58 protein-coding genes, 2 tRNA genes and 1 CRISPR repeat array (2 of these 61 cut by a window edge) are annotated in these 55,582 nt (G+C 52.3%); of the genes, 18 read left to right on the top strand and 42 right to left on the bottom strand.

The window, feature by feature from the left end:
* From NITSA_RS05430 to NITSA_RS10850, 8 genes are all read right to left on the bottom strand, one after another.
* A protein-coding gene (locus NITSA_RS05430) for an EAL domain-containing protein (RefSeq protein ID WP_013554015.1) crosses the window boundary here: on the bottom strand, positions 1-1,645 show its 5' portion. 257 nt of this gene lie to the left of the window's left edge; 1,645 of the gene's 1,902 nt are visible here — the first part of the coding sequence; the start codon lies at positions 1,643-1,645; its stop codon lies off the left edge, out of view.
* 296 nt (positions 1,646-1,941) lie between these two features.
* The gene (locus NITSA_RS05425; protein WP_042203769.1) at positions 1,942-2,265 is read right to left on the bottom strand and encodes a methyltransferase domain-containing protein; all 324 of its coding nucleotides are present in this window, start codon (positions 2,263-2,265) and stop codon (positions 1,942-1,944) included.
* A 134-nt stretch (positions 2,266-2,399) separates the two neighbouring features.
* A complete protein-coding gene (acs, locus tag NITSA_RS05420) occupies positions 2,400-4,361 on the bottom strand; it encodes an acetate--CoA ligase (protein ID WP_013554014.1) in 1,962 nt (653 codons plus the stop codon).
* A gap of 49 nt (positions 4,362-4,410) precedes the next feature.
* Positions 4,411-4,989: an acetate uptake transporter gene (locus NITSA_RS05415; protein WP_013554013.1), complete on the bottom strand. Its 579-nt coding sequence runs from the start codon at positions 4,987-4,989 to the stop codon at positions 4,411-4,413.
* A 149-nt stretch (positions 4,990-5,138) separates the two neighbouring features.
* The gene (locus NITSA_RS05410) at positions 5,139-5,804 is read right to left on the bottom strand and encodes a response regulator transcription factor (RefSeq protein WP_425357267.1); all 666 of its coding nucleotides are present in this window, start codon (positions 5,802-5,804) and stop codon (positions 5,139-5,141) included.
* On the bottom strand, positions 5,779-6,189 hold the full coding sequence (locus NITSA_RS11620) for an ATP-binding protein (protein WP_052296604.1): 411 nt from the start codon (positions 6,187-6,189) through the stop codon (positions 5,779-5,781). The genes NITSA_RS05410 and NITSA_RS11620 overlap by 26 nt, the downstream gene beginning before the upstream one ends.
* 34 nt (positions 6,190-6,223) lie before the next feature.
* Positions 6,224-7,435: a cache domain-containing protein gene (locus tag NITSA_RS05405; RefSeq protein WP_052296603.1), complete on the bottom strand. Its 1,212-nt coding sequence runs from the start codon at positions 7,433-7,435 to the stop codon at positions 6,224-6,226.
* Between the two features lie 100 nt (positions 7,436-7,535).
* Positions 7,536-8,732 (bottom strand): vWA domain-containing protein, encoded by a 1,197-nt coding sequence (locus NITSA_RS10850; RefSeq protein WP_013554011.1) that lies wholly within the window; start codon positions 8,730-8,732, stop codon positions 7,536-7,538.
* A gap of 99 nt (positions 8,733-8,831) precedes the next feature.
* On the opposite strand from NITSA_RS10850, the gene NITSA_RS05395 reads away from it, so the two are divergent.
* Positions 8,832-9,305, top strand: a complete 474-nt coding sequence (locus NITSA_RS05395) for a hypothetical protein (RefSeq protein ID WP_013554010.1) — start codon at positions 8,832-8,834, stop codon at positions 9,303-9,305.
* Positions 9,306-9,351: 46 nt separating this feature from the next.
* On the opposite strand, the gene NITSA_RS05390 is transcribed toward NITSA_RS05395, so the two are convergent.
* The 15 genes from NITSA_RS05390 to NITSA_RS05320 all read right to left on the bottom strand — a co-directional run bounded on the left by NITSA_RS05390 (position 9,352) and on the right by NITSA_RS05320 (position 24,564).
* Complete coding sequence (locus NITSA_RS05390) at positions 9,352-9,648, bottom strand: hypothetical protein (protein ID WP_013554009.1); 297 nt, start codon at positions 9,646-9,648, stop codon at positions 9,352-9,354.
* 10 nt (positions 9,649-9,658) lie between these two features.
* On the bottom strand, positions 9,659-9,943 hold the full coding sequence (locus NITSA_RS05385; RefSeq protein WP_013554008.1) for a hypothetical protein: 285 nt from the start codon (positions 9,941-9,943) through the stop codon (positions 9,659-9,661).
* 185 nt (positions 9,944-10,128) lie between these two features.
* Positions 10,129-14,081: a CRISPR direct-repeat array (repeat unit 31 nt; unit sequence ATTTCAAATCCCATAGGGACTGCTTCATGAT).
* Positions 14,082-14,220: 139 nt separating this feature from the next.
* Complete coding sequence (gene cas1, locus NITSA_RS05380) at positions 14,221-15,219, bottom strand: CRISPR-associated endonuclease Cas1 (RefSeq protein ID WP_013554007.1); 999 nt, start codon at positions 15,217-15,219, stop codon at positions 14,221-14,223.
* Between the two features lie 8 nt (positions 15,220-15,227).
* Positions 15,228-15,506: a CRISPR-associated endonuclease Cas2 gene (gene cas2, locus NITSA_RS05375; RefSeq protein WP_013554006.1), complete on the bottom strand. Its 279-nt coding sequence runs from the start codon at positions 15,504-15,506 to the stop codon at positions 15,228-15,230.
* Between the two features lie 8 nt (positions 15,507-15,514).
* The gene (locus tag NITSA_RS05370; protein WP_013554005.1) at positions 15,515-16,012 is read right to left on the bottom strand and encodes a Dna2/Cas4 domain-containing protein; all 498 of its coding nucleotides are present in this window, start codon (positions 16,010-16,012) and stop codon (positions 15,515-15,517) included.
* Positions 16,005-16,268, bottom strand: a complete 264-nt coding sequence (locus tag NITSA_RS05365) for a Txe/YoeB family addiction module toxin (protein ID WP_013554004.1) — start codon at positions 16,266-16,268, stop codon at positions 16,005-16,007. Before NITSA_RS05365 ends, NITSA_RS05370 begins: the two co-directional genes overlap by 8 nt.
* A complete protein-coding gene (locus NITSA_RS05360) occupies positions 16,265-16,519 on the bottom strand; it encodes a type II toxin-antitoxin system Phd/YefM family antitoxin (RefSeq protein ID WP_013554003.1) in 255 nt (84 codons plus the stop codon). The genes NITSA_RS05365 and NITSA_RS05360 overlap by 4 nt, the downstream gene beginning before the upstream one ends.
* A gap of 54 nt (positions 16,520-16,573) precedes the next feature.
* On the bottom strand, positions 16,574-18,751 hold the full coding sequence (gene cas3, locus NITSA_RS05355) for a CRISPR-associated helicase Cas3' (protein WP_013554002.1): 2,178 nt from the start codon (positions 18,749-18,751) through the stop codon (positions 16,574-16,576).
* Complete coding sequence (cas5, locus tag NITSA_RS05350; protein ID WP_013554001.1) at positions 18,735-19,454, bottom strand: CRISPR-associated protein Cas5; 720 nt, start codon at positions 19,452-19,454, stop codon at positions 18,735-18,737. Before cas5 ends, cas3 begins: the two co-directional genes overlap by 17 nt.
* Positions 19,451-20,398 carry a type I-B CRISPR-associated protein Cas7/Csh2 gene (gene cas7b / locus NITSA_RS05345; RefSeq protein ID WP_042204239.1) on the bottom strand — a complete coding sequence of 316 codons (948 nt, stop codon included), beginning with the start codon at positions 20,396-20,398 and terminating at the stop codon, positions 19,451-19,453. The genes cas5 and cas7b overlap by 4 nt, the downstream gene beginning before the upstream one ends.
* 3 nt (positions 20,399-20,401) lie before the next feature.
* A complete protein-coding gene (locus NITSA_RS05340) occupies positions 20,402-22,150 on the bottom strand; it encodes a TM1802 family CRISPR-associated protein (protein WP_013553999.1) in 1,749 nt (582 codons plus the stop codon).
* On the bottom strand, positions 22,143-22,496 hold the full coding sequence (locus NITSA_RS05335; RefSeq protein WP_042203764.1) for a HepT-like ribonuclease domain-containing protein: 354 nt from the start codon (positions 22,494-22,496) through the stop codon (positions 22,143-22,145). The genes NITSA_RS05340 and NITSA_RS05335 overlap by 8 nt, the downstream gene beginning before the upstream one ends.
* Positions 22,489-22,782, bottom strand: coding sequence for a nucleotidyltransferase family protein (locus NITSA_RS05330; protein ID WP_245526283.1), 294 nt, complete (start codon positions 22,780-22,782; stop codon positions 22,489-22,491). The genes NITSA_RS05335 and NITSA_RS05330 overlap by 8 nt, the downstream gene beginning before the upstream one ends.
* A 70-nt stretch (positions 22,783-22,852) precedes the next feature.
* The gene (locus tag NITSA_RS05325) at positions 22,853-23,518 is read right to left on the bottom strand and encodes a CRISPR-associated endoribonuclease Cas6 (RefSeq protein ID WP_013553996.1); all 666 of its coding nucleotides are present in this window, start codon (positions 23,516-23,518) and stop codon (positions 22,853-22,855) included.
* A 14-nt stretch (positions 23,519-23,532) separates the two neighbouring features.
* Positions 23,533-24,564, bottom strand: a complete 1,032-nt coding sequence (locus tag NITSA_RS05320; protein ID WP_013553995.1) for a bifunctional 3,4-dihydroxy-2-butanone 4-phosphate synthase/GTP cyclohydrolase II — start codon at positions 24,562-24,564, stop codon at positions 23,533-23,535.
* A 122-nt stretch (positions 24,565-24,686) separates the two neighbouring features.
* On the opposite strand from NITSA_RS05320, the gene NITSA_RS05315 reads away from it, so the two are divergent.
* The 3 genes from NITSA_RS05315 to NITSA_RS05305 all read left to right on the top strand — a co-directional run bounded on the left by NITSA_RS05315 (position 24,687) and on the right by NITSA_RS05305 (position 25,349).
* Complete coding sequence (locus NITSA_RS05315) at positions 24,687-25,031, top strand: TraR/DksA family transcriptional regulator (protein WP_013553994.1); 345 nt, start codon at positions 24,687-24,689, stop codon at positions 25,029-25,031.
* A gap of 129 nt (positions 25,032-25,160) precedes the next feature.
* Positions 25,161-25,235: transfer RNA gene (locus tag NITSA_RS05310), tRNA-Gln, on the top strand.
* Between the two features lie 37 nt (positions 25,236-25,272).
* A tRNA-Met gene (locus NITSA_RS05305) sits at positions 25,273-25,349 on the top strand.
* 49 nt (positions 25,350-25,398) lie between these two features.
* Here the strand turns inward: NITSA_RS05305 and sfsA are convergent.
* Genes sfsA through NITSA_RS05280 form a run of 5 tightly spaced genes read right to left on the bottom strand, consistent with a single transcriptional unit; the run spans position 25,399 to position 29,400 of the window.
* A complete protein-coding gene (gene sfsA / locus NITSA_RS05300; protein ID WP_013553993.1) occupies positions 25,399-26,106 on the bottom strand; it encodes a DNA/RNA nuclease SfsA in 708 nt (235 codons plus the stop codon).
* A 10-nt stretch (positions 26,107-26,116) separates the two neighbouring features.
* Positions 26,117-26,821 (bottom strand): serine O-acetyltransferase, encoded by a 705-nt coding sequence (gene cysE, locus NITSA_RS05295; protein ID WP_013553992.1) that lies wholly within the window; start codon positions 26,819-26,821, stop codon positions 26,117-26,119.
* A 2-nt stretch (positions 26,822-26,823) separates the two neighbouring features.
* Positions 26,824-28,692, bottom strand: a complete 1,869-nt coding sequence (gene speA / locus NITSA_RS05290; RefSeq protein ID WP_013553991.1) for a biosynthetic arginine decarboxylase — start codon at positions 28,690-28,692, stop codon at positions 26,824-26,826.
* Positions 28,693-28,736: 44 nt separating this feature from the next.
* Positions 28,737-29,057: a thioredoxin family protein gene (locus NITSA_RS05285; RefSeq protein ID WP_013553990.1), complete on the bottom strand. Its 321-nt coding sequence runs from the start codon at positions 29,055-29,057 to the stop codon at positions 28,737-28,739.
* A 13-nt stretch (positions 29,058-29,070) separates the two neighbouring features.
* On the bottom strand, positions 29,071-29,400 hold the full coding sequence (locus tag NITSA_RS05280; RefSeq protein ID WP_013553989.1) for a hypothetical protein: 330 nt from the start codon (positions 29,398-29,400) through the stop codon (positions 29,071-29,073).
* A gap of 219 nt (positions 29,401-29,619) precedes the next feature.
* Between NITSA_RS05280 and NITSA_RS05275 the strand changes: the two genes are divergently transcribed.
* The gene (locus NITSA_RS05275; protein WP_013553988.1) at positions 29,620-30,045 is read left to right on the top strand and encodes a hypothetical protein; all 426 of its coding nucleotides are present in this window, start codon (positions 29,620-29,622) and stop codon (positions 30,043-30,045) included.
* A gap of 3 nt (positions 30,046-30,048) precedes the next feature.
* Here NITSA_RS05275 and NITSA_RS05270 read toward each other — a convergent pair whose 3' ends face one another.
* From NITSA_RS05270 to NITSA_RS05260, 3 genes are read right to left on the bottom strand one after another with little or no spacing between them, the layout of a single operon-like run.
* Positions 30,049-30,234, bottom strand: coding sequence for a hypothetical protein (locus NITSA_RS05270; protein ID WP_013553987.1), 186 nt, complete (start codon positions 30,232-30,234; stop codon positions 30,049-30,051).
* A complete protein-coding gene (locus NITSA_RS05265; protein ID WP_013553986.1) occupies positions 30,203-31,675 on the bottom strand; it encodes an OmpA family protein in 1,473 nt (490 codons plus the stop codon). Before NITSA_RS05265 ends, NITSA_RS05270 begins: the two co-directional genes overlap by 32 nt.
* Positions 31,675-32,805: a MotA/TolQ/ExbB proton channel family protein gene (locus NITSA_RS05260; protein ID WP_013553985.1), complete on the bottom strand. Its 1,131-nt coding sequence runs from the start codon at positions 32,803-32,805 to the stop codon at positions 31,675-31,677. The genes NITSA_RS05265 and NITSA_RS05260 overlap by 1 nt, the downstream gene beginning before the upstream one ends.
* 104 nt (positions 32,806-32,909) lie before the next feature.
* On the opposite strand from NITSA_RS05260, the gene NITSA_RS05255 reads away from it, so the two are divergent.
* The 3 genes from NITSA_RS05255 (at position 32,910) to NITSA_RS05245 (ending at position 35,036) form a co-directional block, all read left to right on the top strand.
* Positions 32,910-33,365 carry a DUF6524 family protein gene (locus NITSA_RS05255; RefSeq protein WP_013553984.1) on the top strand — a complete coding sequence of 152 codons (456 nt, stop codon included), beginning with the start codon at positions 32,910-32,912 and terminating at the stop codon, positions 33,363-33,365.
* A 7-nt stretch (positions 33,366-33,372) separates the two neighbouring features.
* Complete coding sequence (locus NITSA_RS05250; RefSeq protein ID WP_013553983.1) at positions 33,373-34,629, top strand: hypothetical protein; 1,257 nt, start codon at positions 33,373-33,375, stop codon at positions 34,627-34,629.
* A gap of 188 nt (positions 34,630-34,817) precedes the next feature.
* A complete protein-coding gene (locus NITSA_RS05245) occupies positions 34,818-35,036 on the top strand; it encodes a cold-shock protein (protein WP_013553982.1) in 219 nt (72 codons plus the stop codon).
* Between the two features lie 114 nt (positions 35,037-35,150).
* Here the strand turns inward: NITSA_RS05245 and NITSA_RS05240 are convergent, their stop codons facing one another.
* From NITSA_RS05240 to NITSA_RS05220, 5 genes are all read right to left on the bottom strand, one after another.
* Positions 35,151-35,516, bottom strand: coding sequence for a hypothetical protein (locus NITSA_RS05240; RefSeq protein WP_042203758.1), 366 nt, complete (start codon positions 35,514-35,516; stop codon positions 35,151-35,153).
* A 127-nt stretch (positions 35,517-35,643) separates the two neighbouring features.
* Positions 35,644-36,486, bottom strand: a complete 843-nt coding sequence (gene accD, locus NITSA_RS05235; protein WP_013553980.1) for an acetyl-CoA carboxylase, carboxyltransferase subunit beta — start codon at positions 36,484-36,486, stop codon at positions 35,644-35,646.
* An 87-nt stretch (positions 36,487-36,573) separates the two neighbouring features.
* Positions 36,574-36,999, bottom strand: a complete 426-nt coding sequence (locus NITSA_RS05230) for a Fur family transcriptional regulator (RefSeq protein WP_013553979.1) — start codon at positions 36,997-36,999, stop codon at positions 36,574-36,576.
* Positions 37,000-37,093: 94 nt separating this feature from the next.
* The gene (locus NITSA_RS05225) at positions 37,094-37,690 is read right to left on the bottom strand and encodes a peroxiredoxin (protein WP_013553978.1); all 597 of its coding nucleotides are present in this window, start codon (positions 37,688-37,690) and stop codon (positions 37,094-37,096) included.
* A 70-nt stretch (positions 37,691-37,760) separates the two neighbouring features.
* Entirely contained in the window at positions 37,761-39,611 is a 1,851-nt protein-coding gene (locus NITSA_RS05220; protein WP_013553977.1) for a menaquinone biosynthesis decarboxylase, read from the bottom strand.
* A gap of 108 nt (positions 39,612-39,719) precedes the next feature.
* Here NITSA_RS05220 and NITSA_RS05215 point away from each other — a divergent pair, with 108 nt between their 5' ends.
* Complete coding sequence (locus NITSA_RS05215; RefSeq protein WP_013553976.1) at positions 39,720-40,859, top strand: hypothetical protein; 1,140 nt, start codon at positions 39,720-39,722, stop codon at positions 40,857-40,859.
* A 45-nt stretch (positions 40,860-40,904) separates the two neighbouring features.
* Here NITSA_RS05215 and NITSA_RS05210 read toward each other — a convergent pair whose 3' ends face one another.
* Positions 40,905-42,374, bottom strand: coding sequence for a S1C family serine protease (locus tag NITSA_RS05210; protein ID WP_013553975.1), 1,470 nt, complete (start codon positions 42,372-42,374; stop codon positions 40,905-40,907).
* A gap of 55 nt (positions 42,375-42,429) precedes the next feature.
* Positions 42,430-43,293 carry a damage-control phosphatase ARMT1 family protein gene (locus tag NITSA_RS05205; RefSeq protein WP_013553974.1) on the bottom strand — a complete coding sequence of 288 codons (864 nt, stop codon included), beginning with the start codon at positions 43,291-43,293 and terminating at the stop codon, positions 42,430-42,432.
* 197 nt (positions 43,294-43,490) lie between these two features.
* Between NITSA_RS05205 and NITSA_RS05200 the strand changes: the two genes are divergently transcribed.
* The 3 genes from NITSA_RS05200 (at position 43,491) to NITSA_RS05190 (ending at position 45,599) form a co-directional block, all read left to right on the top strand.
* Complete coding sequence (locus tag NITSA_RS05200) at positions 43,491-44,657, top strand: ammonium transporter (RefSeq protein ID WP_013553973.1); 1,167 nt, start codon at positions 43,491-43,493, stop codon at positions 44,655-44,657.
* 59 nt (positions 44,658-44,716) lie between these two features.
* Positions 44,717-45,058: a P-II family nitrogen regulator gene (locus tag NITSA_RS05195; RefSeq protein WP_013553972.1), complete on the top strand. Its 342-nt coding sequence runs from the start codon at positions 44,717-44,719 to the stop codon at positions 45,056-45,058.
* 136 nt (positions 45,059-45,194) lie between these two features.
* Positions 45,195-45,599: a DUF3597 domain-containing protein gene (locus NITSA_RS05190; protein WP_013553971.1), complete on the top strand. Its 405-nt coding sequence runs from the start codon at positions 45,195-45,197 to the stop codon at positions 45,597-45,599.
* Positions 45,600-45,616: 17 nt separating this feature from the next.
* Here NITSA_RS05190 and NITSA_RS05185 read toward each other — a convergent pair whose 3' ends face one another.
* From NITSA_RS05185 to NITSA_RS11085, 4 genes are all read right to left on the bottom strand, one after another.
* A complete protein-coding gene (locus NITSA_RS05185) occupies positions 45,617-46,438 on the bottom strand; it encodes a UDP-2,3-diacylglucosamine diphosphatase (RefSeq protein ID WP_245526318.1) in 822 nt (273 codons plus the stop codon).
* 62 nt (positions 46,439-46,500) lie between these two features.
* Complete coding sequence (gene argC / locus NITSA_RS05180; RefSeq protein WP_013553969.1) at positions 46,501-47,508, bottom strand: N-acetyl-gamma-glutamyl-phosphate reductase; 1,008 nt, start codon at positions 47,506-47,508, stop codon at positions 46,501-46,503.
* 24 nt (positions 47,509-47,532) lie between these two features.
* The gene (greA, locus tag NITSA_RS05175) at positions 47,533-48,018 is read right to left on the bottom strand and encodes a transcription elongation factor GreA (RefSeq protein ID WP_013553968.1); all 486 of its coding nucleotides are present in this window, start codon (positions 48,016-48,018) and stop codon (positions 47,533-47,535) included.
* A gap of 200 nt (positions 48,019-48,218) precedes the next feature.
* The gene (locus tag NITSA_RS11085; RefSeq protein ID WP_083799710.1) at positions 48,219-49,139 is read right to left on the bottom strand and encodes an IS256 family transposase, variant Zn-binding type; all 921 of its coding nucleotides are present in this window, start codon (positions 49,137-49,139) and stop codon (positions 48,219-48,221) included.
* A gap of 366 nt (positions 49,140-49,505) precedes the next feature.
* Between NITSA_RS11085 and surE the strand changes: the two genes are divergently transcribed.
* The 6 genes from surE to hemE all read left to right on the top strand — a co-directional run.
* Positions 49,506-50,318 carry a 5'/3'-nucleotidase SurE gene (gene surE, locus NITSA_RS05165; RefSeq protein WP_013553967.1) on the top strand — a complete coding sequence of 271 codons (813 nt, stop codon included), beginning with the start codon at positions 49,506-49,508 and terminating at the stop codon, positions 50,316-50,318.
* A gap of 102 nt (positions 50,319-50,420) precedes the next feature.
* Positions 50,421-51,068: a tRNA threonylcarbamoyladenosine dehydratase gene (locus NITSA_RS05160; protein ID WP_013553966.1), complete on the top strand. Its 648-nt coding sequence runs from the start codon at positions 50,421-50,423 to the stop codon at positions 51,066-51,068.
* 124 nt (positions 51,069-51,192) lie between these two features.
* Positions 51,193-53,724, top strand: a complete 2,532-nt coding sequence (gene gyrA / locus NITSA_RS05155) for a DNA gyrase subunit A (RefSeq protein WP_013553965.1) — start codon at positions 51,193-51,195, stop codon at positions 53,722-53,724.
* Positions 53,721-54,761 carry an aspartate-semialdehyde dehydrogenase gene (locus NITSA_RS05150; RefSeq protein ID WP_013553964.1) on the top strand — a complete coding sequence of 347 codons (1,041 nt, stop codon included), beginning with the start codon at positions 53,721-53,723 and terminating at the stop codon, positions 54,759-54,761. The genes gyrA and NITSA_RS05150 overlap by 4 nt, the downstream gene beginning before the upstream one ends.
* The gene (locus NITSA_RS05145; RefSeq protein ID WP_013553963.1) at positions 54,762-55,328 is read left to right on the top strand and encodes a YqhA family protein; all 567 of its coding nucleotides are present in this window, start codon (positions 54,762-54,764) and stop codon (positions 55,326-55,328) included.
* Positions 55,328-55,582: the start of a uroporphyrinogen decarboxylase gene (gene hemE / locus NITSA_RS05140; RefSeq protein WP_013553962.1), read on the top strand. Its footprint extends 786 nt past the window's final position; only the first 255 of its 1,041 coding nucleotides appear in the window; it begins with the start codon at positions 55,328-55,330; the stop codon falls past the right edge of the window. The genes NITSA_RS05145 and hemE overlap by 1 nt, the downstream gene beginning before the upstream one ends.

Here is a 55,582-nt window from a genome sequence, read left to right as displayed (position 1 = left end):
CGATCTCCAGACGTACGCACTGGATAAAATTGGAATAACCGCTGCCGAAATCATCCAGTGCAAAGCGAATACCCCTGGGTTGAAAATTCCGGATGAAACGGTTAATCTCTTCGAAGTCGCTTAGCGCCTCGCTCTCGACGATTTCGATGGTCATCCGGGAGGCAGTGGCAGGATACTTTCGAACCAGCTTATCCAGATAATGTGATACCGCCTCATCGCGGAAATCCCTGGGAAGAAAATTGACACTGAACTCGAAATTTTCCGCATCACGGAAACGTTCAAAACTTTTGCGCAGTATCGTTTGGGTGTATTTGGAGTAGTAGGGAGAGTCGATCAGTTGGGTGAGAAACTCCCCCGGCTCCAGCGGGGGAATCCCATCACGCTCGATACGCATCAGTGCTTCGTAGGCCACGATCCGCTCTTCTGCGGTGGAATAGATGGGCTGATACCAAGGGACGACCCGGTCCTGATCAAGAGCCTCCTTGAACTCTTGAAGCAGCGCCAGTTCACTTTGGAGCGTCTCGATCATCTTCTCGATTTCCTTCGAATCGATCAGTTCTCGTCCGCGGTTTCTCTGCAGGGCGAATTCACAGATCTCGAGCGCACGATCCTCCAACTCCCGGTAGGCACCGTAGAAATAGATATCGAAGAGCTTTTCGTCTCTGAGAACAGAGACGGAGCGGTTGAGCATGCGGAAAATCTCCCGGATTTCCTGTTCGTTCCCGACGATCGCCGCAAATTCATCTCCGTAGATACGGTAGCTTTTTTGGGCGATCGAGTTTCGGAGCGTCTGCGCGATCCGGCGTAGCACATCATCACCGTAATCGTAGCCGTAGAGAAGGTTGAGTTTGGAAAAAGCGTTGACGTTGAGGATCAAAATATAGGCATCGTGAAAATCTTCGATATCCTTGAGAAGACGGAAACGGTTGGGCAAAAGTGTCACCGGATCGAGGTAGACCGACATGAGCTCTTCCTGGAGAAACATGCCATTCAGAAGCGTAGCCATTTTGAGGAAGAGCGCGATCATCTCGATATAGATGAGTGCCCCATAGTAGTATTCTCCCCGGGCAAAGAGTGCCACCGTCTCCATAGCGGTCTGGTAGAGCTCCCGGTTGGTCCGAAGAAAATCCTCCCGGATATCTCTATCGGCGAAGTATCCGCTGCCGCGATGATCTACAAAGGCCGCAAACTCCTGCATCCGCTCCGCGATACCGGGCACCTCACCCTTGCCCTGTAGATTCTGCAGCAGGGAGTCTATCCAATGAAAAAGCTCCTCGATGACTTCGAGATCTTCCGTCGAAAGCCAATGGGAATCACTGTGGACCTTTCGACGGAGCGAGTCCATCTCATGGGGCATTCGGGCATCCAGATATCCTTTGGCGAGACGGTCCGAACATTGGCGGAGCTGCTCCCTCTGCTTGGGGGGAAGCCGGTTTCCAAGCGTCTCCAACAGGCGGGGCAATCGGCTAAAACTGATGAGGCGCTTGTAGAGTTCTTTGCCATATTTTTCAATATCATCCTGGTCGGGTGTTCTGCTTATAAGCTTTTGGAGCATCGTTTCCAGGAAGTTTCTGTTTTTCAAGCTGATCCATTTCAGAATGCTCTGTATCTCATCCTCTTCGATGAGATTGCGAACCGATCCCATTATCTTGTCCTCTCTTGCTTTGTTCGGAAGGTCTCGTCATCTCTTTGCAGGCAAATTTATTCAGTATACTGTAATTAACTTGAGTTTCGTGTGTATAGTCTGTCGTAAATGACAAAATTCCAAGTGTTCCGGATGAAAAAGGTCAAAAGTCCCCAAGAACTATCACCCCCTGATTTTCTCCCAGACACTCAGCTCGGCGACAGTGTGTTGGTGTTTCCGGGCGGTTTCACGAAGGACGAATGGAACCTCTCGGTATGGAGCATGCGGAAGTCAGGGGTGAGGATCTCACCTATTCTCTACAGGGTGCTGACCGGCTCCCCGTCTCTGCGATAACCTCCCAGCCACTTCTCTTTGGGGGTATGCTCTTCGGTCCAGGTATAAGGGGAGCTGAGGACCAGTAAACCTCCCGGATCAATCCGTGAGCTGATCTCGCGTAGAAACTTCTCCGGGTCGTAAAGCCGATCGATCAGATTGAAGGCGGTGACGAGATTATAACCGCTATAGACCGGTTTGAGGTTGCAGGCGTCCCCCTGCCAGAAGCGTACCTTCTTTGCCGATTCCTGCAGTGCTACCGAGAGTCGGACCTCCCGATACTCCACGAGCTCTCCCTCCGTCCGCACGGCGCATAAGTGTAACCATCGGTTCGCTCCTTGGCATTTGGAACTATTATAACAGAGCGATCGGTACGTGTGTGTAATGAAAAATCATGGATAAATCAGTGTGCAATGCTAAAAGGAGAAGCAGGTAGCGCGGCTCAGCAGCCGGCGCAGCGGACCGCCTCTTCGATCTTTTCGACGATGGAGGGGTCTTCGAGGGTGGAGATATCCTGGGTGATGGGTTCGCCTTTGGCGATGGCGCGAAGGATCCGACGCATAGTCTTGCCTGAGCGGGTCTTGGGCAGGCCGGGGACCACCACGATGGCGTCGGCTTTGGCGATGTTGCCGATCTCCCGGGCGATGACGTCGTTGATCTCTTTGCTCAATTCCACCTCTTCGCCCAGGCTGTCGGCTACGTCGTCCTTGAGCACGATGTAGGCGAAGATACTCTCTCCTTTGATGGGATCGGGCTTGCCTACGACGGCCACTTCGGCGACGTGGGGGTGTTTTTTGATGGCCGATTCGATCTCGGCGGTTCCCAGGCGGTGGCCCGAGACGTTGATGACGTCATCGACCCGGCCGATGATGGTGATATATCCATCTTCATCCACCACGGCGCCGTCGCCGGAGAAATAGACCGCTTTGCCATCCTTGACCACATCTCCAAAGTAGGATTTTTTGAAGCGCTCGGGATCGCCCCAGATAGTTCGGATCATACTGGGCCAGGGCTTGGTGATGCACAGCAGCCCCTGTTCGCCTGTAGCGACGGGAGTGCCGTCACGCTCCAAGACCTCGGCCATAATCCCCGGCAGCGGGAAAGTGGCACAGGCGGGTTTGACCGGAGTGGCACCGGGCAGCGGGCTGATCATATGGCCGCCGGTTTCGGTCTGCCACCAGGTATCGACGATGGAGCAGCGCCCTCCTCCGACGACGTCGTAGTACCATTTCCATGCCGGCGGGTCGATGGGTTCCCCCACGGTTCCCAGGATACGCAGGCTGCTCAGATCGTATTTCTCGGGCTCGTGTTCTCCCAGCTTATGCAGGACGCGGATGGCAGTGGGAGCGGTGTAGAACTGGTTGATTTTGTACTCTTCCACCATCTTCCAAGCCCGGCCCGCGTCGGGATAGGTGGGGACCCCCTCGAACATCACCGTCGTCGCTCCCGCGGCCAGAGGACCGTAGACGATGTAGGTGTGCCCGGTGATCCATCCGATATCGGCGGTACACCAGAAAGTGTCGTTCTCCTTGACGTCGAAAACCCACTCCATCGTCATTTGGGCCCAGAGGATATAGCCCGCCTGGGAGTGCTGGACCCCCTTGGGTTTGCCGGTAGAGCCGGAGGTATAGAGCAGGAAGAGCGGATCTTCGCTGTCCATTACCTCGGGTTCGCAGACATCGGGCTGATTCTCGATCAGTTCGTTGTAGCTGTAGTCCCGGCCGCCGATCCAGACGACATCTTCGTTGTTGCGCTGGACCACCAGGACCTTCTCGACAGAGTCGCACCCCTCCTCCAGGGCGGTATCGACGGTAGGCTTGAGCATATAGGGTGCCCCTTTGCGGTAGGCACCGTCGGCGGTGATGACCACCTTGGCCTGGGCGTCGATGATCCGGTCGCGAAGGGCCTCGGCGCTGAATCCGCCGAAGACCACCGAGTGGATCGCCCCGATCCGCGCACACGCAAGCATCGCGTAGGCGGCTTCGGGGATCATCGGCATATACAGCACGACTCGGTCGCCCTTTTTCACACCGAACTCATTGCGCAGGAGGTTGGCAAAGCGGTTGACGTTGCGGTAGAGCTCCAGATAGGTAATGATCTGTTTGTCGCCCCGGTCCCCTTCGAAGATGATGGCGGCTTTGTTCTTGCGCTTGTCGATGTGGCGGTCGATGCACTGCTCGGTGATATTGAGCTTGCCGCCGACGAACCATTTATAAAAGGGGGCGTTGCTTTCGTCGAGCACCTTCCCGTAGGGCTCGATCCACTCAAGCTTCTCTTTGGCCCAGTGGTCCCAGAACCCTTCGTAGTCCTCCTTGGCCCACTCCATCAGGTCGTTGTATTCACACATATTTTTGATTCGGGCCTGACGGCTCAACTCCCGACTGGGATAATAAATCTCTTTCATCAATGATCTCCTTTTTTATGATTTTTTCGAGCTTGGTCGATTTATTATATTACAGCCAGGCTTTTCCAACCGGCAAATGAATACCGACGCCTTCAAAAATGACGTGGGCCATCAGATACCAGGCGGCAGCGGCACAGACCATCAAATCCCAGGCAGCCAAGGTTCCAAAAAGGTGATTGCCGGTCATATCTTTGATCGTCAATCCCAGAAATCCGAGAAAAAGCGTGAGGAAAACGAAGGCGAGTGTACCGTTGACCTTCATAGAACCGATAAACATAATACCGGTGTAGATCGTCCAAGCCAAAAGGAAATAGGCCACTTCAGGGGTCGTCAACTTTAGGAGGGGATAAGCTTTGACCGTTTCAGGGCTCGTCCCAAAGATCAGGAAAAGGGCCAAAGCCATCCAGAATGCCCCATAGGAGACAAAGGCGCTGAACCCGAAGTTGTTTCCCACTTTAAATTCCAAAAAACCGGCAATGAACTGCGCCAGTCCCCCATAAAAAAGTCCCAACCAAAGCACGGGACCGACCCCGATCCATCCGAGATTGTGACACTGCAGCAGAAATGTCGTCATCGCAAATCCGGCTAAACCGACCGCGGCGGGATTTCCCAATTTGACTTGTTCCATCTAGACTCCTTTTTTGAGGTTTGATTTCTCCATAGCTTGATGCTCAGGATGTATTCATAGTAGGGAATCGATATAGCAGGAACATAGCATCACACCATTCGGAATGGAAAGTTGACGAAAAAATTGGAAAGTGTGAAGAATCGTATCAGTTAATTTTTGACCATCCGATACCCCACCCCTTTGACGCTCTCGATGATCTCCTCTTTGAGGGCTTTGCGGACCCGGTGCATCTCGGCACGTATTGTGGCGTTGTCCACCTCTGAATCGTCCCAAACCCTGTGGCGCAGGGTATCGAAGCCGATGATATGCCCCAGATTGGATGCCAGGAGGTCCACGATCTGAGTCTGACGCTGGGTCAGGGGCTGATCCTCCCCATCGAAGATCAGACGTCGCCGCTCCAGATCATAACTGTACATCGAAGTGATGCGCAGCAGTGAGCAGGCCCGCAGATCCGCTATTTTGAGGAGACGTTCGATGTGGAGAGTCAGTTCTTTGAGATGAAAGGGTTTTTTGAGGTAGTCATAGCATCCCAGCTCGTAGGCTCGGCTGATCTGCTCGATCTGGGTGATGGCGCTGATGAAGATCGTCGGGACGAAGATCTTCTCCCGCTGCAGGCGCTCGAGTAGGCTGAGGCCGTCGATTCCCGGTGTATTGATGTCGAGGATATAGAGGTCGTAGCGCTTTTGGCGCATTGCCTCGTAGGCTTCGAGCCCGTCCTCGTAGACATCCACCCGGTATCCCGTCGCTTCGAGATACTCCCGGATCGCTTCCCGGAGCATCAGCTCATCCTCAAGCAGTCCGATCTTCACACCCATCCTCCTTCCGGTTATTGAAACGATAGCGAAAAAGGGTCCGTTCTTCGTTGGAACTCACCTCCACTTTCACCCCGTGGCGTTTGCAGATTTCGCTGACGATCACCAGGCCCAGGCCGAACCCCTCCGCCTCCTCGTCCTCCCGGTGGTAGGCTTCAAAGATCTTTCGGGTATCTTCGATGGGATTTCGGGACTCGGTGACGAATTCCAGGAGGAGTGACTCCCCTAACCGGGAGAGGGAGATCAGGATCTCGCTGGAACTTTTGGCGTATTTGATGGCATTGCTGAGATTGTTGTCGATGATGCGCTGAAGCTCGATCTCATTGAAACAGATCTTCAAATCCGATTCGATCCGGGAGAGGATTTCGAGTCGATTCCCGGCCGCCATCTCGTCGAAAAAGCGTATCCGCTCTTGGAGGAACTCACTGAAAGTTCAGGCGTTGTCGCTTATAGTCGAATCGATCCTTTTTGACCCGGTAGCTCAGGTCGTCGAAGATGGTCGTGATCATCTTGGCGGCGGCTTCGATCTTGGCCAGGTAGCGATTCGCCCCCTCCTTCATCTTGAAAATATCGATATGGGTCATAATCACGGCCAGGGGGGTGTTGATCTCGTGGATCGACTGACGGATGAAACTGTCCTGGGAGCGGATCAGGGCCTCTTTAGCCTCCTTCTCCTGTGCCAGTTGCTTGTTACGTTCCCGCAGGTCGGCGGTCTTTTCGTTGACCCGTTTCTCCAGAGAGAGGTTGATCTCCTGGAGCTTCCGCTTACGTCGGTGGATTTCACTGACCATAGAATTGATGGAGTGGACCATAGGTCGGAATTCCCTCAGCCGCACCCGCTCTCCGTCGATGAGGATATGCCGCTTGGCCGCCAGATCGAAGTGGCGCTGGAGCCGCCGGATCTCTCCGCGGATGATGCGATTGAGCAACATAACCCCAAGGAACCCGATCAGTGCCAGCACGGCCATCAGCACCAGCACTCTGAAGAGGGTGCGAAAGGTCTTCTCCCGCAATGCCTCCCGCTTGGCGGCGATGACCCGCTCCACCTCGTCGAGATAGACACCGGTCCCCACCATCCAACCCCAGGGCTCGAAGGATCGCGCGTAGGAGATTTTTGGGCTATCGGTCCCGGTGGTGGGTTTGACCCAGGTATAGCGGACGTAGCCCCCTTTTGGTTGTCGGGAAACGTCAATGAGCTTTTTGATGACCTGCACACCGCCGGAATCCCGAAAACGGTAGAGATTGCGCCCGACGATTTGCCGCCGCACCGGGTCGCTGAGGCAGGTACCGTTGAAATCGTAGATGAAGATATACCCCGTCCCGTCCCTGCGCCCATAGAGTTGTTCTATAGCATTGATGATCTGGGATCGGAGTTCCCTCTCATCCACTTTTCCCCGGTTCTTTTCGTAGGTTTTGGAAATGAAGCGCAGGACCCGTGATGTATCGAAGAGAATCTGCTCTTTCTGCTCTTTGATATAGCCTCGACGAAGCTGAGCGACCTCTTTGCCGAAATTGAGGTATTCGACATAGAGATCAATGGCCGTTGCCAAAAGCACGATAACGAAGAGAATGGAGAGGCCGATCAGGTAGATGGAGGTGATGGAACGCCTGGCAAAGAGGGAGGAGAGCCCCAAAGCTATTCCCCTGCTCTTCTGCAGCTATAGGGCTGTGCGTTGTTTCCGATTTCATAGTATCTGGGCGGAGCAATCATAGGGTAGATTATAGCGTAGGCTCCTATTTCCCGGCGTTGCAGTCGAGTCGGACGGTTTGTTCCTCGTTTTCCCTGACCGTGATCTCTCCTTCGAGCTTTTGACCCTTGCAGGTTCCTTTGAGATAATAGCGGCCTATGGGGAGGTGGTAGCTGCATCCCTTCCGGGGTGATGTGATGCACCAGTCGGCCTCTTTGCTTTCGTCCACCTTTCCCTTGATGATCGGGTAGAGGTGGACGGAGCTTTTGCTCCGCGCTCCATGATCGAGCGCCTCGATCGTCACTCCCCCGTCCTTGAGATAGAAAACGATCCGGTTCTTTCCGCCCTGCAGCGTGACATTGCGCTCCAGGGTCTGGGGTTCGGAGCTGTCGGGATAGAGCATTCTGACCCGTGCTTCACCGCTGTGTAGCGAGATCTCGGGCTGGTGGTTCATCGGGTCGTTGTCGGCGTAGACCGCTTTGCCGTCCTGCCAGACCCACCAGTGGACTCCGGTGATGCCGACGGTCTTGACGGTACCTCGTCGGTCGGATTCTCCCAGAGCGGTCAGCGTCACACTGGCCGGGAGTTTGGCCGCCTTTTTCGGTCGGGCCTCGATCTTTGTGACCCGGGTGATCTTTTTGGCCACCTGGGTTATAGCACGGTTCAAAGCCGCCGCATTGCGGGCGGAGAAGTAGGAGCCTCCCGTGGCCCGGGCGATGCAGGCCAACTGCCGGTCCGTCGTCCTGTCCACGTGAAAACCGATCACATGGGCGACGAAACGGATCCCTGATTTTCGGAGTTCCCTGGCCGTGGCACAGGGGTCGGCATCGCAGCTCTCTTTTCCGTCGCTTATGAGAATGATCGTCGCCGGGTCCTCACTTCCTCTGAATTGAGCGGCTACCCTCTTCAGGGCTCGGGCGATGGGGGTTTTTCCTTTGGGCCGGATCCCTTCGACAGCTCGTATCATACGCTGACGGTCAAGGGGGCCGACGGGGATAGGCGTCTCGATATCGTTGCAGTCTCCTTTACGTCGGTGACCATATACGGTCAGTCCCAGAGGGATCTGCGGATTCCAGTCCCTGAGCAGATCCCGCATCGCTCGGCGCGCGATGTCGATCTTGCGCTCACCGTCCACCTGGCCCCACATGCTGCCCGAGGCATCGAATATGATCATAGCCCGAGGTGCCCCGGCCCATAGCTGTAGGGAAAAGAGAAAAAAAGCCAAGATCCATAAACGACGCATTGGGAACTCCTTATACATAATGTCTTCAAGTATAACATCCCCTTACCTTGAAATAAATTTATAATTTTAAATATATTTTAAATGTTGCTATAATCGAATATGCGACGAAGAGCAGATACAAAAGAGATCAGAGGTCAGGTGCGCTTCTCCGATCCGGTCTGCGGCTGCTCCTTCACCCTTCCCGAAGGACGATATCGCATCGATTTGCAGCATTTCTCCATACAGCTTCCTGCGGACAAGATACGCCATACGATCCGGATCTATACGGCAGGACAGGAGGAGTTGGCCCGTATCGACCTGTATGATAATCCCGCAGCACTCTCTCCGGAAGCCTGGGCCCGCCGGCATCTTGCTTATCTTCTGAGGGACCGAGTAGAGCTCTCCCGTCAACAGATCGGCCCCGGAGGGCTTCCTGCCCTGTTCATCAGGACTCCCCGCTCTCCACAGGCCTATGCTGTCAACACGGCGGTGATCGCCTCGGGGAAGCGCATCGCCGTGATCACTGCGAGCCGCCCGGACGACCGTGATAGACGGTTTTTGCTTCGGAAGCTTTTGAACTCCTTTAGCTTTTAGAGACCTTGAACGGAAGAGGAGAAGCCGAATAGTTGACCGACCCTCTTCACTCTTCTTCCTTTTCGCTTCTCTCCAGATGGCGCCCCAGCAGATAACCACCCATTCCCGCCGCCAGGACAGGATAGAGCAATGCCGCCTCGGGTACGAGGCGGGGAACGGTCAGCATCACAGTCGTCAGCAGGATCCCGGCAGCCGCCGCCCCCAGCCCGAAAGAGAAGACCGAGGCCCGGACACCGGCACTCCCCTCACCGAGAGAAAACCCTCCTATCATTCCCGCCAGGGCATAGACGATCCCCAGGACGATCACGAAGGTAAAAAAGAGATCCTCCAGCATCATCGGCATCCCGCACCCCCTACAGAAACATCAGCAAAGAGAACGCCGAAAGCGCCGCCATCGGCACAAAGGCGATCCCATAGCCGATCATCGGCCGGAGCCCCCGTCCCAGCGAAGCCCCGCCAATCGCCCCACCGACAAAGGCCCCCACGCCCATCCCCAGCAGATTCATCACCCCGATCCGCGGATTGGAGCCCTGGACCCCAGAGAGGGAAGTCATCCCCATCGTCAGAAGCACGCCGAGAAGGATCCCGACCGCCATTCCCCCTCCAAATCCCAGTGTCGCTTTCCAGCGTAGTTTCATTGTCCTCTCCTTTTTCTTTGCTACTTTGAGTTATTGTAACGCAAACGGGGGAGTAGATAAATAGAGCTCTTATCAAAATAAAGGTGTTGTGCCTCAATCCGGAACGGGTGTGACTCAGCCCCGCCAGACACTTTGCCATCGCACATATGTTTCAATCCTCACTCGTCTTGGGGCAGGCCACGGGCGTTTCAAATCCCATAGGGACTGCTTCATAATCCCCATTATCGAACCTGAAAATTACTGGCTCGATATATTTCAAATCCCATAGGGACTGCTTCATAATCAGTCTTGTCCTCTGCCCTGATTGTGTGGGGGCAAGATTTCAAATCCCATAGGGACTGCTTCATGATGGCTACAACTGCAAATGCAAGGTCCGCGCCTATTCATTTCAAATCCCATAGGGACTGCTTCATGATATTTGTTCACATGCAAACAGATAGAACAGGTAGAAATATTTCAAATCCCATAGGGACTGCTTCATGATATCAGGCTTGATATCGCCTCTCGGATTTGGATAATTTCAAATTCCATAGGGACTGCTTCATGATTCGACTTTTTCATAATACAATGAAAGCACCGTCAAATTTCAAATCCCATAGGGACTGCTTCATGATGGGGGATCAGCGAATACGCCCAGGCTATTATAGACATATTTCAAATCCCATAGGGACTGCTTCATGATTCTTGCCGGAACCTGCCCCGCCATAGAGCACCAAAATTTCAAATCCCATAGGGACTGCTTCATGATTCGATGTTCCAAAGGAGATCGAGACACTCGATGCAATATTTCAAATCCCATAGGGACTGCTTCATGATTTGCAGCGTCCAATAATGTTCCAGCGGCAGGAACCATATTTCAAATCCCATAGGGACTGCTTCATGATGGCTTTGGAAATGCGAAACTTCCAAGAGTTTGGAAAGCATTTCAAATCCCATAGGGACTGCTTCATGATATATCTTGGTATTCAGAAGATGCCGTAGGGGAATTATTTCAAATCCCATAGGGACTGCTTCATGATCCAAAGTCGGGGATACGGTGTGGCATACCTACGACTTATTTCAAATCCCATAGGGACTGCTTCATGATCTTGGCTAGTAGGTCAACCTGGGAGAAAAGGAGTGTATTTCAAATCCCATAGGGACTGCTTCATGATTCTCATATGCTGTATATGATGAAGACGACAACGATAATTTCAAATCCCATAGGGACTGCTTCATGATGCCACCGGCCAAAGGTGAGATGAAGCTATCAACGGAATTTCAAATCCCATAGGGACTGCTTCATGATACAACATCTTCGTCTACTTTTGTAGAATGTCAAGAATTTCAAATCCCATAGGGACTGCTTTATGATTTGAGTGTGCCCCACTCCCCAAGGGCATAGACACGGATTTCAAATCCCATAGGGACTGCTTCATGATGAAATTACAATAGGACTTGTCAACAAAATAATTGAATTTCAAATCCCATAGGGACTGCTTCATGATATCTCATCGACTCGCGTAGTGCCGAAATGCGCTAATTTCAAATCCCATAGGGACTGCTTCATGATACCCGCGAGGAGGAGACGTCCACGAAAACATTCCCAATTTCAAATCCCATAGGGACTGCTTCATGATTTCAGCAGTAGAGCCTTTCTTTTGGCACAATAAAAATTTCAAATCCCATAGGGACTGCTTCATGATTTCCGGAGCAGATCGAAAAAGAACGGCAAGCGGCGTATTTCAAATCCCATAGGGACTGCTTCATGATTCGCCCTTACGATGAAATTGTAAGAGAAATTGAGGATTTCAAATCCCATAGGGACTGCTTCATGATGCTGTTCATCGTATACCTTTGACTCATCCTTTGAGATTTCAAATCCCATAGGGACTGCTTCATGATCCCCTTCGTAGAAGGCGCGCTTCTGCCATCGCTTCGGATTTCAAATCCCATAGGGACTGCTTCATGATCATACTGCTTCCTTGAATAGTGACGTAAGTAATGCATTTCAAATCCCATAGGGACTGCTTCATGATAACCAGGGTGGTAAAGGAGCTTTACCAGGGAGTGGATTTCAAATCCCATAGGGACTGCTTCATGATGCTGGCCCGCAGGTATGGGATCTATCTGTTTGTCATATTTCAAATCCCATAGGGACTGCTTCGTGATGCCTGGAGCTATACAACGCCCCTTTCATCTGGATATTTCAAATCTCATAGGGACTGCTTCATGATCAGGCAGGAGGATGGCAGAGAGATCAGAGTGTGGGCATTTCAAATCCCATAGGGACTGCTTCATGATTCCACCGCATTCCCCTCAAACAGTGCACGCAGCACAATTTCAAATCCCATAGGGACTGCTTCAAGATTTCATTGGGATTTTGAATATTCTGGAAAATGACCGGATTTCAAATCCCATAGGGACTGCTTCATGATGGTATGAATTTGCCGTGCATGGGCGTACTATCAACCATTTCAAATCCCATAGGGACTGCTTCATGATCGTGGGCAAACGTCTGGGAGAGCTGGCCTCTTTTGATTTCAAATCCCATAGGGACTGCTTCATGATAAGCAGCATGAGGAGCTCATCGAAAAGCTTTTAGCGATTTCAAATCCCATAGGGACTGCTTCATGATTTCGATCAAGCTCACAGGCACACCTTCACTTTGAATTTCAAATCCCATAGGGACTGCTTCATGATCTGACACCCATCTTTTTTGCAAGCTCGATCTGGGATTTCAAATCCCATAGGGACTGCTTCATGATTCACGATATATTCCCCTTCTTTTGGCTCTTCAAAAATTTCAAATCCCATAGGGACTGCTTCATGATCATTGTTGATATCGAGTCCAGCGACATTGGCGAGGCATTTCAAATCCCATAGGGACTGCTTCATGATTTCAGATCGTGGGCAAAGTCCTGCGCTGCATCATCATTTCAAATCCCATAGGGACTGCTTCATGATCAAAGTGTGCCGGGAACGTCGCCAAGGGTGACGGAATTTCAAATCCCATAGGGACTGCTTCATGATATTGGGGGTATCGACGAGGGGAAGAAGGCCCAAATATTTCAAATCCCATAGGGACTGCTTCATGATCGCGCCCATCGTCGCGATCTCCTGCTCGTGGGTCCGATTTCAAATCCCATAGGGACTGCTTCATGATCCCGGCTGGAAGCGATCGCCTCCTTTTCCATCAGGATTTCAAATCCCATAGGGACTGCTTCATGATTGACCAGGGCGTGCTTGATCTGTGGGTACCCGAATTTCAAATCCCATAGGGACTGCTTCATGATAATAGCAGAAGATTCTGAGCTATCAAAAAAGACTGATTTCAAATCCCATAGGGACTGCTTCATGATGGCTGGAGCTATCGGACATGAGCATTTGAAAAAACCATTTCAAATCCCATAGGGACTGCTTCATGATATCCGGATGCTTTCGTTTTGAAAACCACATATCTTGAATTTCAAATCCCATAGGGACTGCTTCATGATCAGCGATGGATTTCGAGAGCGCAATGGCCGACGTATTTCAAATCCCATAGGGACTGCTTCATGATTGACATCTGACGGGAAGATCTCCAAAACCGCTGACGGATTTCAAATCCCATAGGGACTGCTTCATGATGTTTACTCTCCAACTCATCGAGGCGGACCGCTTCAAATTTCAAATCCCATAGGGACTGCTTCATGATGAGCGGGTTGATCCTCTTCAGCTTCTCTTCTGTGATTTCAAATCCCATAGGGACTGCTTCATGATGATGATCCAGAAAAAGAAAAAGGTGGCAGCATGAGACATTTCAAATCCCATAGGGACTGCTTCATGATCGAAGGAATTTGTGGAGACCGTTTCAAAGAGAGCATTTCAAATCCCATAGGGACTGCTTCATGATTCATAGCACACGAGCAGAGCGGATTCCCTCACGAAGATTTCAAATCCCATAGGGACTGCTTCATGATTGGGATAGTTGCGACCTCTACCACCCCAAGACTGATTTCAAATCCCATAGGGACTGCTTCATGATTGCCTGGGTTATCGCCCTAGCGACGTGGGGCGGCGATTTCAAATCCCATAGGGACTGCTTCATGATTCCAGAGACTTTTGTCAATCTCAAGCGGGGCGACAATTTCAAATCCCATAGGGACTGCTTCATGATAGCAAAAAAATCCCCAATTTTAGGTGTTTTTAGCAAAATATGCTCTTTTTTTTACGCCTCTCAAACAGCTTAACACCCTCTCTTTCACTTGCACAAACGCCGATATTTCGGCTTTTTGTAAAACTTAGAAAATGCTTTATCACGATAGTACAAACGGTTCGTAGTCACTGTATTCGCAGATAGTTTTCTTGAGTTGGTTAACTTCGCGGCGGATCATCTGGCGCCAGGTGAGTTGCTGTTTGCCGATGGTGATTTGCTCTGTGAGTTTACTGATCATCTTCATCTCGATCTTTTTGATCGCGTCGTTAGTGAATCGGATGCGTCCGCTGTCTGTTTTGAAGTCTTTGGCGGTGATCTCGTTTTTGTTGAGCATCGTAAAGATCAGGTTGTCTCCTATGACGGGTTTGAAGATCTCGGCGATGTCCAGATGCAGGCTGAGGCTGCGATAGTTGGGTTCGTGCAGAAAGCCGATGCGCGGATCGAGTTCGGTTTTGTAGATTTCGCTGAGGGTGACGTTGTAGATGCGGGTGTTGATGTAGGAGATAAAGCTGTTGAGTTTGTCGGTGGGCGGGCGTTTGCTGCGTGCGGTGAACTTGAAACTGCGCTGGTTTTTGATGATGCTATTCCACGACTGATAGTAGTTTTTCTTGAATGCCCCTTCCGCTGCCATCACCTGTGCGATATCCCCTGCCCGCTCCAGCGCTGCGAGATGCTCACCAAGTGCGAAATCCACCCCGTAGCGTTTGCAGTTTGCCGCGCCGTTTAGCATCTGTCCCCTGGTGATCTGCCGGGCGATGTAGAGGCGATGTTTCGCGTCGTCAAACGCCCGAAGCTGTTGCAGCAGCACGAAGCCGCTTTTGTTGACGGAGTTGGAGGTGTTGGGGAAAAAGTTGCCGCGAAAGCTCTGGTAGGGACTGAAAAAGTGCAGCAGTATATTGTTGTCCGCGATAAACGCCATCGTATAGCTGTCGATGTCGACTTTGCCGAGGATGTAGATCTCGTCGACCGCATTGACAGGGAGTATCTTCGTTCCGGTCACCTCATCCTCTTCATCGTAACGGTCGAAGTAGAGGTTGTTGTCCTGACGCCTGAGCCTGCCGTTGTTCATCAAAAAGTGTGTTCTGTCTGTCTTTTGCATCCTCTTCCTTAGCTGAAAAGTGTCTCGTTTTTGTCTATGCCGATGACGATCCGATCCGTGTAACTCACTTTTGTCGATTCGTAGATGACGATCGAGTCGAGCTCTTTGTGGACGTGCTTGCGCAGGTACGCCTTGAGCTTTTTGAGGTCACTTTCGCGTATCTCCCCTTCAAAAACAGAGAACTGCACACGGCTGAGGTATTTCTCCACCGCTTTGCGTATGCGGCGGCTGTTGTCCCGCTCTTTGAGGCTCCGGTCGGCTATATCGTAAAAGAGTATCACATACATCGCAGCTCCTACAGACAGTAGTCCCTGTATCCGCACTTTTTGCAGAAGGGTATCTCATGAAACGGCGGCGCCTCCGGTCGCTCCAGAAATGCCGAAATCTCCGCGATCAACGCCTCCATCTTCGCGATATTTTCCGCACTCCCCTCCACAAAGAGCACCTTTTTACCGCTGATCACCTTGCCGTTGATCTCTTTGAGTTTCAAAGAGGTTTTCAACTGCCACATATAAAAAAGCAGCTGCATCTTCGCCCCTTCGGGGTTTTTCATCGTCTTTTTGTACTCGGTGACGAGATAGTGTCCGCGCTGCTTGCCGATGCGGTCAAACTTCAGATTGGAGAAGGGAAACTGCGAAAGCTGCTCCTCCTTGATCTCCGCCAGCGCCTTTCCCATCATGATATTTTCATCCCACTGATCGGCGTGAATACGACGGCTGTAGAGCCACGCCTCCCGGCGGCAGGTGACATAGTAGTGTACGAGCGTGCCGGTGATGAGGGAGGGGTCAAACATAGTGAAATCTACACTGCGCGATAATCATGTAGTCACCGTCTATCTTATAGACAAGCCGATGTTCATCAGTGATTCGTCTGGAAAAATAACCGCTCAGATTTCCTCTGAGCATCTCCGGTTTTCCGATACCCTCCGCACTATTAGGATTGCGCTTGATATCTTTGATGAGCGTATTGATGCGTTTGAGCACCTTTTTATTGGTCTGTTGCCAGTAGAGATAGTCATCCCAGGCTATATCCGAAAAGGCGACAATCATTCTTCAATCAACTCTTTTTCACTAAACCTGCCCGCTTCAATCTGCTGAATCGATTCCAGCAGCCGTTCCCTGTTTGCGGGGGTAGAGAGCAGATAGAGCGTCTCTTTCATGGCATTGTACTCATCGACAGAGATGAGCATCGCTTTGGTATTGTTTTTGGTGGTGATCAGATACTCTTCAAAGTTCTGATCGACATCATCTATAAGCGATTTGAGATTGTTTCTGGCATGTGAATAGTTGACTGCTCGCATTTGGTTCCTTAGTGACAAGATATTGTCATATTGTAGCATAGTGACAGGATATTGTCAATCAAATATATTCTCTGCACTCTCCATCCCGACTTTGCGGACACCATACTCTTTTGAATATTCCGGTGCACCAAAAGGAAGATAGATCATGTTGGGCAGTGTTCGGATACTGTTCAAACGAGTAGTGAATCTCTCAATATCTTTGAGAGAGACATTGACACCAAATCGACTCAACTCTTTGACAACTTTTTCAACCTGGTCTTTTAAAACAAATTTATCAAGATGGCTGCTTCGCAGCTCCAACAATTGCTGTTCAATCTTTTTGACATATCCTTCATACGGCTCGACAATCACCAGTCTCTTATAGTTGCCTCCATCCATCACCTCTTCGATTTTTTGGTTGATTGCGGCAAAAGCGAGCCTTTTTATCTCTTCATCAATCAATGCACTTTCCAGCTGGCTGTGAAGTTTCTGAAAGTAGAGATCGCTCACCTCCAGAATGTCGCTTTCTGGTATATCTCTCTCCTGCAGCAGTGAAAAGATCGTTTTGCTGATCAGTTGCAAATCACCGTAGATCAAATCGGTATAGCCGCTGATCTCTTCGAAAACATAAAGTGTCGCCTGCTCCTTTTTAAAGTTTCTATTAACACGCCCTGCCGTCTGGATAATCGAGCTAATCGGTGCCACTTCTCTGAAACCGATATCAAAGTCAAGATCAACCCCGGCTTCTATCGATTGTGTAGATATCAGCAGAATCTTCTCTTCGTTTTGTTCCAGTCTCTTCGCGACGGCAGCGATAACACGCTGTTTGTCCGTATCGGTCATATAGCCATTCAGAGCATAACACTCAAAATCCCCTCTGAACCAAAGATAGAGCTCCTGCGCTTTTTGAATAGTATTGACAACACAGAGTGTATGTTTTGTCTGCGCAGCATGGGCAATCATATCTTTCAGTGTCTCTTCACCGTTTGGAAGATTGAGCCATTTGAGCCGATACCGGTTCTGATCGTGAAAGTATGACAAATCGGAGATTTCAAGAAATTCATCACCCACCACCGGCATCGTTGCGGACATAAATATAAAAACGGTATTCATCGTTTCACTGATCTTTCTGGTCAAAGCAATAAAATCTTTTCGCAAACGGTAGGGTATCGACTGGGCTTCGTCGATGATGACTACACTGTTTTTAAACTGATTAAACTTGACATTGTCTTTATTGCTGTTGCCAAACATCGCAAAGATGATCTGGTAGAGTGTTGTGACATTGATCTCGCCACTGAAAGAGCTCATCAGAAATTTCACTTTCGAATAGCGGTCTTCGTCATGCTCTTCATCGATAACCGTTTTGTGGTGGATTTTGAAGATATCGATCTCTGTATCTTTGAAAATATCAGAAATCACACTATATGTCTGATCTATGATGGAGGTAAAAGGGAGTGCAAAAATGATCTTCTCTTTTTCGAACTGCAAAGCGAACTGCAGCGCTGTCAGCGTTTTACCATACCCTGTCGGCGCGGTAAGCCGAAAGAGTCTTCTCTCCTTGTCAAAACTTTCAAGAACATGTTTTCTGAACCGATCACGTTTTTCATGATACGGAAGTCTGCGGATATATTCTGCCAGAACATTTTCCGGTATCATTCTCTTCGGTTCTTTGGGAATACTAAAAATCGCTTCGAACTTGTCGCTGTATATGAGTGAAGCAAAAAGCTTTTTAAAAGCGATAAAATCACCATAGACAAAAGATGTCTGAAAAGAGGCTTTTCTGAGAAACTTACGGTATGTTTCACTTTTCTGTTCCAGATCTGCGACATCTGCGTTAAGCGGAGGATAGAGTCCGGTAACTTTTGCATGTTCGATAACCTCATCCAAAAACTGAAGCTCTGCGGAGTTGCAGCAGTATCTGCCGATATAGCGATTGTCTTCCCGTAGGTCAAACAGATCGATCACCCTGCTGTGGTGCGATACGATACTCAGAAATCCGAAAAGCATCTCTTTGGTTTCAAAGTCGTTGTTGAGCAGGAAGATATATCCGGAAAGAAGGGTATGGTTTTTATCTTTGACACTTTCCCCTGGATGGCGAATATAGTACTGAAAACTACTTTTCAGTTTGGCGATATCATGATACAGTTTAACGCTTCGCTCCAGCGGTATATCATTCGCATCGAACATATTGCGAATATGCTGAGTATACGGTTTATCCGGATGAGAGAGATAGACTTCAGACGAAATAGACATAGTAATCGTTCAGCCTGTAAATATCGCCTCTATTTTTGGCATCGATCTTTTGCCCGGCACTGATCTCTACGACAAACTCCTGAAAATCTTTAAACACCCTTCCCTCTTCAACACCGCAAGCCATTCTTGTCGTAGTGAGCCTGACCCCATAGTTCTCAGCATCGAACATAAAATCCTCTTTGGGCACAAATGTATCGATTTTGCACTCCGCATCTGTCACTTTTTCAAACGACTCGACCGGTATCCACAAAAAATCAGCAATACAAAAATTGATCCCGAGATAGGGGGTATAACAAGTCTTATGCTCTCTGAGATGTTCCACGATACGCTCGCGATACGCTTTCTCCAGTCCGGAGATCTCTAAAAAGATAGTATATGCCGGATTACAGATCAACTCTCTGTAAAACTGCTTCTTTTCACCCGCATCCTGATACCCTTTATCGATGTGCATATTGCTTGAGAGCGCAAACTTGATACCGTTAAATACAAAACGCTTTTTGACCAGCGGTCGATCGATTTTGACACTGTAGCGAATAGAAGAGAGTTTATGGTGTGCATCTTCACCGATCAACGCACCCAAAAATCCCATAATCGCTGTTTTGGGCGGCAACGGATAGGTAAGGCTGGAGTAGATCGTAGCCGGATGTGAGAAGTGGGCATAATCTCCCCACACTTTGAATGCTACAAAATGCTTCTCACTCATCGCTCGATCTTGATCCAGTCACTTTCAAACTGATCTTTATGGTTTTGCTCGAAATCGTAATCTACGAAATATTCAATTTTCTCGATACTTTCCGCATATCTTGCAAGTTTTGCCTTCAATCTTGTGAAATCTATCGTATAATCTTGAATATTCCGGATCGCTTCATCATCTTTTTTACCGATAAAATCGAGATTATTGTTCAAGTCGCCCGCAAAACGATCATCTTTGTAGGTGATCACCAGCATAAAGCGTGGTGTCTGTCCCATTTTGGAGCGGGTGATAAGGTTTTTGGTGCCGTACCAAAGCGCATCGATCACCTTTTGTGCATCCTCTTCCGAAAAATCTGTCTTTTTGGCATTGTAGTTGTCCATTACACCGTAGGTTGCAAAAAGTGCATACTGTAAAAAATCTTCTTCTCTGAATGTCGCCTGTTGTTTCTGTTTTTTTGCCTCTGTATCGGAATAGTCACTTGCAAAGGCACCGGTACCTTTGATGTGTTCTACTGAAACACGATGGAGTGATTTGGACATACGAAACTGTACCGGACCGGTAAACTGCAGACCAGCAGTTGTGATCTCCTTATCTTTTTTCATCTCATCTTTATCTGAGACAGGCAATACTCCGCCAAAAGCACGTATATCGATAAATCTTGAAAGTATCTCTTTCTCAAGGTCTGCTTTGCTCTGTTTGATATCGATACCATTTTCCCGGATAGCGGTTTTACAGTCGAGAATATTTTCATCCCGCTTATACTCTTTGATAAACACAGCATCCTCACCCTCTTTTTTGATCAACTCATCCCGGATCGTTCGTTTGATGCGTACATCCGTCGCTTCCGCAACACCTGTCTCTTCATCGATACGCGGTGCATTGTCATTAAGCATATCGCCGTTTGGATTCCAGTTCTCCCCGTCCCACAAAAAGAGTATCTCTTTTTTTTGTATCATCTATCGCTCCTCTTTGATATATTTTCCAAAGTCACTCCCACCCATCGCAAAGGCAAGTGACACATAACTGCTTTTGACCACTCCACTCTCTTTAAAGGCTTTGGGCGCATACTCTATCAGCATCTCCTGAATCCTGTTGGCAGCTCTGTTGCCATGACCGGAGACAGAAGTGAGTTTTCGCACAGTCTCTTCCTCCTTTTTCCAGAGCCGATCTAACCTCTCTTTGGTAATTGCACCGAAATTATTGAGCCATCTGTTAAAACTGTCATTCTGGCTAACGGCATACTGCCAGTTACTCAAAGCGGCGGCAAGCATACCCAACAGGTATGCTGTTTTCAACACGTCGTTGTCCAGAAATTCATTTTCCTGTAAAAGTGTCTCAATAATATTCTCTTTTGTCTCTTCTCCCATGACAGGCTCCTTTTCCATTTTTAAATCCCCTCTTATCTTATCAAGCTCTTTAAATAATCCAACATATCGAACTATTGCATCGATGGATCGACCGGCATAGTAACCGTTAAAATACTTTCCCCAGTCCAATGGGTATGCATACTTTTTGTTAATATTTCCCCAATAGAGCAATTGTGAAAACTTTTCGACAAGCAAATCACTCTCAATCTTTTGCGTTGAAAGCAGCAAATTCATAATATCAAGTCTCTCTTCGAAAATATTTTGCAGATAGATACTCTCTTCACCACCGGCATCACTTTTGAACGCTTTAATATTGTATTTCGCCATTGTCCGGCTGACTCTGCTGATATAGGAGGGAAGCAAATCATCGATTTGCAGCAACACATCTACCGCTGCATTGCTTTTTTGATAAAAGAGTATTGTATTGAGCACCGGGAGATTTTTTTCCTGATGTGCCACTTCCTCAAGCATCTCATCAATAAATATTTCGCTCTCCTCAATCTCTTTGATTTCACCTTTGACTGTTCGTTCCATAATGGACAATATATCACGATACAGTTTTTCATCATCCTGTAAGAGAATCGGCAACATCGCCATTTTCAAGCCGTAAAAGTTGTGAGACAGATTCTTATCCATCACATTGAAACCGATTTTAATCTTTTTCGCACTTTCTTCAGAGAGGGGAAGCAACCTGTATTTAACCCCTTTCATTTTAGTCGGAAGTTCATTGACAGAGCAAAAAGCCAGATGAGGATCGCCGCCGACACCTTTTTTATTGGTCAGTATGTCATACCCGTACAGCGGTGAAGTCTCCTCTTTGGTTAAAAACTTCTCATATATATCTTTAAAATAGGCAGAAAGAGGTTTTTGATGGAATGACAGAGAAAAATAAGTAGCTACCTTTCCCCTGGTACCTTTCTCTTTCGCATATTTTGGCAATACCATGATCTCTTCTTTTAGTTCATCAAAAAATGCGTCGTCTATCTTTGCTACTTTTTGAAGTATTTCATTCTTTTTAATCTGATCTTCATCGAAAAAAGAGAGAAAGTTTTTATTGGCTTTCAAAATACCTCGGACAAATTTGGGAAAATCTTTCTGGAGATTTTTGGGTTCGAAAGGCACATTTGGAAAGAGATTACCACTGTTGGCACCTACACCAAAACGTGTGATAATCAGATCATCTCTGGCTATATTGACTGAAGGCTCTATCGTTTTTGATTCAATATCCAGCAGGTAGGTTTTGATAGTTTGATATTCATATGCCTTATTTCTTACGCGTCTTTCATCTTCGAGGTAAATCGTACCGATATTGGCAAAAGCGGTTATGATATCACCCATTCCGATCCTCCAAGATGGCCTCTATTACCCCTTTTACCACCGGCAATCTCTCGCGTATTGTCATTTCAATCACGCTCAAATTGACTCCGTCATAATCGTGTGCAATAAAGTTACGCGTCGCTACAGCACCCTTGATGTCTGATGGATCAAATTTTTCTACTATTTCAGAATTTCTGAGTTTCGAAAACTGTTCCGCTATGGAGGTTAGATGCATCAATATAGCCGGTTTTGCCAGTAATTCATCCTCAAGCGCTTTGGAGACAAAACTGTATTTTTGTACGATATTCTCAATCATTTCGATCTTCTCCAAAATAGTCCCAAGTCGTTGCAGTTCCCTTTCAGACATAACAAACTTCTTCCAAAATCCTCTTTTTCAGAGGAGAATCGCTGTTTTTGTCGAAAATATCCACTTTTCTGTGAAACTTCTCTTCGATTCTGTTTCGAAGATGTTCGTCAATATAGGCAAACGCACTCCAGCCCCTGTACTTCTGTACAAATCTGTCTGTCGTTTCTATTACGATATCGATATCGCTCTTCTCATCGGCACTCTTTTTTACAAAACTGCCGAAAAGACCGAGCGAAATAATTCCCTCTTTTTCGAGTTCCGGCTTCAGCGTTTTGAGATATGCCACAATCTCGTCATACAGCAAGCTGTTTTTCCTCTTGATAGATTATGAAAAATTATAGCAAATTTCATCATTTTTATACAACTTCCACAAATCCCACCCCCTGCATCGCGTGGGCTCCGAGTCCGGTATCAAGGATCAGCTTCAGCATCTTCTCTTCCGCTTCGATCTCATACACTCCGTGCCAGACAACGATTGCACCCTTGTTATAAAAAAATCTTTTTGGCTTTCTACTTTGATACAAAAGCTTAATTTTTAGATCTCCCTCATAAGGCTTACCGAAAAGAGCTTGATACTTTTGTTCTGTATGTTTATGGATGATCTCTTGATATTTATGCGTTTTAGGCTCAAGATAAATCTTTTTATTCGAATGTCCGTCTTTGATCGCCGCAGCGACATAACCTTGTACCTTAATTTTTTTTCCTAATTCAATCTCTCTATTGTGCAAAGAGAGTTCTGTACTTGCAATATGAATTTCTCCCAATTTCAATCCATCAATAAGTACCGCCTCTGCAATTCTTCTTTCATAATTTTTATTGTGGGAAACATATTTAATTATAAGATTATAATCTTTATAAAGAATTTTAAAATTCATTGATTTAAACACTTTGCCACTTGGGTGTTTGTATCCCTGATGCTCTTTTGCTGGAAGATGTTTATAGACATAAGATTGAAACAACTTTGCCAATACACGACGTACCGGCAAATTCTTACTAGGCAAAGTGGCTCGTATTACTATCATATTTAAACTATTTTCTACCCGATATCGATCTTTTCCACCACATCCAATCCAAACCCGCTAAGCCCCACAAACTCCGTCTCCACATTGGTCGTCAGGAGTTTGATGCTGCGGACACCCAGGTCCTGGAGGATCTGGGCACCGACGCCGATCTCTTTGGCCTGTTCTTTGGAGACGGTCTTGGAATCGAGGAAGATCAGCAGGCCGCCGTTGTGTTTGAGATAGTCGATGGCATTCTCCATAGCCCGGTAGCGTTTGTCGTCCAGAATCAGGTCGATGTCGGGGCCGATGTTGTGGAAGCGGACGTTTTCGCTTTCGTGGATCTTGTAGAACTGGATCACGGTGTGGATGCGCCTCAGGTGGTCTTCGTAGCGGATCTTCGTCACTTTGACTCCGCGAAACTCTATCTCCTCTTCGTCGAGGCGTTTGACCAGCTTCTCGTTGGCCAGGCGGTATTCCACCAGATCGGAGATGTAGACGATGGGCATATCGTGGCGCTTGGAAAACTCCCGCAGATCGTCACGGCGGGCCATCGTGCCGTCGTCTTTGATGATTTCACAGATCACCGCCACGGGGGCCAGGCCGGCCAGTTTGCACAGGTCGATGGAGCCTTCGGTATGTCCCGTGCGTACCAACACGCCTCCATCCTTGGCGATGAGGGGGAAGATATGCCCCGGCCGGACGAAATCCTCCGGCTTGCTGATGGGGGAGGCCAGCAGACTGATGCATTCACTCCGCTCCGCGGCGGAGATCCCGGTGCGGGCATTGGCGGCATCAATACTGACGGTGAAGGCGGTCTCGTGCTGGGAGTCGTTGCGCTCGACCATCGGGACCAGATCGAGGCGCTGAGCGATCTCCCGGGTTACGGGAGCGCAGATGAGCCCCCTCGCCTCTTTGGCCATAAAGTTGACCTTCTCAGGGGTGCTGAAGGTGGCAGCATAGACCAGGTCCCCCTCGTTTTCCCGGTCCTCATCATCCATCATAATGACCATACGGCCCTTTTTGATCTCGTCGATGGCCCGCTCGACACGTTGAATCGCTTCAGACATTCCTCTCCTTTATCTTGCAGATCGTGTTTGTTCTTTTGTCCTGATTATACTCTATTCCCATCCCGGACTACCTCGATGATGGGCTATAATGCCGCAAAGATCCCACCCAAGGAGTGACAGCGGTGACACGGGAAGAGAAAATCGAATTCAAAAAGAGCATTGAGCGGGAGATCGAGACCCTTTCCGAGGAAATCGAACGGCTCCAGGCCTCCCTCTACCCCGAGCGGGGCGAAGGCCCTAGCGACAAGGTCGCCCATATCAGTTTCAAACAGGATCAGCAGGTCCATATCCAGCGCTACAACGAGGCGGTCAAGCGCCTCAACCGCCTCAAACAGGCTTATGCCCGGATCGATACACCCGAATACGGCATCTGCCGCGAATGCGAAGAGCCCATCCCCCTCGAGCGTTTGCGCCTCGCTCCCGAATCGCTCTACTGCGTCGCCTGTATGGAGGAGCTGGGGCTCTGAGGAGCTCCGGTATGAAATTTTGAAAAAAATTGATGAAATTATCCCGATACCCCTTGACAAATGGAGCACTTTGCCTTATAATGCCGTCCACATAAACAAATGTGTTTATGTTCCAAACTTTCAAACGTTTGGGGTATAGCCAAGTGGTAAGGCAACTGGTTTTGGTCCAGTCATTCGGGGGTTCGAGTCCCTCTACCCCATCCATTTGAATCTTCGGATTCAAACTTCTTTTCTCAACGGACGCGGGATAGAGCAGTCCGGTAGCTCGTCGGGCTCATAACCCGAAGGTCGGAGGTTCAAATCCTCCTCCCGCAACCAAATTCACCATTTTTTATTTTTCATTCATATTATTCTCCAAGTCTATTTACTATTTACACAATTTCAAGTCCCCATCATAGATTACTCTCAACTCTTCATTGATCCCCACGTGAAAACCGCGAAAGCCCACTCCCGCATCCAATGCCTCGTAAAAAGCCTTGCGAAACTCAGGATCCCTTTCGGGATGGGGGGCGAAGCAGCGGCAGGGGCGCAGACCCATAATCAGAAGGCTGGCTTTATATCCCCGCCCTACGGCGGCGATTAGCTCTCGGATGTGCCGGGTACCGCGGGTGGTGGGAGTGTTGGGGAAGAGGCAGAGACCCTCTTGGACCAGGGAACAGCCTTTGAGCTCGACAAAGGTATCGTCGGCCCGGTAATCAAGACGGCTCTCTCCGAAGGAGACCTCCTCCCTGATCGTGGATGGCAGAAAGCCCAGCACTCCCAGTTCGATGGCCCGACGGGCAATGGGACGGTGGAGGCGGGTATTGATGAGCACCCATCCCTCTTGCATCTTTGCGGCGATGAGGGTGTAGGAGGTGCGCATCCCGGGAGGGTTCCTGCGTAGCAGCAGCGGACGGCCGGGAGTGAGGATCTCTTCGAGGCGGCCGGTGTCGGCCACGTGGACCCGACGGACCCCCTCCTCCGTTTCGGCTTCGGCGACGAAGCGGTTGGGACGGTCCAGGAAGATTCCGGTCGTGAGGGGGCCAAGTGTCGAGAGATCGTAGAGGGGAGTTCCGAGACTCAGAGGGCTTGGCATTTCGCGGAGCTTAGCGCTTCATCGCTTCGATGAAGTTTTTGTAGACTTCGTCCAGCTCGTGGTCCTGCTTCTCCATCGTCTCCAGATCCCCGCTTTTGATGGTGTGTTCCAGGACGGCGATGCGTTTGAGGAGATACTCGAAAACTTCCCGGTTGACGTCGGGCATAACGTTGTGGCTGAGGGGGGCCTTGTTGTCGACGCGCTGGGCGATGCGGGCCGGGACACCTACGGCGGTGCAGCCAGGCGGCACGTCACGGATCACCACGGAGTTGGCTCCGACCTTGCTCTCCCGCCCAATGGTGATATTGCCCAGGACCTTGGCCCCGGCGCCGATGATGACACCGTCTTCGACGGTGGGGTGGCGTTTGCCCCTGGAGAGGCTGACCCCGCCCAGGGTCACCTGCTGGTAGATCAGCACATCGTTACCGACGATCGCCGTTTCTCCGATCACCACGCCGGTGGCATGGTCGATGAAGACACGCCGGCCGATCCGGGCACCGGGGTGGATGTCGACGGCGGTCAGGAACTGCCCCATCGCTGAAATGAAACGGGCCAGACGTTTGAACTCTTTGCTGTAGAGGCTGTGGGCGATTCGATAGAAAAAGAGGGCCCAGACCCCGGGATAGTTGAAGAAAAGTTCAAATTTGCTCTTAAGGGCCGGGTCGTTTCTCTTGACGGTGGCGAAATCCTCCCGGATCAGTTGCCATAGGCTCATATCTACTCTCCTCCCAGTCGGGATTGGATGGTCTTGAGATAACTGTTCTCGCTCAGGTAGAGATAGAGTTTGCCCAGCACTGCCTGCTTCTCCGTCTCGTTGAGATGTTCGGAGTCTTCGATCTGTGTTTTGAGGCTCTTGTCGATCTGGCCGAGGTCGTAGTCCAGGTCTTCGAGGATGTCCATCAGGTTCTGTGCCTCGATGATGCCCGTGACACTCCACTCCCCCTCCTCGTCGAACTCGATCACCGCTTCGGTGGGATGGGTGAAGAGGTTGTGCCGCATCCCCAGGACCTCCTGATAGGCTCCCGTGAGGAAGATCCCCAGGAAATACTCCTCCTCTTCGACGTCGATATCGTGAAGCAGCAGCGGCGCGTCGGGGTCGAAGGGGATCTCACCGTCGCTGTCGCAGGTGATGTCCCAGATGCTGGCGGGGCGGCTGGGACGCTGGTCGAGGCGATGGAGGGGCATAATGGGGAAATGCTGGCCAAGCCCCCAGAAATCGGGAAGGGATTGGAAGATCGAAAAGTTGACCAGATACTTCTCCTGAATACGGTTCTGGAGGCGCTTGAGCTCGTCGGAGTTTTCCCGCTCCAGGAGGGTCACGGTCTTTTTGACGATGAGATTGACCAGGATCTCGGTGTTGGAACGGTCCTCCAGGTCGATATAGCCCAGGTCGAAAAGGGTCAGGAGGCTCTCCATATGGTCCAGGGCGTCGTGAAGATACTCCCGGGCGTTGGTGCGCTTGAGGGAGCGGTAGAGGTCGTAGAGCTCCTGGACCAGGGGCGGGTTCTGCCCCTCGGGTTTGAGACGGAGGCTCCGCTCGTGGTACTCCTGGCTGAAAAGCTCCAGCACCGGCGCCACCAGCACGGCGTGGGGCGCGGCGATGAAACGCCCCGATTCGGTGAAGATATCCGGCTCTTCGACCCCTTTTTGCCGGGCGATCTCCTGCATGGCGAAGACCACGTCGTTGGCGAACTCTTTGATGGAGTAGTTGCGGCTGGGCTGGTGCTGGCTGTACTCCACGGCGAGGCCCCCGCCGATATTGATGGCGTGAAGGTTCTCCGCTCCCCGGCGTTTGAGTTCGGCGTAGATATTCCCCGCTTCCCGCAGCGCCTTTTTCAGCGGCCCGATCTCACTCATCTGGGAACCGATATGGAAGTGGATCATCGCCAGACTGCCGATGAGATCCTCCTGACGGAGCATTTCGTAAGCCTCCAGCAGTTCGGTGGAGGTAAGGCCGAATTTGGAGCTGTAGCCCCCGCTCTTGGCCCAGATGCCCACGCCGGTGCTATGCAGGCGGATCCGCATACCGATCTTGGGAGTGATGGGGGCGGAGGCATCGCGGTTGCACTCCCGGTGGACTTCGATGATCGTCTCCAGCTCGTTGATCCCCTCGATGGTGAGGGTAATGTTGTGCCCGCTCTTGGCGGCGATGAATGCCAAGGCGATCATCTCTTTGTCTTTGAAGCCGTTGACGGTGATGGGCGCACCCAGCGGGGTCTTGGCCATCGCGATGATGAGCTCGGCTTTGCTGCCGGCCTCGAGCCCGTAGCGCCGTCGGCCCGAAACTTCGATGAGGGATTCGACGAAGTTGGGGTATTGATTGACCTTGAGGGGGAAGACGGCGTGGAACTTTCCGCTGTATTTGAACTCCCGGCGCGCCCGTTCGAAGGCGCCGAAGAGGGTATCGATCTGCTTGCGGATCAGGTGGGGGAATCGAAGCAGCAGCGGCCCCTTGTAGCCCTGCTCGCGGATGTGGCGGGTGATCTCCAGCAACGAAGGGCTCAGGCCGTGGTTGACATTGACCGTTTCGCCGTCGATGAGGAAATTGCCGTCCCCCCAGATGGAGAGGCCGTAATCGTTTTTCATAGCTCTTTTGTCCTTATATTAAAAAATATCTATGCAGGGGTTTTTCACGCTTCCGTCATCAAGGTATAGGGGCGCCGGAGCTTCTGAGCCAGGGCATGCAGGCTGACCGCCCTCCCCTCGCGGGCGAATTCTCTGCCGCCGAGATAGACGATCAGGGTCGGTACGGAGAAGACCTGGAAATGGGCGGAGATCTCCGGATGCTCGTGGGCATTGAGGAAGACCTGCTCAACCAGGGGGAATTCCTGTTCGAAGAGTTCTTTGACCTTGGGGCGCAGGGCGTGGCAGACATTGCACGATTCGCCGGAGAAGTAGAGGAGAACGCCGGGTTTCTCCTCGATGAGCTGCTGGAGGGATTCGAGGGTCATATTGATGCTGCCTTTATGCGGGGATGAAGAGATCGACGCGCTGCATCTCTTCCGTGCCGAGGGTCAGGAGAAGCCCCCGACCGTCGAGGTAGAGATAGCGGCGGAGCCGGCGGTGGAGATGGCGGTAATCCTCCCGATGGTCGATGGCGTGGAACTGCCGCTCCAGCATCTCCAGCGTTTGGAGGTTCTGCCGGCAGCGCTGGCGCTGGAGGCGGTTGAGTGCTGAGCCCGGCTGTAGGGCGTTGCGCAGGGCACGGCTGCGGGCGAAGAAGCTTCGCAGTTGATGGATGATCTCTTCATCACTGGGGAGGCTGTCCCGGCAATAGACAATTCGTCGCAACATGACATCTCCTTTCGGGATTTATTCGCTCTATTCTACTATAGGGGGACTGAATAATAAAGCAACCGAGTAAGCAATGAAAGCGTGGCTTTCAAATGAGGAGTGAGGAACCGAATTGAAAGTTGAGAAATGGAGAATTACGAAGAATCTATCAACCCTCAACTCTCAGCACTCAATATGAGAGTACAATAACGCCACTTTTTATCAAGGAGTCCTTGCCTTATGCATAGAATCTCTTTTGCCGGAGCCCTCACTGCCGCTTTGGTCTTTCTGAGTGCCTGCAGTGATCGACACCCCTATGTGAAACTCTACGACAAAAATCTCAGCAAGAATCCGCCCTCCTGCCTGGCACTACAGGTCTTTCCCCCCGATCCCGATGCCAAGAAAACCCTACGAAAGCTCTACCGCTTCCGTTCGGAATGCCCTTACCTGCTAAAAGTGACCACCAAAGAGGGGATCGTCTGCCGTTCCAACGGCAACGCCCCCATCAAAGCCACCAGCAATTTCCCCAGCGCCTATCTGCGTATGGAGCTTCGCCGCGGGATGAAGCTCCTCTATACCTACTACATCGACCTGACCGATGAACCGGATGCATCGGATATCGAAGCGGCTTTCGACCGGTTCAAGAAAGACATTCCCGTTCATTGATCTTCACGCTCCGCCGAAAAGCATCCGCCACCATCGACGCAAAAAGCCCGGCGCCTTCGCCTCGATCTTTGGAGAGGATTCGCGACTCTCTGTCGGTGCGAAAATTTCATGTTCTAACTGACGAAGCTCTTGATTCGCCTGGCGCAGATGGCGGGGTTCAAAAGAGTTGACGCTTTCCTTTTCCCTCATCGAGGATCCTTTCGATTTCATACATCTGCTCCCGGTTACGGAGGGTGAATTTGATCTCGATCCGCCGGGAAGCCTCCTTGTCCTCTACACCGTTTTTGATGATCGGGTCCATATAGGCACGGCCGCTGGCTACCAAATATTTCTTGAGATGATATTTTTGGGCGATGGGAAGGCTCAGGAGGTAGTTCATCACCGCCAGGGCCCGTTTCTGGGAGAGCTCCAGGTTGTAGAGATAGCCGCCGTCGCTGTCGGTATGCCCCTCGATGATGATCCGGTCGAGATAGGGGCGGATCGCCCGGTTGCTCATCAGCGCGGCGATGTATTTCTCAAACGTGTCCTTGAGCTCCGCTTTGGCCTCTTCTTTGAGCTCGGCGCTCCCTTTGTCGAAGAGGATCTTGGACGAAAGGCGCAGCGCCCCGCTCTTTTTGTCGATGGCGATCCGCTTGCCCAGGGTCTCTTTGAGGGCGTCGATGACCTTCAGCCGGATCCCGGTGAGGGATTTGATCCGGGCCCGCTGTTTGCGCAGGCGGGCGATGAGATCCTCGTAACGGCTCTTTTGCTTATCGAGCGCCTCCAGGAGACGTGTGAGGTTCTCGTCTTTGAGTCTGAGCTCGTTTTCGGTGCGGGTAAGTTTATTGGAGAGGACGATGACCTTGTTGGCATACTCCTGGAGCTTTTTTTGCTTCTGCTGGAGGGTGACGTTGCTCTCCTGGCCCAGATTTTGGAGGATGATGACCTTTTTGTTGAGCTCGTCGATCTTGGCGTTTCGCGCCAGCAGGAGCTGATTGAGCTTTTCGAGCTCTTTTTGTTTGAGTTTCAGATCCTTTTTGCTCAGGGTGATGAGATCCTCTTGCTCCGCCATGTTCTTCTTGAGATTCTCGTTGAGCCGGTGGGCGGCATCGAGGGAGGCATTGAGCTCCCGGACCGTGGAAGCCAGGCGCGCTCCGGCAGCCTTTTGGCGCTTGAGTTGCATTTTCAGGTCCTCGAGGAGGAGATGGAGTTTGCGCACCTCCTCTTCCTGGAGGCGGATTTTTTCCTCAGCGGCGGCGATGTGCTCTTTTTGATGCTGTATAGTGCTTTGCTGGTTGGAGATCATCTCCCAACCGGAGACGATCTTCTTTTCCCTCTCTTCGAGATCCCGTTGCATTTGGGCCAGGCGTTTCCGGCTTTGGCGAAGTGCCCTTTCTTTCTCCTGAAGCGCCTTTTGGAGCTTTTGCAGGTGTAGACGGGTCTTTTGTAGCTGATCTTCCCGTGCCTTGAGGTCGCTTTGGGCCTGCTCGAGTCGCTGCTCCTTCTCGTGAAGGTTGGCCCGCATCAGGACCGATTTGGAGACGATGGCGCCGATGAGCAGAATGAAGACAAAGAGCAATCCCGCCATCAGATCGGCGTAGGAGATCCAGAAGTTGTTGCTCTCTTCGGGGCGGCGGTCACGCTGGAACATCACGCATCCTCAAACAGATCCGGCGCCCGGTGCTCCCGGGAGGCACGCTTGCCGAGGCGGCTGAGCTTCTCCTGTTCTCTGGCGATCAGCTCGGTCATACGCCCCAGACGCTCCACAGCCGAAGCGAGCTCGTAATCGATCTTCTCCAGGCTCCGCTCCACACTGTTGTCGAAGTGCTCCAGGCCCTCTTCGAGGCGCTGGGCGGTCCGGACGAACTGCTGGAGGTTCTTCTCCATCAGCTCCTCGGCCTGGACGCTTTCACGGCGGGACTCCAGACGCTCAAGGGTTTGGCGGAGCTCCCGGGAACTCTCCTGCATCTTCTCCGCCAGGAGGGAAAAGCTCCGGGTCGTCTCCTCGACGATGCTCTGATAGCTGCGCAGGTACTGGCTGCTCATCTCTTTGATGAAGTCGAGGTTGAAGGTCTCCTGGAGGGTTTGGATGATCTTCTGGTCTTTGAGCTCGCTCTGCATATGCTCGTGTTTGACCAGCTCGCTCTTTTTCCAGATCTTGTCGTTGTAGAGCTCTTCAAGCGCCTGGATCTGCCGTTCAATCTTCGCTAATCCCCTCCGCTCGAAAAAGATCCACCAGAGGGAGAGAAAAATCCCGTAGATCGAAGCGTAGAAGGCCGTCCCGACTCCTGCCAGCAGGATCGAGATCTGCTGATCGAGCTTTTCGCTGCTGTTGACGGTGAAATCGGGCATCGAGATCGCGATGGCCAGGAAGGTTCCCAAAATACCCAGCATAGGAAAGATCGTCGCGGCGACCCGGGCATAATTGTCGTCGCGAACCGCCTTGAAGTACTCATCGAGAAAATCCCGGACCGTCAGGGTCGATTTGGTCTTCCCCATAATGGTCAGGGCGTTGCGCCGGAGCCCCTCCTGCAGGTCCTGCTCCATCAGGGCGAAATTTTTGGAGATCCGGCAGGCGGCGTAGCTGGCGTTGTGCGGGATAAAAAAGAGGAAGATGAGAAAGATGAAGGCGACGGTGATCAGGGTATGCAACCCGATATCGAAAGGGATGTATCGGGCATACCCCGCCGCCAGTACCGCCACGAAGAGAAAAGGGACCGACATAAGCGTCAGGTAGACTCCGGGGCAGCTCCCTCCGCGGTGCTGGATCGATTCAGCCATGACCAACCTCCTGATTTGATGCTGCAAACATTATAACAGAGGAGTATGCCCCATAGCCAAAACAGGGACATTTTCTATATAATTGTCTCAAAAAAGGCTCAAAAATGCTTCCTGACATTTTGATCAAAAAATCAAAGACCAAAGACGGGCGTACCGTCCGGCATCTGCGCTGGTGGGTATCGCTGATCCTCTCTATGGCCCTGGCGATCGGCACCTGGAACCCGACGGGGCACGATTTTGTTCATTATATCCTGCGCGGGAATCCTATGGAGGGGTTCCACCCCTTCTATATCCTGGTGATGTTCGCCTTTTGGCTAATGGCTTTCAAAGCGATCTATCAGAGTCTCAAATGGTATGGCGCCTTGATTGCTGCCGCGGTGATCGGCGCTTTCGTCTACGGTCTCTCCTCGAAAGGGTGGCTCGATACTTCCAATTGGACGGTCCTGGGGTGGATCGCTACCATCGGTATGGGATTGATCATTTGGCTGGGGCTCAACGCCTCCATCATCTGGAAGACAGCCACCGGGGTCTATACCACCGATTCCACCGACGAGGATTGAGTCTGTCGTGCGCCGCCGGAATCTGATCGCCCTGCTGATCCTCATCCCCTTCCTGGCGGCACTTCTGCTCTACGATATCTTCCCCGGGAGCCTCGATTGGATCCTGGGATATATGCTGGCGGCCGCTCTGGCTTTCAAAGGGGCCATCCTCGCTTTTTACAGCGCTTCCAAACTCAAACTCTTTGCCTATTTCAAAGGATTGACTCTTTTTCAGGGAGGTCTACTCCTCCTCAAGCGCTGGTTCCTGGACAATGTCTTCTCCCGCTGGCTGCGCCGCAATATCTTTCGTCCCGCCTCCACTGCTCTTCGGGAGGCGAAAGAGTATTACCTCGGCCTCGATTTCCGGGCCAAGCTGCGCAATATCCTTCTGGCCACCCTCGCCTCTGCTTTTGGCTTCTGGCTGCTTTACAGCAGCGGCTACCTGACCCACCTCTTCCTCTTTACGGAGCTCAAGGTGGTGATCATCAGCCTTTCGAAGACCCTGCTGCTGGTCCTGGGCAAATTCACTTCCCTGCTCTTCAACTCCTGGCTGACACCAATCCTGGAAGTTTTCGCTTTCAGCTGGTTTTTTACCTGGCTGGAGCGGACGCTCGGGCCTGATCATCCCATCAACCGATTTCTCGATCGTCTCGGCTACTTTTTCGGCCGGATCTTCGCCTGGGCCATCCTCCTGGTGCGCCAGTACATCGATCCGCTGCTCAACCGGCGCGTCAGAGAAAAGAGCCGGCAACTCGCCCGACGGGCCCGCGCCTATATCGAAGACAAAAAGATCGCCTACGAGATGGAGCAATTCGACCGTCTCGACCGGCTGCTCTCAGAGGGGCATATCGATACCTACCACTCCTTTAAAGGGATGGACTCCATCCGCGACAAGCGGGAACTCTACCGCACCATCAACCGCCGCACCCGGGACGGGATCGATATCGTCGCCTTTGTCTCCCGCAATGCCCGGGGGGAACTACTGTCCGAAGGAGCCGAGGACAGCTTCCACCACGATGTCTTTCTGCTCGAAGGCCTGGCCAGTTCCCAGAAGCGCGGGGTGAAGAAGGAGTTGGCGGAGCATCCCGATTACAGTGATTTCTGGATCCTCAATACTTCCCTCTACCCCGCCACGCTGCGCTCTTACTCCGGAGTCGTCCCCCCCACACCCATCGAACCCCAGTCCCTCAAACATATCTCCTGCAAGCGCCTTCCCGACTATCACGACGGGGATCTCTATCTCGAATACAAGGGCCGGACCGAGGCCTTTATCCCGGTCGATTGAGAAAAAAGAAAGAATTTCTCCAAAAGCCTTGCTATTGCGGAATATTGCAGCTATAATGGTCCCCGAAGATAGATGAGGTTCGAGTTCATCTTCTGTGTGTTAGACGTGTTGCCGCTTTACCGTTGCTCCGCTAGACCCTGAAGACTCCCCGACATTTTGATTCAATATTACATCAAAAAGGTACTACAATGGCAGAATTGCATCACGGAACCGTTAAATGGTTCAACGACGAAAAAGGTTACGGTTTTATTCAGCAGGACAATGGTGGGAACGATGTTTTCGTTCACTTCCGTCAAGTCAACAACCCTGAAGGCGGCCGCGTCTCTCTCTACGAGGGCCAGAAAGTCTCTTTCGAGATCGGTGAAGGAATGAAAGGCCCCCAGGCCGAGAACGTCACCCCTCTCTAAACCTTTCAGGTTTCGCTTTCAGCGGAACCGATTTTCCATCCCCCTTTTTTCCACAATCCATTTTTTTGCTTTCTTTTCAAACTCATCAACAATTTCAAAACCTTGTCATATTGGTTAAGTTTCGTGTGAAATATTTCGGAAACCTACTTTGGGATAGAGGGTTTTCATCAGGTCGAGATCCCGGGTAAACCCCTTACCTATGGCACGGATGGTCGGAAGATGGTGTTTCATCAATTTTGCAGTCTCCTCCGCTTTACCTTCGATGACCAAGGCAAACCAGGCATACTCGGCAGCATAGCTCTGCCCTTCTCCCAACGCCTTACGGGCCGCACGGAGTGCCATATCTGGGCGATTGCCCAGGAGATAGTACCAGGCAGCCTTGGCATGGGCTCCGTCGATATCGACATATCGGGCATAGTCCAGGCAACTTGGCTGATAGCTGCGATTATGAAGTTTGCCGACATGATAATCACAAATCATACTTGATTTTACCGCGGAACAGGTGGGGCAAGCTCCGGATGCCGAACCGGTAGCGGAGACAGATTGCGTGGACAAAAGTAAAAGTAGAGAAAGGGAACAAAACGCCGTGCGACTCATCGAAAGAGGCTCATTTTTGCTGGAGAAAGAGTTTGAGAAAGTTGCCGATGCTCTCTTTCATATTGTTCCGGTCGACGACCATATCGATGAGGCCGTGTTCGAGGAGGAATTCCGCCCGCTGAAAGCCTTCGGGAAGGTCGGCGCCGATGGTCTGCTTGATGACCCGCTGTCCGGCAAAACCGATCAGGGCGTTGGGCTCGGCCATAATAATATCGCCCAGCATGGCAAAAGAGGCGCTCACCCCGCCCATCGTGGGATCGGTGAGGACAGAGATGAAGGGGAGCCCCTCTTCGTGAAGGCGATGAAGCGCGGCAGAAGTTTTGCTCATCTGCATCAGGCTGAAGGTGCTTTCCTGCATCCGCGCCCCGCCGCTGGCGGAGACGATAACGACTCCGGCCTGGCGCTCGATGGCCCGGTGGACGGCACGGACGATCTTTTCCCCCTCTACGGAGCCCAGGCTTCCCCCCATAAAGGCGAAGTCGAAGACGACCAGCTCCGTCGGCTGCCCTTCGATGGTGCAACTGCCGCTGATCACGGAGGAGGTGCGGCCACCCGTTTTGGCTTTATTCTCTTCGATTCGTTTTTTATAACTCTTTTTATCGACGAATTTCAAGGGATCGACGGGAACCAGACCGGCATCCTTCTCTTCGAAGCTCCCCTCGTCCGCCAGCAATTCAATGCGTTCTTTCGCCCCGATCCGGAAATGGTGGGAACATTTGGGGCAGACGTTGTGTTTGGCTTCGACCTCTTTGTAGTACATCAAAGAGAGGCATTTGGGACATTTGATCCAGTGGCTGGGGGCGTCATTGCTCTGCTGCTTGCGCATACCCCGGAAGAGATTGCCGAAATTCATAAGCACTCCTTCCCGTTTCGGGACGATGATTTTGGGTAGATTATATCCAATCGGTGCTTGAAAAGTGAGGGAGGAGCGGGAAGGCTCTTAGGCGGAGGCTTGCTTGTTTCGGCAATCGCTGCAGATGCCGTAGAGGTTGAGTTGGCGCTCTTTGAGCTCGAAGGAGGAGTCCCAGGCCACTTTGTCGGTGTCTTCGCTGAGGATCTCATCGAGGGCCTGATCCCGGACACTACCGCACTCCGTGCAGATCAGATGAAGATGTTCCTTCTTTTTGAGTTCATATTTCGATTTTTTCCCGACGATGGGGACTTCGACCAGGACCCCCTGCTCCACCATCGTGACGATGTTTTTGTAGACGGTAGCCAGCGAGAGGGTGGGATGGCTCTGGCGAACCTCCTCGTAGATTTCATCCACATTGGCATGCCCCATCCTGTCGATGGCCGCCAGGATGGTCATACGCTGAAAGGTGGCTTTGAGCCCGTGCTCTTTCAAAATTTCGGCATAGTTTTTCACTCGTCTATCCTTCTCATTATAGAGTGGCTGATTCGACATTCTAGCAAAATAGATGCGCAGAATACCGAAGCCGCCGCTCGGCAGTGCCGGAAGCCTAGAGCTCTTCGGCGTGCTTGGCGAGGTACTCGGCGACCCCTTCGGTATCGGGTTTCATCCCCTCTTCGCCCTTGTGCCAGTTGGCGGGGCAGACTTCACCGTGCTCGTTGGTAAAGAGCATTGCATCGACCATACGGAGCATCTCGTCGACATTCCGTCCCAGAGGCAGATCGTTGATGACCGCGTGGCGGACGGTGCCGTCCTTGTCGATGAGGAAGGAACCCCGCAGTGCGACGGCTTCATTGAGCAGGACGTCATAATCCCGGGCGATCTGCTTGGTCAGGTCGGCGACCAGGGGATACCCTACCCGGCCGATACCGCCCTTGTCCACCGGAGTCTCTCTCCAGGCGAAGTGGCTGTATTGGCTATCCACGGAGCAGCCGATGACGTTGATGCCGCGGTCGTGGAACTCTTTGAGCCGGTGATCGAAGGCGATCAGCTCGGAGGGGCAGACGAAGGTGAAGTCCAGAGGGTAGAAGAAGAGGACGGTCCCCTTCTCTCCCATATTCTCATAGAGGTTGAAATCCTCGACAATGGTTCCATCGCCCAGGACGGCGGGAGCGGTAAAATCAGGTGCTTTTTTGGTAACGATCATTTGATCTCCTTTTTGAAATAATATTTTTTATCAACAGCGAAATTATATATATTAAATTATTAAATGAGACTTAATCCATACCCTTGTCACCATAGAGATCGAAAGGAAGCAATCCCCACTTCCGGATCAGCGTCTCGTCGAGGTCGATGATCCTCTTTTCCCTGAGTCTCTCGAGTACTGCTTCATCGCAATGGGTATCCCCTGGCCACAGGCGCACATAGCCGTCGAGACTGTTTTTATTGGTTCCATCAATGGCGATGAAGGGTTGCAAAAAGATATCCCTCTGGGCGTCGATGTTGTTGACGACCCGCCAGAGAAGCATATAGGGGTTCTCCAGATCGTTGTTGATAGTATCCACGACGACGAGCACAGCGATATAGCGGCTCAGGGGTTCGAGGGCGTCGATAGTGGCTTTGGCGGAGCGCTTCTTCTCTATGGCGATGACCGTAATCGGGTTGGCCGTGTCGGTCATATACTGTTTGAGTGCCCGGACTTCGGGAGCGAGGGCTTGTGCCTTCTCCAGGAGGAGTTGGTCGCTTAGATGCTCTTCGATGGCCCGGGGAACCTTGGGGCCGGTGGCGTCGATGCCCAGCTTGCCCCCGACCAGCGTCTGGGGGCTGGAGTGGTCGAGCTGATCGACGATCCCCTGGGTGATGAGGATTTTCTCGGGATCGAGACGGTCGAGGATATGGCGCGTCAGAGCTTCGTATTCCGTCAGCTCGGGAGCCTCTTTGCCCACGAAGACGGCGTGTTTGACAAAGCTCATCTGCCCCACACCCCAAAAGGCGTGCATAAATTGTTGGGCGTGCCCTTTGTAGTGTACCTCCATCTTCGCCAGGATCAGATTGTGAAAGACCCCGTTTTCGGGCATATTGTAATCGATCAGATCGGGGGCCATCGGCTTGAGCATGGGCAGGAAGATCCGCTCGGTCGCCCATCCCATATACTTATCCTCCAGCGGGGGTTTGCCGACTACCGTAGCGGGGAAGACGGGATTTTTCTTCATCGTGACGGTTTGGACCTCCATCACGGGGAAAGGCTCGGGCAAGGTATAGTAGCCGGTATGGTCGCCGAAGGGACCTTCGACCTCCATCGCTGCGGGATCGACGCTCCCCTCGATGACGATATCCACATCACGGGGGATATAGATATCGTTGCTGAGGGATTTGACCAGCTGGGCATTCTTGCCCCGGATGAAGCCGTAGAGCAGCAGCTCGAACATCCCGTGGGGCATCGGGGCCTGGCCGCACCAGATGTAGAGGGGGTCGCCGCCGAGGCAGACGGTGACGGGCATTTTTTTGCCGGCATCACGGTACTGGTCGAAGAAGTGGCTGGCGTCCTTATGAATCTGCCAGTGCATCCCGAGGCGTTTTTTGTCGTATTGCTGGAGGCGGTACATCCCGAGGTTTTGCATCGTGCCGTCAAGGCTGCGGGTATAGACCTGTCCCATCGTGATGAAGCGCCCCCCGTCCTCGGGCCAGGTTTTGAGAATGGGGAGGGCATCCAGGTCGACCTCTTCTTTGGGAATCACGATCTCCTGGCACTCCCCTTTGAATTTGAGCCGCTTGGGAAAGACGTTTTTGAGTTTTAGGAGTTTGGGCAGCATCTGAAGCTTGGCTTTGAGTCCCTTGGGCGGTTTGAGTTTCATCAGCTCTTCGATGCCGACGGCCACTTCATCGGGATGGCGGCCGAGGATCTTTCGGGTCAGTTCCTGGTTGGCGTAGAGGTTCATCAGTACCGGCATATCGTATTCGATCCCTTTGGCCCGCCACACGGGACGGGTAAAGAGGAGCGGCCGGGAGGCTTCACCCTTTTTGACCTCCAAATAGGCTACGTGGGGGATCTCCAGCTCCACATCCAGGGGTTCGTCGATGACGCGCAACCCTCCCTCTTTTTTCAACCATTCGATGAGACGATCCATACTCTTCCTTATCTTTTCATTGTCGGCATTATTATACTCTGTGAAATATGTTTCCGATCTATTAACCAAATGTGTTATAATCGTTAATCTTCTGTTTAGGATCAGCCTATGTCTCAGAGAGTTTTCATCTCAATCACTGCCGCTGCCCTGATAGCGGGGACGGGAATGCTTCAGGCCAAAGGTATTTTCAAACGCTATCCGGTCCAATCGGGAATGATCTTTTACGATATCAACATCACTGGCCACTCCGCCAACGGTTTTTCGACCCAGACCCACGGAATCGCCCGGCTGGTCTTCGACCAGTGGGGTGCGAGGGAACTGAAGGAAGAGGATGCCACGGAGGTGCAGAAGGGGGATTACAACGAGACCCGCGATATCCATTCCCTGACCAAAATGGACCACGGGACCATCTATACCGTTGATTATGACGACCAGACCATCTACAAGACCCGTGACCGCTCCCTGGACCTCTCTATCGCCGAGGGCGAAGACCTCTCCCAGGAGAATATCCAACTGATCAAAGAGATGAAGGGCCATAAGATCGGCACGGGCAAAGTGGCCGGCTTCCCCTGCGAACTCTGGAAAGCCAAAGATCAGAAGATCTGCCTCTACAAGGGGATCCCCCTCTCCATCACCATCGACGCTCCGGGCTTTCACAGTGAACGCAAAGCGGTGCAGGTCGTCCTCAACCGCAAGATCCCGGAGGATCAGTTCAAGCTTCCCGACTTTCCTGTCGTCGTGGATGAGGAGTACACATCCAACCCCGCCGCCGAAACCCGGACGGAAGATTACATCGCCTCCGTCAAAGATCTCCAGGCCAAGATGCAGAGTCTGGGAATCAACCCGGAGAGCGAAGATCAGAACCTTACCCCCGAGCAGGAGCGAAAGGTTATCGATATTCTAGGAGAGCGCTACCTCAAGAAGCAGAAACGGCTATTGCCCAAACTGCTCGTCACTCTGGAAGCGGCCAAAAAATGTGTCGCCAAGGCTGAAAACGGCGACGAGGCCAAGCATTGCATCGAGCCTGTCAACAAAATCGACGAAGAGCTCGGGGATCGGACGGAACATTTCGATTACGCCCATTTCTCCGAGAAGAAGCCCCGGATCCTCAAATCCCTGGACCAGGAGATCAGCTACCTCAAAGTGACCAATGAATGTGTCCAAAAGCACGACAAGACCAGTGATGTGATCCTCTGTACCGAAGGAAATCTCGGGGAGGATGAAGAGGAAAACAGCTCCGCACGATAGCGGCCAAGTGTGGAGTGAGTTTTTATTTCTTGAATTTCGCAGGCCCTAGCGGGCGCTTTTCCCTGTCTCTTTTTCTCTTCGAAGGTCCGGTGATCGATCATACTCGATATTGTAGCGCCGCAGGATACTCGGCTGCATCTTGAGTGCCAGGGCTCTGTCGATATCGACCTCCTCTCCCATCTTATTTTTCAGAACGATGATCCGATCCTTGCTCCGGGTTAGCTTGCGATAAAAGTCGTTGAAATCGACGATCTTTTGGCCGTTGATGCTCTCGATGGGCCAATAGGAGTAGCTGTAGTTACCCCGGCTCAGGGCACTGGGGAGGACCCGCAACAGCAAAACCACCTCTTTGCGGTCTTTGTGGACGAAATCCTCCACGAAGGGGATCAGATCGATGCGGCTTCGGGCGACACGGACCGCCAGATTGCGCGTCAAGGGGGAAAAGACATACCCGCCGAGGATCGCATAACGGGGCATCCGGTCGTAGCGATAGGTCCCCACCAGAAGCAGATCGTCCGCCTTTTTGCGCAGGGGCGCTTCGACGTGGAGCTTTTTGCCTTTTCGGATCAGGTCGAGACGGACCTTTTCCCCCAACTGATGGAGTTGGACATAGTATTCATAGTTGGTAAATTCGTGGGAGCGGAAAGCGACCGTCGCATCTTCCTGGATGGGATGGCCGTCGATGGCGGTAATGACATCTCCCTTTTTCAGGATCCCTTTCAATCCTCCCGTGGGGATCAGCTTGTCCACGAGTACCCCGCCCTGACGGGGAGAGAGACCGTAATGTTTTTTCAATGTCGGGTTCTCTGTCGCCTGGGTCAGCGCGGCAAAGGCGGGCACACCGTCGAGATGGCCGTCTTTGAGATCGGTCAGAAAGTGGCGCACCATCACCGTGGGGACCAGGTAACTGATGCTCTGGGCCTTCTGGATCCCCTCCATAACCACACCGACGATCTTCCCGTCGCTGATGGCGGGGCCTCCGCTGTTGCCCGGGTTGACGGCGGCATCGATCTGGATCGCCAGAAAATTCTCCCCGCTATGGACATAGCGCTGATGCTCGATCCGTGAAACCACGCCTGCCGTGACGCTGAGGGTATCGCCTCCCATCGGGAAGCCGTAGACCGAGACTTTTTGTTCGATCTGGGGCAGATCCCCCAGCTCCAGCGGCTTGATCCCGTCAAAAAAGTGGGGATCATCCACTTTGAGCAGGGCCAGGTCCAACTGATGGGAGACCGCCTCGACATGGGCGATATAGCGGTGGCGTTCCCCGTAGCGCTGCACCTCGATGAAGGTCCGGTTGGCGACGACATGGGCATTGGTGAGGATGCGCTGCCCCTCTATGATCGATCCCGAGCCGCTGACCTGGTGAATCGAACTGCTCCAGGGAAAACTGTAGTTGGGGTTTTTGACCACGGTATAGACTTTGACGATGGCAGCGCGGAGCTGCTCCTCCGAGAGCTTCTGTGCCGAAAGAAAGCTCGAGCCGATCAGCAGAATCAGAAAGATAAAGCGCATAGGAACTCCTGGTCTTTTTAGTTTGCTATAGTTATACCGAATCGACTCTAATCGCTTATTTACGGCTCATCATCGCGACGAGATCACCGATCTCTTTGCCGATCTTTTCCGCCACGACACTGCATTTAATCTTGAGAAGGAACATTACCCGTTCATCGGCGAAGGACTCCATACACTCATAGTTGCCCATCCCTTTGGCGAGGATCAGGTCGGCGCTCTGATAAATCTCCCGAGCGGTTTCGGAGGCCCGCTCCGGAAGGAAGCCTGGTGTGTCGACACCGCTGTCCACCAAAATCGCCACATCCTGCAATCCCGCCTCCATCGCCTCTTCCATCGTGACATCGTTGATGATGGGTTTGCCCCGAACCATATAGTAGATCTTCAGATCAGGATAGTAACGCCGGATGGTTTCGAGCATCACCTTGTCGAAGAGATGCTCTCCCACATTGTCTCCGATGACCAGCAGACTCTTGGAGTCGTTGAGTTTTTCCAGGAAAAGGGCTTTGTCATCGACAGCGAAGGGGGCGTTGAAGATCCTGGCCAACTCCTCTTCCAAAGAGAACTGCACCTGGGTGGCATAGTCGATGACATTCCCCGCCACGGCAGCCCTGAGCGCAGCATCGAGGGGATCCCGGGAGCTTTCGATCATCGCGACGACACCCGGGATAAGGGCTCCGGCCTTGGCGACGGCGTCGCGTTTGAGCGTTTTGTAGGGATCGTCGGTGCCGGCGATGGCGGCGGCGATCGGATAGAGGATCGCTGCCGCTTCCGGAGGAGTCTGTTGCATAGGGAGGTGGGCGATTTTGCCCGCGGCCGCTTCCATAATGCGGGTCGCACACTCGTCGTCACAGTGCATCGCTTTGCTTGTTCGCAACATTTGATTATAGAGACAGGCGAGGCAGTCGGGTATCATCCACATCGATCGATCCTTGGCTAAAGAGATTGACGATAGTTTATCAAAACTCAATGATGAAATTTTAATCAGTGGGGAATTTTTTATCGATTATATATGCGACCATTTGCTTAAAAATTAAGCAATAACAGACTCATTCTTTCATAAACAACTCAGATACGGCAGATAGAATGATCGCATCATTATCCAACTAAGGAGCCACGATGGATCTACATTACATTCTGAATACCTTTTTCACCCTCTTCGCTATGACCCTCATCATCTTTATGGTGCCCGGTTTCGCCATGCTGGAAGCGGGCCTGGTCCGGACGAAAAACGTCACGGCGGTTCTTATGACCAATACCATGATCTATTCAGTCGCTTCAATGGTTTTTCTCCTTTGGGGCTATACCCTCGCTTTCGGCAGCTGGGAGAACGACTCCGTGAGCAAATGGGCAGCCTTTCTCTTCCAGATGGCCTTCGTCGGAAAAACGGTCAACATTATGAGCGGCGGGGTCAGTGAGCGGACAAAGATCTTCCCTTTGACCCTCTTTACCATCGCCATGGCAGGGCTGATCTACCCCCTGGCTGTCAATCTGACCTGGGGAGCCAATTTCCTCAAAGGGACATTTCTGGATATCTCGGCGATGCATGACCTCGCCGGATCGACCGTGATCCACTCCACGGGTGGCTGGGCACTTCTGGCAGCCATTTTGGTCATCGGCCCGCGCCGGGGGCGCTACAAAAACGGCAAGGTTCGTGTCATCCCCGCTTCCAATGTTCCCCTGGTGGCCCTGGGAGCCTTTTTGCTCTGGATCGGATGGTTCGGTTTCAATGGCGGAAGCGTCGGCTCCATCAGCAGCAAAGCGGCGGCCGATACCGTGGCTCTGACCATTCTCAATACCAATACCGCGGGGCTGGCCGGCGCCATCATAGCGATGATCGTCCTCTATATCCGCTACCGCAAGCTGGATTTGACGATGATCCTCAACGGGGCGCTTGGCGGGCTCGTGGCAGTCACCGCCGGGGCCGATCTCTATACGATCTATGAGCCGATCCTGATCGGAGCGATCGGGGCGCTGCTGGTCATGTGGGCTGTCCCCTTCTTTGACCGGCATCAACTTGATGATCCGGTGGGAGCCCTTTCGGTTCACCTGATCAACGGAATCTGGGGGACGCTCGCCGTGGCTCTTTTTACCGATGTCTCCTGGTGGGCCCAGATCAAAGGGATCGTCCTCGTCGGCGTGTTCGCCTTTACCCTCTCCTACCTGGTGATTCGGATCATCAATGCCATCGTTCCCTTCCGGGCTGAAGATGATGAACAGCTCGAGGGCCTGGATTATGTGGAGTGCGGTATGGAGGCTTACCCCGAGTTCAAGCAGGTCATCTGATCCGGCACCGTCCGGCGCGATTTGCGCTACAATAGTTTCACTAAAGAGAGGAGCGAACAATGAGAAAAATCGAAGCGATCATCAAACCCTTCAAGCTCGAAGATGTCAAAGAGGCCCTGATCGAAGCAGGGATCGAGGGAATGACCGTCAGTGAAGTCAAGGGTTACGGCCGCCAGCAGGGGCACAGCGAACTCTACCGCGGAGCGGAGTATGTGGTCGATTTCATTCCCAAGGTCAAGATCGAGATCGTCGTCAGCAGCGAAGAGTATATGCGCGCCGCCGTCGATGCGATCAAGGAATCGGCCCGCACCGGGAAGATCGGGGACGGAAAGATCTTCGTCTCCCCCGTCGAGCACGTCGTGCGTATCCGCACCGGTGAAGAGGATGAAGAGGCGCTCTGATCCTCCTGCCCTACTCAGGGGATTCTTCCTTTAAATATCTTCTTTGCAATCTTTCAAAATCTGTTCTTACCATTAAACTTCTTGTCCAAAGTCGGTGCTATAATTTGTTGTAATAAAAAATCTACAAGGAGTTGAAATGAGTATTTTTGGTTCTATCCTGCACAAACTGGGCCTGGGTGGTGACGAGAAGAAGGCGGAGGAGACAACGAATAACGAAGCTTCAGGCACACCCCAGGGAATTATGGACAGCTCCGCTGCAAACGCGGAAACCCCTGCAGGCGCAGAGAGTGTCGACGTCGAGGCGATCCTGAACGATTTGGCAGCCAAGAGCAACGAAAATCTGGACTGGAAACACTCTATCGTCGATCTGCTCAAACTCCTGGGGATTGACAGCTCCTATGCTCACCGCAAACAGCTTGCCGAAGAGCTTGGCATCCAGGGCTACGAGGGCACAGCCGATCAAAACATAGAACTGCACAGGATCGTAATGGTCAAGCTGGCGGAAAACGGGGGAAAAGTCCCCTCAGAACTGCTCGCCTGAGCGTGAAGCCGGGCGGTTCACCGCTCTTTCCCACCTTTCTTAACCTCTCCATCATCCATTAGCTTTGTCAAGCTGACGAACTCTATTTTTCCTTTTCGAACAATTCCCAGCTCTTTTTGGCACGCCAGCGCAGGCAAAGAAATGTAGCGACCGATCCTTTTGGCCTGATGAAAATGCCCCTCGATCACCCAATCGATATCCTCGGGATAATAAGAGAGTATCCTGGCTGCTTTGCTCTCGAAATTCTCCATTTTGTGACAAATCTTTTTTTGAGAAAGACGCCGCATCTGCGCATCGATGATTCGCTTCTCCCAGGGTTTTCCCAGATAGATCACGGGGCTGCGCAGCAGCAGGGAAAAAAGATCATACCCCCATCCCGCCCCGTAACGGTCTCCGTGGGAGAGAGCCACCCTCTTCTCCCTCGTTCTCATTATAAGCGGCTGCCTGGTACGGGGAATTACGTTGATATTTGGAAATATCTTCTTCAGGGTGAAGTCGTGATTCCCCTCCAGGTAGATGATTTCGATCTTCTCGGAAAGTTTGTTTAGCAACCCGATCGCTTCGGGATAGAGGGTGGGTGTATAGTAACCGTAACCGAAAAGCAGATCGAAGATATCCCCCATCAGGAAGAGTTGGGGCGTAGTGATCTTCTCGGCATCGAGGGATTGTAAGAGTCGGAGGAATTCATCGCCGTGATGGGGATAGTGGGCGTCGGCGACGAAAAGTGCACCCTCTTTTATGGTCGTTGGTCGTTGGTCGTTGGTCGTTGGTTTGGACCCTTGACCTTTGACATTTGATATTTGTGAATACAGAGTTGAGGAAGCAGATTTCGAATGCATCTTTGATGCCGAAAGCTTTATTTTCGGTTCCTCATTCCTCACTCCTCATTCCTCATTCAATATTACGGAACGTAAGCGATTACAGGCAATGCCGTGCCTTCGTCCAGGCCCATCATCAGGTTGGCGGCGGCGAGGGCCTGGCTGGCGGCTCCGCGCAGGAGGTTGTCGATCGCGGAGCTGATGAAGAGGGCTTTGCCGTTGCGCTGGGCGTAGATGTCGCAGAAGTGGGTCCCGGCGACGCTTTTGATATCGACGGGCTTGTGGCGCAGGCGGATGAAGCGCTCGGTGTCGTAAGCCTTTTCCAAGACTTCCTGGGGATCGATCTCCTCTTTGAGCGTGGCATAGACACTCACCAGCTCCCCGCGGGTTGCCGGGATGAGATGGGGGACGAAATTGACGGAGATTTCGGCGCCGTGGATCTTGGCGATTTTCTCGGCGATCTCGGGGGCGTGGCGGTGTTTGAGGGGGTTGTAGGCAAAGATGTTGTCGTTGATGGTGACGAAGTGGCTTGTTTCGCTCAACTTCTTGCCCGCGCCGCTGACGCCTGATTTGGCATCGATGAAAATGGGAGCGGAGGTGTCGATATAGGGGATGAAGGGCAGCAGCCCCAGCAGAGTCGCCGTGGGGTAGCAGCCGGGCCCGGCGACCAGGCGGGCAACCCGGATCTCGTCGCGATAGTATTCGATCAGCCCGTAGACCGCTTCGCCGAGATGCTCCGGGTCTTCGTGGGGGCAGTAGGCCGCTTCGTAAGTCTCCCGCTCCAGGCGATAGTCCGCGGAGAGATCGACGATCTTGACCCCCCGTACGATCAGCTCTTTGGCCAGGCCCATCGAAGCCTTGTGGGGCAGAGCCAGAAAGACCAGCTCGCACTTATCGGCGATCAGCTCGGGATCGGCCTCTTCGACAGGGAAGGTGATGAGATCCAGAAGGGAGGGGTGAAGTTCCTCGACCATAATGTCCCCGCTGGTGGTCGCCAGATAGTTGAGTCGGAAACGGGGATGGTTCAGGAGCATTTTGACCAGCTCCAACCCTGTGTATCCCCCTGCTCCCACAATGCCTACATTGATCATACTCGTCCTTTATATTTGAAAATATTAGAGGGAGATCTCTTCGTATTTGATCTCTTCGATGTCGAAATGTTTACGGCCGCTGGGGAGTTGCAGCTCCACCTCTTCGCCCTCTTCCTTGCCCAGGAGGGCCCGCGCCATAGGGGACTGGATGGAGATGAGCCCCCGGCTGGGGTCGGACTCCTGGGTTCCCACGATCACATAGCGAACCTCCTCGTCGGTATCCTGATCGACCAGGACGACGGTGGAGCCGAAGCTGACCCGCTGATGGGCCAGTTTGGAGGGGTCGATCACCTGGGCGCGGGCCAAGAGGTCCTGAAGCTCGATGATCCGGGCTTCCATCAACCCCTGCTTCTCTTTGGCGGCGTGATACTCCGCATTCTCTTTCAAATCTCCCAGGGCTCTCGCCTCGTCGATCACCTTGGCGATCTTGGCACGCTCTTCGTTTTTGAGCTGCTCGAGCTCCTGGCTCAGCTTTTGGTAAGTGCTTTCAAACATTGGTTCTTTTTGCACATTTCATCCTTTGCAAAAAATGATTGGAGATATTATAGCTTAACAGGTGAGAGAGGCCGAAAAAAGGGAGTGAGAAAGTAGTTTCTTATTTCCCATACCTAGTGACTAAAAACTGATATTTTTAGGGGTGGCGACTTTTTAGTCGCTAACATATTATTCACCGTTTTATAAATATGGACTTAAAGCGGGTTTTCGGGTTGCTATTTCATTGCTTTTTCTAGGAAATCAGTGATGAGTTTCTTCTTCATAGAGTCTCCAATACCCCGATGGATTTTCAATAAAGCTTTCATAGGAGAGAAGAGTCCACCATCCAAAGTATTGGTTGTATTGGCTATGCCAAGATGAGGATGGGTTTTATACGTGAAGAGATAAGGAAGATTGCGTTCAAGACTTCGATAGGCCGAGCGGAGTCGATCATGGGTGTAATGCCATCCACGTGGAGAATCGTCAGGGGTTTTCTCTTCATAGAAATCTTTGTGCCGTTGGAGCCAGGCTTCCAGCATATAGCGGAAACGGCAGGGGGTTGTCTGTCCAAGATAGGAAGCGATACGCTTGAGATCCCTAGAGGCTTGATAGGTAGGTCTGCGCGTCAGATAACGAGTGAGAATGGCTTGTTGATGGAAATGGCACATTTGAACCGGAAGGTCGGCAAAGAGCCCAAACAATCCCCGTCGGCCATCGACGGTGACGGCCTGGATGATAAAGCCCTGATCCAGAAGGCTTTGCCGAAGCATCGCATATTCATTGAGCGTCTCAGTCTGAATGAAACGATACGCTACCAGTTGGCCACTCAGGATATCTTTAGCTACAAGAACACCAAAGCCCTCTCCCCGTTTTCCGAAGAATGTCGCATCGATAACCAAAGTGACCGGTCTGGGATGTGGTGAAGTCTTTGGCGGTTCATAGCTATGAATCTGACGTTGAATCCACTCCCGATCCTTATGATAGGTCCGGGATAAGGCTTTGAGGGTTTGGTGCTCATAGAAGTAGGCAGTAAAGAGTCGTTTTCTGAGGCGGGAGGGACGTCTACGAGAAGAGAAGCTCTGCCGGCAACTTTGGCAAAAATAGCGCTGAATTCCTGCTCTTTTACCATTCTTTTTCGTCGCTTTTGAACCACAGATAGGGCACTTTTTTACAAGCCATCTGTAAAAAAGTCCTTTTTAGGCACCATATTACCGAAGGTTTAAAGGATTTTTAGCAACCCGAAAAACCGCTTTAGCTCTAAATATGCGACTAAAGCCGCATCCCCAAGTTTTCTTCCTCGTTCCCACAGTGTGCGTGGGAATGCATATCCCGGTCCAATCCATCAAAGCCACTCATTTTTTCAAAATCCCTTCTGCCCCTGGTAATCCCTGGAGTTTGTAAAGAGCGAATAATCTCAAATATGCGTTCCCACGCTAAGCGTGGGAACGAGAGAAGCGTACGGAGGAGGGAAAATGAGGATGAGCTTATAGGGTATAATCCCTCTCAAAAAAGGGAAAGAGAAGATGGCCAAAACTCCGCGAATTCTGGTAACTAACGACGACGGCTTCGAATCTCCGGGTCTTCACGCCCTACGCGAAGCCCTGAGCGAAGTCGGCGAAGTGATCACCGTCGCTCCTACCCTCGAGAAATCCGCCTGCGGCCACTCCCTGACTCTCACCCGTCCCCTGCGTTTCGTGGAGCTGGAGCACAATTTCTACAAACTCGACGACGGGACTCCCTCCGACTGTGTCTTCCTCTCACTGAAAAAGCTCTTTGAAGAGGCCAAGCCCGACCTGGTGGTCAGCGGCATCAACCGGGGAGCCAATATGGGCGAGGACATCACCTACTCCGGCACCGCGGCGGCGGCGATGGAAGCGGTGCTTCAGGGCATTCCCGCCATCGCGATCAGCCAGGTCTGCCGCAGCCAATGCCAGGAGATCGACGAGCTGGGCTACCGTCTGGCCAGGGAGACCGCGCGCACGCTGGCCAAAAAAGTGCTCTCCGAGGGCTTCCCCCTGCCTGAGCGCCAATTCCTCAATGTCAATATCCCTCCCGTCGAGCCCGAAGAGTGCCGGGGATGGCAAATCACCCACGCCGGCCGCCGTGCCTACGGCAACGATGCCCAGGTCCACATCAACCCCAGGGGCCAGGAGTATTACTGGATCGGCCTCCCCCGCCTCGACTGGCATCCCCACCCTCACCCCCGTAACGAGTGGAGTGACTTCGAAGCGGTACGGGAGAACTATGTCTCCATCACGCCGATACAGCTGGATATGACGAGTTATGGGGAGATTGAGAGGCTGAAAGGATGGATGAATGATGGCAATAGGCATTGAGATTCGTTGCACGAATCGGCAATGGTCATTTGTAATCGAATCCCGAATACTTTCAATGCCCAATGCCCAATGCCCAATGCCTCGAAACCCGAGGTTTCGCCTATGAGATTCGAGCGCTGCCGGATGCTCTTCGGCGAAGAGGATTTTGAAAAGCTCAAAAAAGCCAAAATCCTCATCCTGGGTGTGGGCGGGGTGGGAAGCTATGCGCTTGATTGCCTCTACCGCACAGGGATTCACAACATCACTATTGTTGACTACGACACCTACGACGAGACCAATCGCAACCGACAGATCGGTTCCGACGGGGCGGTGGGGGAGTGCAAAGTCGGCACCCTGGCCCGCCTCTACCCCGGCATCGAAGTGATCCGGCAAAAGATGGACCTGGAATGGGTGGAAAATTTCGATTTCGAGCCCTACGACCTGGTCATCGATGCGGCGGACACCACCCGCGTCAAGATCGAAGTGGCCAGGCGCTGCTACAAAAAGCTCATTATGTCCCTTGGGTCGGCCAAACGGATCGACGCTTCCAAGATCCAGGTCGCTTCCATCTGGAAGAGTCACGGCGACGCCCTGGCCCGCAAGATCCGCAACGAACTCAAAAAGGCGAAATTCAACCAAAACTTCACCGTGGTCTTCTCCCCCGAAGAGCCTCTGTGCAAAGAGAAAGGCTCCTTTGTCGGCGTCACCGGGACCTTCGGCCTGATGATCTGCTCCGAAGCGGTCAAGCGCTTATTGAGGATTGAGCACTGAGTAGTTCTCTCAATCCAAAATCCAAAATCTATAATATTCAATCATAAAATCAAGTCTCTTTTCGATATAATCTATCCATTTTAAGAGGTCGGTGGAATGCCGGCTGACACATCTAAGGAGACCCATGAACGATCTGTTTGAAAACAGCGAAGGGGTGGAACAGGTCAAAATCGAGGAGAGTATTCAGGGGAGTTACCTGGATTACTCGATGAGTGTCATCATCGGCCGGGCTCTGCCCGATGCCCGAGACGGCCTGAAGCCGGTCCACCGCCGTATCCTCTACGCTATGAACGAGTTGGGCCTGACCCATCGGGCCGCCTATAAAAAGTCAGCCCGTATCGTCGGAGACGTGATCGGTAAGTATCACCCCCACGGTGATACCGCCGTCTATGACGCTCTGGTGCGTATGGCCCAGGATTTCAGTATGCGGATCCCTCTGGTCGACGGCCAGGGGAACTTCGGCTCCATCGACGGCGACAACGCCGCGGCGATGCGATACACCGAAGCGCGGATGACCAAGCTGGCGGAAGAGTTGCTGCGGGATATCGATAAGGATACCGTCGACTTCGTCCCCAACTACGACGACTCTCTCCGGGAGCCCGACGTACTTCCCAGCCGGGTGCCCAACCTGCTGCTCAACGGTTCGGCGGGGATCGCCGTCGGTATGGCGACCAACATCCCTCCCCATCGTCTCGACGAGCTGATCGACGCCCACCTGATCCGTCTGGAGAATCCGGAAGCCGAGGTGGAAGAGCTAATGCAGGTGCTCAAAGGGCCCGATTTCCCCACCGGCGGTGTGATCTTCGGCAAAAAAGGGATCATCGACGCCTACAGCACCGGCCGGGGGCGGATCAAAGTCCGCGCCAAGACCCATATCGAGCAGCACAAAAACCGCGAAGCGATCGTCATCGACGAGCTGCCCTACCAGGTCAACAAATCCCGCCTGATCGAAACCATCGCTCAGCTGGTGCGTGACAAGCAGATCGAGGGGATCAGCGAAATCCGGGATGAGTCGGACCGGGAGGGGATCCGGGTCGTCATCGAGCTCAAGCGCGATGCTATGAGCGACATCGTCCTCAATAACCTCTTCAAATCGACCCAGATGCAGACTACCTTCGGGATCATTATGCTGGCCATCGTCAACAAAGAGCCCAAGGTCTTCACCCTGCCCGAACTGCTGGATCTCTTCATCAACCACCGCAAGACGGTCATCATCCGGCGGACCATCTTCGATCTGGAAAAGGCGCGGGCACGAGCCCACATCCTCGAAGGCCTCAAAATCGCCGTGGACAACATCGACGAGGTGATCAAGATCATCCGCGCCAGTGCCGACGACAGCGAAGCGCGGGCGAATTTGATGAGCCGTTTCGACCTGAGCGAGATCCAGGCCCGGGCGATCCTCGAGATGCGTCTGCGCCGCCTCACCGGCCTCGAGATCGAAAAGATCGAGAGCGAGCTGGCGGAGTTGCGCAAAACCATCGAATACCTCGAAAGCATCCTCAAGAGTGAAACGATGATCGAAGAGATCATCAAAAAAGAGCTCCTGGAAGTCAAAGAGGCCTTCAGCGACGAACGGCGCACCGAGATCGTCGACGACTACGACGATATCGATATCGAAGACCTGATCCCCAACGAGCCGATGGTCGTGACGATCACCCACCGGGGCTACATCAAGCGGGTACCGGTAAAACAGTATGAGAAGCAGCGCCGCGGCGGCAAAGGGAAAACAGCCGTCACCACCTATGAAGACGACTTCATCGAGCGCTTCTTCATCTCCAACACCCACGATACGCTGATGTTCGTCACCGACAAGGGCCAGCTCTACTGGCTCAAGGTCTACCGCATCCCCGAAGGCTCCCGTACCGCCAAGGGCAAGGCGGTGGTCAACCTGATCAACCTCGACAAGGACGAGAAGATCAAGGCGATCATCCCGACCCAGGATTTCAACGAGGACAAGAGCCTGGTCTTCTTCACCCGCAACGGCATCGTCAAGCGGACCAACCTGAGCGAATACTCCAACATCCGCAGCGTGGGTGTGCGGGCCATCAACCTGGACGAGAACGACGAGCTGATCGACGCCAAGATCATCAAGCCCGATACCAAGTGGCTCTTCGTCGTCACCAAGAAGGGAATGTGTATCCGCTTCCCCGTCAGCGACGTGAGGGAGATCGGACGGGTTGCCCGAGGAGTCACCGCCATCAAGTTCAAGATTGACGGCGACTATGTCTGCGGGGCAACCACCATCGAGAACGAAGAGGACGAGATCCTCATCGTCAGTGAAAAGGGGATGGGCAAACGGACACCCGCCAGCGAATACCGTGAGCAGAGCCGTGCCGGCAAAGGGGTCATCGCTATGAAGCTCACTCCCAAGACGGGTGATGTCGTCGGGGTGGTCTTCGTCGAAGAGGACAAGGACCTGATGTGCCTCACCAGCGCGGGCAAGATGATCCGGGTCGATATGCAGTCGATCCGCAGGGCCGGCCGGGCCACCTCCGGGGTTAAGATCGTCAATGTCGAGGGCAAAGACCGGGTGGTCAGCATCGCCAAATGCCCCAAAGAAGAGAAAGAGGAAGAGGAGATCGAGGCGGCCATCGAAGCGGCCGGGTCGAAATCGGAAAGCGACACCAAAAACAATGAACAAGGAAGCCTGATATGAGTCGTGCGTACAATATTGCCGTCGTCGGTGCCACCGGTGCCGTCGGTGAAGAGATCTTTCGGATTCTCGAAGAGCAGAACTTTCCCGTGGGGGAGGTCCTCCCACTCTCCAGCGCCCGCAGTGCCGGGGCGGAGATCGAATTCAAAGGCAAAAAATATAAAACGGAAGAGTTGACCGAAACCGTCTTCGACGGAAGGGATATCGACATCGCCTTCTTCAGCGCCGGCGGCAGCGTCTCGGCACGTTTTGCCCCCTATGCCGTGGAGGCGGGAGCGGTGGTCATCGACAATACGTCCCATTTCCGTATGGACCCCAGAGTCCCCCTGGTCGTTCCCGAGATCAACCCCGAAGATATCAGTATGTGGCGGGAGACGGGGATCATCGCCAACCCCAACTGCTCCACGATCCAGATGGTCCTGGCCCTCAAACCCCTCTATGATCTCTATGGCGGGATCGAGCGGGTCGATGTGGCCACCTACCAGGCCACCAGCGGTGCGGGAAAGAGCGGGATGGAGGAGCTGGTGCAGCAGATGCAGGACTTCTTCGCCTTCCGCCTCGACGAGAGCAAGCATGAAGCCTTCTTCCATCAGATCGCCCTCAACGTCATCCCCCAGATCGACTCTCCCCAGCCCAACGGCTATACGAGAGAGGAGATGAAAATGGTCAACGAGACCAACAAGATTTTGCATGCCGACCTCGCCGTCAGTGCCACCTGTGTGCGGGTGCCTGTGCTGCGCAGCCACAGCGAAGCGGTCACGGTCACCTTCCCCGAGCACGTGGAAGTGGATGTGGATAAAGTGCGCCTGGCTCTGAGCGAATTTCCCGATGTGGAAGTGCAGGATGATCTGGAGCACGGCATCTATCCTATGCCCATCACCGCCACCGATACGGACATTACCTATGTCGGGCGGATCCGCCGGGATCTCTTCGCACCCAATATCCTCCATATGTGGGTCGTCGCCGACCAGCTGCGTGTCGGTGCAGCCACCAACGCGGTGCGCATCGCCCAGAAATGGATCGAAATGGAGGAGGTGTAAATGCAGGATCATCCCGCAAAAGATGATCAGGGGCACCAAAAGCACGGGCCCCAATCCTGGATCGAAGCCGCTTTCGAGAGTGCGCTTTGGAGTACGCGTTTTTTCGTACTCCTGGCTGTCATCTTCAGTATGATCGGCGGCATAGCCCTCTTCATCGTCGCCAGTGTCGATGTCTGGCATGTCGCCGTTTCGGTCTTCGATACCTATCTCGGGGGGATCCATCACCAAAATTTCCACGAAAAGATCGTCGCCGAGCTGATCGGGGCGGTAGACCTCTATCTGATCGCCATTGTGCTTTTTATCTTCGGTTTCGGTCTCTACGAGCTTTTTATTTCCAAGATCGATGTAGCCGAGCGGAGTGCCGCCAGCCGGATTCTCGAGATCCACTCCCTCGACGAGCTCAAAGACAAACTGGCCAAGGTGATCATTATGGTGCTCATCGTCGGCTTTTTCAAACGGGCGATGCACACGACCTACGGCGGAGCACTCGATATGTTGATGCTTGCCGGAGCGATCTTTTTGTTGGCGCTGGCCTTCTATTTTATGCATAAGGGAGATTCTCACTGATGAGCGACAAAATCTTTATCGACGCCTGTTTCGGGCGCCCCACCCCCTATACCCCTGTCTGGATGATGCGCCAGGCAGGCCGCTACCTGCCCGAATACCGCAAAGTACGGGAAAAGGCCGGCACTTTCCTCGACCTCTGCCACAATCCCGAATTGGCGGCGGAGGTGACCCTGCAGCCTGTGGATATCGTGGGTGTGGATGCGGCGATCCTCTTCAGCGACATCCTCGTCGTCCCCAACGAAATGGGGATGAAA

The organism is Nitratifractor salsuginis DSM 16511, from assembly GCF_000186245.1.
Classification (GTDB): Bacteria; Campylobacterota; Campylobacteria; order Campylobacterales; family Sulfurovaceae; genus Nitratifractor; species Nitratifractor salsuginis.
The sequence above is the reverse complement of the archived record's forward strand: the minus strand, read 5'-3'. Positions and strand labels throughout refer to the sequence as shown.

What these genes read in the sequence shown, in the direction of transcription:
- acs (WP_013554014.1), bottom strand. Translation starts at nt 4,361, where the DNA reads ATGAAAGAGATTTATTATCCCAGTCGGGAGTTGAGCCGTCAGGCCCGA.
- NITSA_RS05415 (WP_013554013.1), bottom strand. Translation starts at nt 4,989, where the DNA reads ATGGAACAAGTCAAATTGGGAAATCCCGCCGCGGTCGGTTTAGCCGGA.
- NITSA_RS05410 (WP_425357267.1), bottom strand. Translation starts at nt 5,804, where the DNA reads ATGGGTGTGAAGATCGGACTGCTTGAGGATGAGCTGATGCTCCGGGAA.
- NITSA_RS11620 (WP_052296604.1), bottom strand. Translation starts at nt 6,189, where the DNA reads ATGGCGGCCGGGAATCGACTCGAAATCCTCTCCCGGATCGAATCGGAT.
- NITSA_RS10850 (WP_013554011.1), bottom strand. Translation starts at nt 8,732, where the DNA reads ATGCGTCGTTTATGGATCTTGGCTTTTTTTCTCTTTTCCCTACAGCTA.
- NITSA_RS05395 (WP_013554010.1), top strand. Translation starts at nt 8,832, where the DNA reads ATGCGACGAAGAGCAGATACAAAAGAGATCAGAGGTCAGGTGCGCTTC.
- NITSA_RS05390 (WP_013554009.1), bottom strand. Translation starts at nt 9,648, where the DNA reads ATGCCGATGATGCTGGAGGATCTCTTTTTTACCTTCGTGATCGTCCTG.
- NITSA_RS05385 (WP_013554008.1), bottom strand. Translation starts at nt 9,943, where the DNA reads ATGAAACTACGCTGGAAAGCGACACTGGGATTTGGAGGGGGAATGGCG.
- cas1 (WP_013554007.1), bottom strand. Translation starts at nt 15,219, where the DNA reads ATGCAAAAGACAGACAGAACACACTTTTTGATGAACAACGGCAGGCTC.
- cas2 (WP_013554006.1), bottom strand. Translation starts at nt 15,506, where the DNA reads ATGTATGTGATACTCTTTTACGATATAGCCGACCGGAGCCTCAAAGAG.
- NITSA_RS05370 (WP_013554005.1), bottom strand. Translation starts at nt 16,012, where the DNA reads ATGTTTGACCCCTCCCTCATCACCGGCACGCTCGTACACTACTATGTC.
- NITSA_RS05365 (WP_013554004.1), bottom strand. Translation starts at nt 16,268, where the DNA reads ATGATTGTCGCCTTTTCGGATATAGCCTGGGATGACTATCTCTACTGG.
- NITSA_RS05360 (WP_013554003.1), bottom strand. Translation starts at nt 16,519, where the DNA reads ATGCGAGCAGTCAACTATTCACATGCCAGAAACAATCTCAAATCGCTT.
- cas3 (WP_013554002.1), bottom strand. Translation starts at nt 18,751, where the DNA reads ATGTCTATTTCGTCTGAAGTCTATCTCTCTCATCCGGATAAACCGTAT.
- cas5 (WP_013554001.1), bottom strand. Translation starts at nt 19,454, where the DNA reads ATGAGTGAGAAGCATTTTGTAGCATTCAAAGTGTGGGGAGATTATGCC.
- NITSA_RS05340 (WP_013553999.1), bottom strand. Translation starts at nt 22,150, where the DNA reads ATGGGTGATATCATAACCGCTTTTGCCAATATCGGTACGATTTACCTC.
- NITSA_RS05335 (WP_042203764.1), bottom strand. Translation starts at nt 22,496, where the DNA reads ATGTCTGAAAGGGAACTGCAACGACTTGGGACTATTTTGGAGAAGATC.
- NITSA_RS05325 (WP_013553996.1), bottom strand. Translation starts at nt 23,518, where the DNA reads ATGATAGTAATACGAGCCACTTTGCCTAGTAAGAATTTGCCGGTACGT.
- NITSA_RS05320 (WP_013553995.1), bottom strand. Translation starts at nt 24,564, where the DNA reads ATGTCTGAAGCGATTCAACGTGTCGAGCGGGCCATCGACGAGATCAAA.
- sfsA (WP_013553993.1), bottom strand. Translation starts at nt 26,106, where the DNA reads ATGCCAAGCCCTCTGAGTCTCGGAACTCCCCTCTACGATCTCTCGACA.
- cysE (WP_013553992.1), bottom strand. Translation starts at nt 26,821, where the DNA reads ATGAGCCTATGGCAACTGATCCGGGAGGATTTCGCCACCGTCAAGAGA.
- speA (WP_013553991.1), bottom strand. Translation starts at nt 28,692, where the DNA reads ATGAAAAACGATTACGGCCTCTCCATCTGGGGGGACGGCAATTTCCTC.
- NITSA_RS05285 (WP_013553990.1), bottom strand. Translation starts at nt 29,057, where the DNA reads ATGACCCTCGAATCCCTCCAGCAGCTCATCGAGGAGAAACCCGGCGTT.
- NITSA_RS05280 (WP_013553989.1), bottom strand. Translation starts at nt 29,400, where the DNA reads ATGTTGCGACGAATTGTCTATTGCCGGGACAGCCTCCCCAGTGATGAA.
- NITSA_RS05275 (WP_013553988.1), top strand. Translation starts at nt 29,620, where the DNA reads ATGCATAGAATCTCTTTTGCCGGAGCCCTCACTGCCGCTTTGGTCTTT.
- NITSA_RS05270 (WP_013553987.1), bottom strand. Translation starts at nt 30,234, where the DNA reads ATGAGGGAAAAGGAAAGCGTCAACTCTTTTGAACCCCGCCATCTGCGC.
- NITSA_RS05265 (WP_013553986.1), bottom strand. Translation starts at nt 31,675, where the DNA reads ATGTTCCAGCGTGACCGCCGCCCCGAAGAGAGCAACAACTTCTGGATC.
- NITSA_RS05260 (WP_013553985.1), bottom strand. Translation starts at nt 32,805, where the DNA reads ATGGCTGAATCGATCCAGCACCGCGGAGGGAGCTGCCCCGGAGTCTAC.
- NITSA_RS05255 (WP_013553984.1), top strand. Translation starts at nt 32,910, where the DNA reads ATGCTTCCTGACATTTTGATCAAAAAATCAAAGACCAAAGACGGGCGT.
- NITSA_RS05245 (WP_013553982.1), top strand. Translation starts at nt 34,818, where the DNA reads ATGGCAGAATTGCATCACGGAACCGTTAAATGGTTCAACGACGAAAAA.
- NITSA_RS05240 (WP_042203758.1), bottom strand. Translation starts at nt 35,516, where the DNA reads ATGATTTGTGATTATCATGTCGGCAAACTTCATAATCGCAGCTATCAG.
- accD (WP_013553980.1), bottom strand. Translation starts at nt 36,486, where the DNA reads ATGAATTTCGGCAATCTCTTCCGGGGTATGCGCAAGCAGCAGAGCAAT.
- NITSA_RS05225 (WP_013553978.1), bottom strand. Translation starts at nt 37,690, where the DNA reads ATGATCGTTACCAAAAAAGCACCTGATTTTACCGCTCCCGCCGTCCTG.
- NITSA_RS05220 (WP_013553977.1), bottom strand. Translation starts at nt 39,611, where the DNA reads ATGGATCGTCTCATCGAATGGTTGAAAAAAGAGGGAGGGTTGCGCGTC.
- NITSA_RS05215 (WP_013553976.1), top strand. Translation starts at nt 39,720, where the DNA reads ATGTCTCAGAGAGTTTTCATCTCAATCACTGCCGCTGCCCTGATAGCG.
- NITSA_RS05210 (WP_013553975.1), bottom strand. Translation starts at nt 42,374, where the DNA reads ATGCGCTTTATCTTTCTGATTCTGCTGATCGGCTCGAGCTTTCTTTCG.
- NITSA_RS05205 (WP_013553974.1), bottom strand. Translation starts at nt 43,293, where the DNA reads ATGTGGATGATACCCGACTGCCTCGCCTGTCTCTATAATCAAATGTTG.
- NITSA_RS05200 (WP_013553973.1), top strand. Translation starts at nt 43,491, where the DNA reads ATGGATCTACATTACATTCTGAATACCTTTTTCACCCTCTTCGCTATG.
- NITSA_RS05195 (WP_013553972.1), top strand. Translation starts at nt 44,717, where the DNA reads ATGAGAAAAATCGAAGCGATCATCAAACCCTTCAAGCTCGAAGATGTC.
- NITSA_RS05190 (WP_013553971.1), top strand. Translation starts at nt 45,195, where the DNA reads ATGAGTATTTTTGGTTCTATCCTGCACAAACTGGGCCTGGGTGGTGAC.
- NITSA_RS05185 (WP_245526318.1), bottom strand. Translation starts at nt 46,438, where the DNA reads ATGCATTCGAAATCTGCTTCCTCAACTCTGTATTCACAAATATCAAAT.
- argC (WP_013553969.1), bottom strand. Translation starts at nt 47,508, where the DNA reads ATGATCAATGTAGGCATTGTGGGAGCAGGGGGATACACAGGGTTGGAG.
- surE (WP_013553967.1), top strand. Translation starts at nt 49,506, where the DNA reads ATGGCCAAAACTCCGCGAATTCTGGTAACTAACGACGACGGCTTCGAA.
- NITSA_RS05160 (WP_013553966.1), top strand. Translation starts at nt 50,421, where the DNA reads ATGAGATTCGAGCGCTGCCGGATGCTCTTCGGCGAAGAGGATTTTGAA.
- gyrA (WP_013553965.1), top strand. Translation starts at nt 51,193, where the DNA reads ATGAACGATCTGTTTGAAAACAGCGAAGGGGTGGAACAGGTCAAAATC.
- NITSA_RS05150 (WP_013553964.1), top strand. Translation starts at nt 53,721, where the DNA reads ATGAGTCGTGCGTACAATATTGCCGTCGTCGGTGCCACCGGTGCCGTC.
- NITSA_RS05145 (WP_013553963.1), top strand. Translation starts at nt 54,762, where the DNA reads ATGCAGGATCATCCCGCAAAAGATGATCAGGGGCACCAAAAGCACGGG.